Below are 57,671 nucleotides of genomic sequence, written 5' to 3' on the forward strand. Positions count from 1 at the left end.
GGGACTTGTTCGGAGATTCCCTAAAGGGTCAGCGTCTGTAGAGTCGAATAATTGGAACGCTGGGGCAGAGCAGGGCCTCACATTAGGACATTTACATGTTCCAGTGAGGCTCTATGTGCATTCCTACGTAGCGCTGACGGACGCGACGAGGACTTTGCGTACTGGCGCGGATGTTGATTGGCCTGCCTGCAGACCGGGGAGCGCCTAATGCCCTTCGGGCAGTCGAGGTATGACTACCTGATATGAACCTCAAGCCAGCCGTTTGAAATAGTGCGAACGTTCCTCTCAAAATTATTAGAACCTAGATTGAAATTACGTTCGACGCCTAAATCAGGCCCATCAAGAAGCAGAACAACAGCGTGATCAGCATGTTCAGATCGAACATGATGACCAACATGAACATAAAGGGTGCCGCCTACACGGGTGCGGACCGCTATGGCAGGGACAAAATCCCAGCCTTGAAGGTCATATTTGACATGTACAGAATCGAGAAAAATGTCGCCATCCTTGAGATTTTCGCCGCTGAAAGTGACATTCGCCTTGCCATCATAGCTGCTCATTTTTGAGGTCCTTTGAGTACAAAAAGCAAGAGTAGCAGTCGGATGAGTGAGAAAGGTAATTGCATACCCTATGTTGACAAACGGTAATAGCTACATGTAGCGGCTCGCGTTTGAAACACGCGTGCTCGCAATCAGCGCCTTTTTCGGCTCAGATTATTTGCGTGTATCCGGTGCAGTTGGCTCAGATTAACTGCATCCCAGCTCACGATATTTGCGACCAGCTCAAATTGCAGGTTGCCCGGCTCACGCTTTTTGAAACTGAATGTGAGTGCAGAAACTCGTGGTAATACACATTTTCTAGAAGTTGAAATATGTACAGATTTGCTGGACTCGGTCACCCCAGCCCTACCATGCCTGCGCCTAGAGAGCGGTTTTTGTCCAACAAACCCTCGTTTGTTGGACGTGCTAACCGGTGCTGGTTCAGTTGCAGCTAATGTGAGCCGGAAACGATGGAATGCAAGTCGATGCGGCTGAATGCAAGCTCGCTCGCAATTAATCTGAGCCAGACGGCTCCGTCAATCGCAGTTAACCTGAGCCGAAAATTGCGATGATTGCGAGCACGGCTGTTTTCGATTGCAAGCCGCTACACCTAGGCCCTTGTGGATAGGTCGCCTATCGCCCCTGATTAGGGGCTGAGGGAATGATCATCGCGATGAAAACCTTACAACTGAAACTTGCTCACTTCCTGCTGCAGGCTGATGGCGAGGCTCTTCAAACCTCCGCTGGTTTTGAGCAGCTCCTGAACCGACAAGTTGTTTTGTTCGGACATCTGCGCCGACCGCTCTACATTACGTGCTACATCCTGGCTGGCTGCAGTCTGCTCACGTAAAGCGAAGGAAATCTGATCAACCACTTGTAGTACTTTGCTTGAACTGTCACGGATCTCGATGATGGCCTGACCCGCAGTCCCGGCCATCTCGACGCCCTGGTTCACTTCCACTACACCAGTGCGCATGCTTTCGACCGTCTCCCGGACACCCGCCTGAATTTTCTCGATCATGCCAGCGATCTCTTTGGTCGACTTGCCGGTGTTTTGAGCAAGCAGGCGCACCTCGTCGGCAACCACAGCAAATCCGCGACCTTGTTCGCCGGCACGAGCAGCTTCAATGGCGGCGTTAAGCGCCAGCAGATTGGTCTGATCGGCGATGCCTTGGATAACACTGACAATCGACGAAATATGCTCAGAGTGCTGACCCAGATCTGCAACTTGAGCAGATGAGAGCTGCACAGTCTTGGCTATGCCATTCATGCTCGACAGGGTATTTTCGATGACCTGTGCACCATCTTGGGATTGCTGACCTGAGCGGCTGGCAAGCTGGTGAGCCTCATCGGCGTTTTCAGAAACGTGATGAATACTGACAGTCAGCTCTTCGATGGTAGCAGCCATCATAGAGGCCGACGTTGACTGCTCTTGAATCGCTCCGGAAAGTTGCTCGGACGCCCCGGAAATCTGCTGCACGGCAACTACCAGTTGATTGGCTGCCTGGCTTATCTGTTGAATCATTTCACGCAAGCGGATTTGCATGCGGTCGAAGGCTTTGGGCAGCTCATCATGACTACTTGTATCGATCACAGTATCCAGTTTGCCGTTTGCAATTGCGGTGGCAGCATCAATCGCCAGTTGCAGGCGTGCTGTAGTGCTGCGCCCCAGTGCAGTAGCAAGGATTGCAGAGAGCAGCGCTGCTGCAAGGCCACCGTAGATCAATACCATGATGGCAAAATGTTTGGCGTCGACCATTTCCTGGCTCCTCGTCACAAGCAGCTTGTTCTCCGCAGCAGTGATCTCGGCAAGCGTAGCTCGCATGCCGTCCATCTTCGCTTTATCGGCGCCTGATGTAACGAGCTTGTCCACTTCGTCAGAGGACGTGTTGCGCGCGGTCAGATCCCTGCGCATGGCGAGGATTTGATTGATATCTTCATCAAGCCAACGTTTCTGTGTCTCGCCAAGCGAGGCAAGTCGTCGCTGTTGCTCTGGATTATCCGCCGTCAAGCGCTTGAGCAAGTCAAACTCTTCAGAAAAGCGTTTTTGACCGGATATTAACGGTTCCAGAAAAGCATCTTTCGAAGATATGACAAAACCTCGCATACCGGTTTCAATATTTACAAGCTGCTCAAGTGCCGACTGTGACGCGGCAAGAACCTTATAACTATGAACATTATAGTCGGTCGCGTCTTCGACCTGTCCAAATCCTCGATAGGAGCTTGCGACCAAAGCGGCTATGAAGACGACAATGACGGTAAAACTAAAGTAAAGCTTTTGCGAAATACTAAGTTTGTCGAACATTATATCAGTCCTGAAAAACGAGCCTTTCCCTGGCATGATTAGAGTGTTTTAGTCATGCAGCGGCTACGGACTTCATTCCCTGCAGAGATAATGTCACTTGGCTATCATTATTGTGACACTTCTTGCTGCCACTGTGAGAAATTAATGTTTTCATGAGGCTAATTAACGCCTAATATCACAATAACTACTTGATATTTATAGCGATATATTTTGTATTAATGTAGTGGTCCGGTGGCGTTCGTTGGTCACAAAGTAGGAAAAGAGCAGAGCTTTGCCAAGACGTTATCCACCAGGACACTGCCCAAATGAATGCTCCGGCGGCCACCTTGAACGACAAATGATTGTGAACACCGGGTTGATGGTTCAGCTTACTGAGAGCGTGCAAGCAGAAATCGCAGCACACGGCGGTACGGATCAAGGCTCGGCTTTTGGGGTTCGGCCGTGCGAGGACAAGGTTGGACCTGACAGAAGTGCGGCTGAGGTGCCGTGGGTTTGTTGGCTGCTGTAATCCAGGATGACGAGTCACCCCATCCACCATCAGCTCCATTAACAACAGGAAAATTGTCCAGGTACACCTCGAACCGCGCCGGTCATAGAGGGTGGAACTATCCTCCCACACGAAGCCACTTAGCATCTCCATGATCACTGGATTACCGCCATGACGTCGTTGAAAACTCCTTGAGAAGTTTTAAAATCGTCACCTGATTTTTAGATTAACCCACTTAACCCCAAAGGAAGTTCATGATTACTTCATCGCGATACCCAGGCATCTATATTGCACCTCTTAGCAATGATCCTGCTGCAGCGCACGCATTCAAAGAAAAGGCAGAGGAGGCTCTCGACCTTATCAGCGCCGGTCCCTCTGGCGATAAGCTGTTGCGAAAAATATCTACCCTTTACAGCCAAAAAGAAAGAAAAATTACCCTAAAAGAGATAGAAATAAATAACCAGTGCTATACGGAACCAGTTCTGAGCAGGAGACAACTGGAAAAATACACGCCAAAAAATCATGACGAAAATACGTTCATTGCATCACACCTTTCACGAAAGGGGACCTTTACAAAGGGCGAAGGAAGCAACGCGATTATCGGCTGGTCGCCAGACAAAGCAAGCATCCGCTTAAATCAGAATGGCTCGCCTTTACACCTTGGGATGGACAATGCGGACAAGATAACGTCCTTGGCTCATGAACTCGTACATGCTCGACATATTTTGAGCGGCAGCTCCTTAGCTGATGAAGGGGATCGCTATAATCCTCGCACTGGCTCTGGCAAAGAGGAGCTCCGTGCCGTTGGACTAGACAATTATCGTTATTCAACTACAAAGAAACCTTCAGAGAACTCCATCCGTGCCGAACACGGGCTGCCTCTGCGAATGAAGTACAGGCCACATCAATAGCCAAATTTAATTGAGGCTGATATTTCGCTGATCGCACTGATATTCAAATCTCCTTTGCGCGGTGTGAACAGCAAAGCAGCGCAATTTGCACGATTATCCAATCAATTAACGCGGCCGTCGTGCCAATGATGATTACTTCAACTACAGGGAATCGTATGCTCCTTCTGACTCGCCGTGAGGGTGAAAATATTATGATTGGCGACAAAATTCAGATCCAAGTCCTAAGCGTTTCAGAGGACGCTGAGGAGGTATGTATCCAAATTGAAGCCCCGAATGTCGTTGCGGCCCAGTGCAGAGACGTTGATAGCGAAGTGACTGATCGAAAGCCGAGTCCTGTCATTACTCATAAGCGCCGGTGGCGTTCGTCGTTCACCAAATAGCAGTAAATAGCAGTCTGTAGCATGTGGTGAAAGTCAATATTTCACCTTATAGGTTGGCGAATCCTCGGGTCTGTTCTCCCGCCGATCATAGATCTTGGTTGTGCTGATGTTGGCATGGCCCAGCCAAGCCTGGACCTTGGCAATGTCGGCTTCATGCTCGAGGGCATTGGTCGCCGCTGTTGCACGGAGGCCATGCACGCCCAGTCCGGCGACCTGTCCCCCTGCCTTTTTGACATAGGCCTCGACCACGGTATAGATCCCGTTGGCCGAAACCCCGGCGCCTGTCAGCCTACCGCGTAGCGGTATGAACAGCGGCACCTTCCTGTCAGCCAAATGATGACCAGAACTTTCCAGATACAGGTGAATGCGCCCGGCCGCGATTGGATGCAGCGGTAGGTAGCGCACCTTTCCGCCCTTACCATGGATTTTCAAATGCTGAATACCGCGTCTCTCCTGGATATCGCTTACCTGCAGCTGCGCTGCTTCTTCGCGGCGCAGGCCGTGGTAGAGCAGCACCGCCAAAATGGCCCTATCGCGCAGGCCTTTCAGCGTGCTTTCGTCTGGGGCCTCAAGCAACGCCTTGGCCTGGTGATCGCCCAAGGCCGGAGTCTTGCCTTCGTTGCTTTCGATCTTCGGTCGTTTGACGCCATGGACCGGGTTACCGCCCGTGACTGCATTGCTGTCCAAGAGGTGATCAAAGAGGCTGGCCAGCGCGGCCAGTTTTCGGCGGATGGTGGCCCCGGCCAGGCCGCGTTGTTCCAGATCGGCGCGCCAGGCCAACACGTGCGACCGGGTGACCTGGCGAAAGTCGTCGGCGCTGGCCAGCCCTATAAAGGCAGAGAAATCGGTCAGGTCATTTTGATAGGCCCGGCGTGTGCGAGGGTTGTCAAGGTTGGCAAACCACTCGACCGCTGAGGGTACAGCCGCCAATTGCTGAAATTCGACGGCGGTCAGCCTGCGCGAGTCGTTTAAGACGACTTTCGTCACATCCTGCATGTAAATCCCTCGGTAGGGCTATCAATGATCACGAATTAAGATTTTAGTCACCAAAACGACGCCGCTGGTGAGCAGCGTACACCATCAACAATACGCGTCAATAATTGGTGATAACGTATTTTATCACCACTTTAAGGGCGGGTTTTGAATGATCGTCTGAAAATCCTGCATGAAAAGGCTAAGCGACGAAAAGCGAACAAATGGACTACAAGAGGATTTAATTTGGACTGAATGTGGTCTATGATGCGTTGTCGTTCGAGATTCAGCTCGACATTCACTTTTAAAGTTGCAAGCGTGGTGCCCTGGCAAAGGGCGCCCCTAGGAAGGAACTCATGCGAGTTGAAACAATTAGCTATCTGAAACGCAACGCAGCCGACCTGCCTCTCGATGAGCCACTGGTTGTCACGCAAAACGGTGTCCCGGCCTACGTGGTGGAGTCTTACGCGGATCGTAAGCGCCGCGATGAGGCCATTGCCTTGGTAAAGCTCTTGGCCATCAGTTCCCGCGAGTACGCCCAAGGCAAGCACTGTTCCACTGACGAACTCAAAGCCCGATTGAGCAGGAGGTTTGCTCACAAATAAATAGGAGCATAAATGAATACGTTTGCACTACGCTTTACCGAGGTTGCCCAGCAAAGCATTGAAGATCAGGTCGAGCACCTGGCTATCACTCAGGGATTCTCATCAGCTGCTCAACGCATAGATACCCTACTCGATGCCATCCAGGACAAGCTCCTGTCCACGCCGTTGGGCTACCCGGTCAGTCCTCAATTGAGTGAGCTGGGTGTACTGCACTATCGTGAGTTGAACACTGACGGATACCGGATCTTTTACGAGGTCATGGATTCTGATGGTATTACCGACATCGCCGTATTGCTCGTATTAGGCGGGAAACAAAGTGTGGAGCAGGCTCTGATCCGCTACTGCCTGCTCCAGCCGATGTAGCTTTATATGGTATCGAAAAATTGCACAAATATTTTTTAAGGAAGCCCGATCGACAGCCGACCGGGCGGGATTCCTATCTGTGCAAACTTATGTTTGGTAGATAGGTTAATTCGTCGTTATGGACGAACTAACATACAGATCAATATCTAATGAAGCACCTATACAACCAAGCCAATGAGTAATGAATTTTTCAAAATTCAAAGGTGGTGCACCGTTGGAGTAAACGGCACATGTAAGCTGGATTTCACATTCTGGGATTTCAGAAAAGCTTAAAAGCTTATCCTCTAGACCATTAAAGGTACGTATCATCCATTCGATATGGGTCATCAAATCTAAGTTTTTTGGTAATTTAGACTCGATGAACAAACCATTCTCGGTCTCAAGGATCTCAGTTTTCGATCTCTTATCGCCAGCAGCCCACATCTGGTCACCTTTAACTCCTATTGAGACAGAGATCTCGTCTGGCCGAATATTCTTGCTTGTAAACACCAAGCGGACATGATTTTCCAATGCTCAGATCCTTGAAACAGGGAGTGCTTATCGAGATGTGCTCTGCCGAGTGAGCTCACGTCCTTGAGTGTCATAGCTATATACAGTAACGCGGTTCGGTTCAATTACCCTGATTGGCAGAAAACGATCAGGGTCCCATTCGGTCGTGGTAGTGCGTGCCAAAGTAGTACCGCTAGCTTCGGTGCGGCTGATTTCCAGGCCGCGGTCGTTGTAGGCGTAGGTGCTGATTAAGCCTATGGCGTCTGTTTTGGTCAGTACGAGGCCACGGTCGTTGTAGGTGTAGCTGGAGTTGCTGGCTTGACAGCCCGGTGAAGGCTCTCCGTCAATTGAAGTTACTCGCTTAACACCACCAATCTGTTGGTACCGATAGAGCGTTGTTTTACCCAACTCATTGGTTACTGTACTTGAACCGTCGGCATTGTAAGTGACCTGTGTCAACCCGGCGGCTCCGCTGTGCTGACTGCTGATGGCTCGACCTTGATCATCATAGTTCCAAGTGGCAAACCGGACGCCTCGCTCGTCAATGATACCCGTAAGCAGCTTCTTATTCTCAGCCTCATATAGAAACTGTCGCACATCCGTGTGACCGCGGGACGTTACCTTCCTAGCCTTAAGTTGATCGCCATTGTATTCGTATTTGATTTCAAGCTCACCAGCAAGAAGACGTACTGGCTGCCCACGCAAATCAAGTGTGAGAGTAAGTTCGTGTCCCGCCCCCTGAACCCGAACCGAATCTTCACCATAAATGATATTGTAGATATCCCTATTCGGAGTTGAGAGTTGCGTCAAGCGCCCCTTTGAATCAAAACTCATGTTCCTTCCAGAGGATGAGGAGTAGGTCCAAGCACCGCCCTCTTTTTTAAGCAGGCCCAAATCGCTTGACTCTTGAACAATCACATCTCCTTTTACTTCGTAAAAAGTGGTAGTGCCATCTGATTTCACCAGACTGACTTTCGCTCCACCGTCAGTGAAAGACAGACGATCAGAAAACGTTGCCCGCCACAATCCATCCAGTGAATTATAACTCCTGCCAAAAATTAGGCTTCCATTTCGATAATCAACCTCATGCTGAAATTTATTTCCGGAGACTACGGAGATCGGATTACCGACACAGGCCAAATCTTGGGGCTTCCCTTTATCCTTGCTTTGTCCACACTCTCCGGAAATAAAATCGTAAGTGTGCCCTATCGCACACCCATCTCCGTAGCGAAGCGCCGAAAAATTTTCCGTAGTGTGAACTAGATCATATCCAGCATTTACTTCAGACACCAGTCTAAACGAAAAACGACATCCGACAGTCGCATCCCTATAAGAAGGATAAGTCACAGGATAGTAAATAGGTGTCGCCGTTATCGATCCCGGCACTAAAAGATATTGAGATCCCTCATAAGTGGTACGCTTCTCTACAATATGACGGCATGCAGCCAAAGTAGTTGAATAGTGAAATGCATCTGAGTCACTCCACGAATACTCTTCAGAAACTGCACCAAGAGAAAAAATAAAGCATACTAAACCCGCAAAAAATCGAACAATCAACATTTCAATCTCACTCTTAAATAAAACACTATCTCTAGCATGGCTCAGTTCAAGCGTATTTGCATTTCATGAAATAATTGTATTTAGCTATCTGCGGATAGCGCTGTCTTTATTTGAACCGGGCTCCACAGCGCGAAGTATGCGGCAGGCTTTCTATTTTGAACAATCTTTTTTTGGCAAAAATTACATTTCGCACATAGGCTTAGGCTGGTATCGATCCAGCGTTTTTTAGTCACCTTTCCATCGAAAGTGCACCGCTAGGTCTCAAGTTCGCCGGCAGCTTGCACGGTTCTTGGTACTTTTCCATCGACAGATAAGCCACCCTCTAGCCAAAACCGTTATGGTTGAATGAATCTATAGTCATCAGCGTAACCGGGCGACATTGAAATCCTAAAACTTATAACTTTTTCTTGAGAATTTTAATGAATATATCAGTAACGCAGTAGACAGAGATTCAGCTATCAGAAGCACTATGTATACACTTCTGTAGGAGTGCGTTAAAAATGCGAATAGTGCATAATGTATTAATAGTATTAAAACTCCCGCGGCAAGCGGTGTAGTAAGATTTCCTTTTCGCGCGTAGCGAGCAATAAACACCCACGTTAGCCAAGGAAAAAAACCAGCACCGAGTACTGAGAACTCAAAAAATTCCCACACCGTTCCATCTACCTCACGCCATCCAATATATCCAGAAAGCGATAGAGTTAGAAACACTGAAGTCGCTAGTGTTATGCAAATCACGCGTAGAAAAATAGTTATCTTCGCCATCAATTTTGTCCACTACGTGGGACTGGGTTTGGCGGAATACCTTGTGGCCATAAGTTACCGCCGTAAAATAGTGGGCCAATACCCACATCACGAAAAACATCGTTATGGTATGCATCGATCATATCACCAGTGACACCGTTTGACCCGCTATTAGAAGAAACATTTTTATCGTTAGATATTAGCTCAGCGCGAATTTTGTTGTAGATATCGGATTCAGATAAATCCGTCGTTCCACGTATCCAGGCGCTGGCTATGCCGACAGTAAGGAGACTGTTCACTGCACGATCTTCACCTTTACAAATATCTTCTGCTCGCTTGTAATAGTCACTTAGGTCGCCGGTGGTTTCGCATACTCGCTGCTCATAATAGCTGCAGACTCCCGTGTTTCCTCTCCCATTCCAATCCCAAGGAGCTAGCCCTCGAGGATCACTCCAACGCAGGGGGTTCGCACTAACATATCCGAATGTGTTGAGCCCACCACCCAATCCAATCGGATCACTCTGCACATACCGTCCTGTGTCCGGATTGTAATCCCGGTGATAGTTATAGTTCAGCTGCGTTTGCGCATCGTAGATCTGTCCTGGAAACCGCAGCACGATGCTTGTAGCCTTGCCATCACCGTCCACATCCTCTTCAGGCGCGCGTACACCATACGCATCGCTGTTCCAACCCCACAGCAGTGCCTGGGAGCTGTCTGTCGCCAATCTTGGTGTGTTCAGGTGATCGACATGCAGGTAAATCAGTTTGCTGCTGCTCACCTCGCCCAGCGTTGAGAAGTTGGCCGTCAACTGAGCCAGCGGCATATTGTCCAGCCAGAACCAATACTGACCACTGGTTTTCTGGCCGTTTCCATCGTAGAACGTTTGGCCGAGCAGCTTGCCGCTTGGGTCGTACAGGTAGGTGGTTGTGCCCGCCAACGTCTGGCTTCCCATCACGTAATCGCGTTTGATGATTCGCTGGCCTAGTGCGTTGTATTTGTAGTCGGCAATTTTGTAGATGTTTGCCTGATAAACCTCGCTCAGACGGCCTTGGCTGTCGTAGGTGAATCGACGGCCATTGATCTGCGTGTGGTTACCCGCAGCGTCCACAGGCAGTGTGGAGCCATTGACGCTGGTCAGCCGGTTGCTGTCGCTGGCATAGGTTAAAGACTGAGTCTGCGTGGCATCACTTGTGGTCAGGCTGGTAGTGGTACGCTGAGTCCTGTTGCCTGTGGCGTCGAAGCTGTAGGCCTTTTTGAGGCTATTGGTCTGCTCCTGCGTCAAACGACCCAGCGCATCATATTCATACTGCACAGCCCCCCACAGACTGGTGGCTGTCTCGGCGATGTTACTGTCAGCGTCGTACCGATAAGTTGTTTGCCAGTTGCCGACTTGCTGCTGGGTCAATTGATAGTCCTGGTCATAGGTTCTCGACAGCAGGATACCGTTGCCCCAGGTAAGAGAATTGACTGGACCAAAAGGCTGGTAGGAGATGTTGCTTGCCAGTGTTGCTGTCTTGTTACCGATGGCGAGTTTGATGCCCGTGACCTGTGCCGCGCTGTTACGCGTGTAGGTCAGGTTGATATTCGATGGATAGCCGATCTGAATCAGATTGCGGGCGGCGTCATAACCGTAATTCAGCGTTTCGTAATAGTCGCCGCTGTTAACGCCCACCGAGCGATACTGCCTGACCAGATTGCCCTTGGCGTCGTAGGTATACGTCAGAACCCCGGCACTGTCCTGTAGACCTGTGAGGTGGCCAATTCCGAGATTGCCATCAGCAGTCTGATCATAGAGAAACTTGATGTTAAGCGCAGGCGTGGCTGGATAGCTCTTACTGGTAAGGCGATTGAGCGCGTCGTAGGCGTACTCAGTCACAACCCCACGTGCATCAGTGCTGCGAATGAGATTGTTGGCCTCATCGTAGGCGTAAGTGCTGGTGCCGCCATCGGGGCTTTTGCTGCTGATGCGATTGCCTAAGCTGTCGTAGGTGTACAGCGTCGTCACGCCACGCGGGTCAACCACTTTGGTGACCTTGTCGTCAGCGTTGTAGCCCAAGGCAGTTACACCTTGCAAAGGGTCGACGATCTTGCTGACCCGATTCAAAGCATCAAACGCCTGCTGCGTTTTATGATTACGCGGAGTGGTATCGCTCGACTGATTGTCGTTCAGGTCATAGCTGTAGCGCTGCGTCTGATCATCAGCACCGACTACCCGGATCAATCGACCTAACTCATCGAACACCCTTCGCTGAAGGTGGACCACTGCGCCATTCGCGTCCTTGGTCCGCTCCGCCGTCCGGTTACCCATTGGGTCGAGGGTGTAATTGATGCTTTCACCAAGCCGATTGCGCACCCCGATAAGCCTACGGGCATCGTCATAGCTGTACTTGACCCAGTTGCCATCCGCCGTGGTCACTTGCAACAGATCACCGACTTCGTCGTAAGCATACTGGGTTGTCGATGAATCAACAGTCAGGCTGGCCAGCCAGCCTTGAGGGGTGTAGCTGAGGGTCGTCACCACCCCGTTTGGGTCAGTGACACTTTGCGGATTGCCGTAGCTGTCGAAACTGGCAAGCGTATACACCTGACCCAGCGCATTGGTCACCGTTAAGAGGTTGCCTTGAGCGTCGTAAGCGTATTGAGTGACGTCATTCACGTCAGTGCGTGCGCCATCCACACTCGCAACCTGCCCGAGGGCTGTGTAGGTTCGGCTGATCGTGCCTGCCTGGGCAGAACATGCCAGCCAGGCGCAGGCAATACCTACTGCAGCCTTACGCAAGAAAGAAACGGTCATGCTCAGATCCTTGAAATAGAAAGTGCTCATCGGGATGTGCTCTGCCGAGTGAGTTCACGTCCTTGATTGTCATAGCTATACACAGTCACGCGATTGGGTTCAATTACCTTGATCGGGAGAAAACGATCAGGGTCCCATTCTGTGGTAGTGGTGCGCGCCAACGCAGTGCCGGTAGCCTCGGTACGGCTGACTTCCAGGCCACGGTCATTATAATCGTAGGTGGTAACCAAGCCTTTGGCGTCTGTTTTGGTCAAAACCTGGCCTCGGTCATTGTAGGTATATACCGAGTTGCTTGCAGGACAATTGGCCGAGGGTTCACCTTCAATAGAGCTAATACGTTTAACGCCCGATATGTTTTTATATCGATAGACCGTTTTCTTACCGAGCTCGTTAGTAACAGTACTCGAACCGTCAGCATCATAGTTTATCTGTATTAGGTTGGCCCCACCGGCATGCTGGCTCATTGTAGACCTGCCTTGTCCATCATAAGCCCAAGTCGCAAAGCGAACCCCTCTTTCGTCTGATATTCCAGTCAACCAGCCAGTATTACGCTCATCTTCATAGTAATATTTTCGGCTCGACGATGCACTGTTTTCTGTTTTCACGACCTCGATCAATCTGTTATACATATTGTATTTATAGTCAATACGCAGATTATTAACTGCCACAAATCTTAATTGACGCAACGGTGTTTCCATGAACTGAATGGATTCCCCCATTGTATTACTAATCACGACACTGCGATCAAAACCAGCCGCGGCGTAGGCTAAATTATACTCCCCACCATGGGATGCGGTTGTTTTAACCAATCTTCCGTCTTCAGAAAAAAATAATACATTATTTGATGGATCAGTATAGCGCCAGCCAGACTGTTGTAGCTCCGTTAAAATACCTGAATCGGTATCAGACTTATAACTACCATTCACCATATAAAAAACGGCTTCTCGCCCATCGTCATGAATCAGCACCACAGACTCGGAACCGAAGTACAAGGAAGAAGAATAACTATGCCTCCAAAGGCCATCAAAACTGTTATAAAATCTATCTATCAAGATCGGACTCAGCACTCCAACGCTTAAATCATGCTCGTGTTGAAACTTATTACCATTAGCTGAGTTGATAGGATTTCCTACTTCGCTAGAGGGATTGCTACACAAAAGAGGTTCTAACGGTTTACCTTTTTGAGCGGTTTCTTTACATCTTCCTGTAGAGTGATCCAGCGAAGAGCCCGGTTTACAATCTATTACCATGTGACTAGAGCCACCAAAAAAAATATCACTAATTCCATCATTCCCCCCACAGGCATAAAGTTCTACATCACCTATTTTTCCATTGTATCTATTGAGCTCTGGCTTATAAATTAGATCCGGGTGCATAGAATATGTCAGCTCGCAAACCTGTGAAGGATTATCAAAAACAACATACCAGCTAGAAGTCCAGAATGAAAACTGTTGCGCTTGCGCGGGAGTCAGCGAGAAAAAGGATATTAGCAATAAAATAACTTCTGCTCGATTGTTTTTGACTTTCTTGTTCATGTAAATTCTCCATTTTAAAACTGTAATTCTTATGAAGGAAACCGAGCTTATATACTTAGATATCGATAGGTGGCTCTCTCTGTTTTTTCAAAGGAACTACTCGCACGTAGAGTTTTCACTCAATATTATCCCTTCAACTTAGGCGTCCACTTTTCTTTCATTTTATCAAAATGCATGCCCCGAATATTTTTCGTCATTGTTTGATGACTTGTTGTTTTTTTCGGCACATAAATTGAACAGCCGCGCTGCCCAGCCGATCGAGTTACGCTTCTGTCGTAACTCGTGCTACCAGAATAAACGCACCCTCTACAAGGTAATTTTTCTTGATGCTCAAAGCCTACACGTAGGTATTCGGACCTCCCATCCGATCATCATGCATATTTCGCCCGGCGTCCAGATCGTTTTTTGAAAACAGTTATAACTATTCTTGCGTTGGGCCAGGTGAGCAGAAGCAATCGCAAACGCGCGTTTCGACACCGATATAGCCCGCATCGGCGCAGACCACTTTTTCAACACCGTGTAGCAGTTTGTCAACCTGCGTTTTGCCGTGGTGCTACTTACCCCCTGACGATGAGGGCTGCGCCAAGGGCGCTACGCCGGTACCGCGAGCCCGACAGAACGTCTTGTTAGAGCTGGGTTATTTCCTCGGTCGTCTCGGTCGCGACAAAGTGTTTGCGCTGAAGCGCGGCACTGTGGAGATCCTCAGTGATTTCGCGGGTGTCGTTTGGGAGGCCAGGGACGGCAATGGGTGGAAGCAAACCTTGGGCCGTGAACTCGAAGCCGCCGGACATGCCATCGATTGGAACAAGGTCATGCGAGCGTGAGCCAGCCGCTTGCTCTGTCTTCGCCAAGTATTAGCCTGCCGGCCATTGTGACAGGGGAGTGGGCGCATGCATGGCCGGCGCCGCGCCTAAATCAGCTTTGATGAGGTGGAGCGCATCAGGGGCTGGAGCATCTGGTGCTAACGTCAGAATCCTCCCTCAAGCAGCGCCGACATGGGATGGCCGAACACGAGATCCTGGTACTAAACGAAATTCCCACCCAACTGGGATAAAAAAACCGGGCCTTGAGCCCGGTTTTTTTTATCCCATCGCGGTTATCAGCTGCGATGTGATACGTTCCATATCGTGCGTTCGCACGGGTATGGTTATTGATGGATAGTCATAATTTCTAAATCGCAATATGACGTACTGGAAGTGCTTCTCTGAGGTTATATCGGTGGCCCACTCTGTGATTTCTGAGAGTGGCATGACTTTTTGGATACCGTTGTAATCGTCGATCAAGACAGCCGTGCCTGCTTTTGGGTCTATTCCCACGTAGCGACGGCCCGCTTCATCAGAAATCTGGACCTTGGCTGAAAAGCCCGCCGGAGCGATTGACATAACTATCTTATGCAGTCGCTCCGCGTAGCGGCTCTTTAAGGTTTTGATGAGCAAGCTGCCTCCAAACATCCAGACAAAGGTCAGGCCGATCAGCCCAAGCGGCCGCAGGGCGTGGCTATTATAGATAATTACAATTGCTACCCAAACTATGATTAGGCTTAACATATTTCCTAACCAATGAATAATCTTAATTAAAGAAAGCATAATTAACTCCCCTAGACAATATAATTAATGAGCACATTAACCGTGCATGCCGTCTCCACCACTAGGCTTGCTATTGCCCGGCTTCCTACCTGGCATGCCAGACTTAGGTGCCATGTGCTCTAGTTTTCCAGCGAAAACCGAGATAGCCTGTCGTGTTCGGTCATTGTCGTCCCGGCCTACAGTAGCGGATGCCTGACCACCTACCCAGTTTATGACCTGATCTGGTACGATAAAAATCAGGTTGAAACTGCTATGAATTAAGTTCAAACACATCGAGCAATAAACCGCGACAAAGAAAAGAGCGCTGAAAATTCCTGTCATGGAGTCGTACTGAACATTTGCTATGGCTATTCCAAATAGGTTGTTTAGTAGCGTGCCGCCCGCAACCACAATAGCCCCGCCCAAGAAAAATCCGACTACCATCAGTGTGGGTCGAAACATACAATTTAAGAGGAAGAGATAACCGTGTGCCGTTCTCTGTCCCATGCCGTCACCTTCACCGCCAAGATGGGTAAAAGCCCAAAGCGGTGCTGCAATGATTGCTTCTCCAACGACAACAAGCCAATTAATTGCTGCGCCGAACCAAATAATGAAAGGCGTCATTGGTAAGTATATTGATAAAGTCGCGCCTAGTAGAAACAATGCGAAGGTCGCCATTATGATAAATGGAGACATTGCATCAAGTAAACCTTTACCAGCATCCAATCCTCCTGAGAAGAAGTTTACAAACTTTGTCGTTAACCCCACAGCGTTATTACCATCGGTAACCCTTTCCAAAGCTTTTAAACCACCGTATGTGGCTACGGCAACTTCGGCTGTTCCCATGAGCGTGTCACCAAGGTTCTTCATCTTGATGAGCGGGTTAAGCTGACCGCCTTGCTCTCCATTGAAGTTAACATCCGTTACCAGTGAGGCTGTTATTTTCTGCATTGGAGCAAAAAGGTGGCTCATCACTTTGCTTGTTTCGGTTCCCTGTGAACCGCTTGCGCCCAAAGGATTTGCATTAGTATTTGTACTCTTTTGCACCGCGTAGGCGTCCATCGCGCCTTGAAAAAGATTGACGACAGCAGGGTCTCCACCCGATGAAGGGCCGTATGAGCCAGCTTTGGCGGCAACGGCATCAGTCAGTTTTGTATTGGCCTGGGCAAATGTTTGATACCAAGCGCCTAGCGACCACCACCCTGCCTCTTTGATGCTCGTGCTCATCTGATTTGAGAGCGCTTCAATATCTCCCTGCTTAGTACCGACGCTTTGGTTAACTGTGATTTCGTAAGCCTGAGCTGCGGACTGGATCACCCCTTCGACATCCGAAATATCTCCAGCGCCATTTTTTTTCTGAACAACTTCATTAACGAAGCTGAGAGCGGAATTGGTAATCGTATTTTGCATTGCCACCAAAGCGTCGAGATGCGCTTTACGGATTTGTGAAGTATCAATCGTGCTGGAAAACCAGTTTGACGATGACGACTGGGCTTCGAGATCCGCATTGATGTCGGCTCCACCACATATGAAGCTTTTGTTTTTTAGGACGAAACCGGAGCTCGTCGGCACCTGCTGGACGTAGCCGCCTTGTGTGACAAGTCCGCCTTGTGCAGCGGCCTCGGCGAGACCGGCGTTTATGCCGTGCATGCAGATATTGGCCTCAAATAAATTATGGCCAAGCTGGAGAGTGCTTGGCATGGCCGGTTGCACCACCATTCCTTTCCCATCTTCAAAGGCACTAATGGCGGCATCTGTACTTAAATTGGCAATACCTATACCCATAGTGGATGCGGACCAAAGCATGAGCAATTGCGAAAGAGACCATCCGTTGGCGGTAGGTACTAAGGAAACAAGCCCCCACACTATTCGTACAGGTCCCCACACTGTTGTATTTTGCTTGTCAAACACATCGCCATCATGAGCCGTGCGAGTTAACTTCCGAAAGATGATATAGCAGGCCCATAGTGACACAACGACCAGGAGAGCGCCGTTAAGTACTTGAAATATGCTAGCTAGAATAGTATCGACGCCGCCAGTCTCGCTGGAGGCAAGAGGGTTGTTAACCACGTCGCCATAGATCGTCGCAAGAGCTTGACGGGACAAATCGTCAGTTTTTTTGGATGCGGTAGTTATTTCACCGATTGTTGTGCCTTCCGCAAGCACAGGCAACACAACAACGCAGGAGAAAACAAAGGCAATACAGGCAAACAGTCTGGATAGTTTCACTTGTCTTCAGCCTCAGTTTCTGGGGATTCCCGCTTAATTTCCCAATTAAAGACGTGAAGCCACCAATGCTTCCGCTGGTAATAATCTCGTGGTAATTTTCCTGGGTTACGGAGCAACCAGAGATTGCCATCTGCCGCGAATGCACACCCGATAATTCCCAATGTCATCACGGCCCAAAATGCTTTGTATTTCAGCATGATGAATACGTGAGGAGTTGCGAACGGCCACCCGAATATCAGGCCAATTGTTGAGAATACAACAAAGAATAGGATCACCCTTTTTGATGTTTCTTGATGATTTATCTGTTGCTCGCGATTGTCCATTATTTACCCCTGGTATTGGAAACAGGTCGGTATAGATTTCTTTATTGTAAGTTTCTTGAGTGTTGCTATACAAGTATGTCTGGAATGCATATTTTTTTATTGTTAATGAGTTTTCGTATAATTGTAATGTGCGAAATTTAAATCCGCTTAGAACTCCGGTTTTGCAGGGTTTGGTCTAAATTCATTTGCTTTCCTTATTTTGTACTCATGGCATAATACGAAAATAGATTTATGAGTTTGATGGGAATTGCCGGTCTCGAGTGCTCTAGCTAAGCTTCAGGAGCTTAAGTTCATCGGTGACCTATTGAACGCGATCTGCTGCATCCGAATCCTGTTGGGTCGTGAGGAGCATGCTGCCTAGGAACGGCGTTCCGGCTGATATGATTTTTTCTCTTCTTGTATGGGTGACTGTCTGTCACCTGAAATCAGGTTGCACATGCCACACAGTCACCTGAAGCGAGGCAATGCATGCCAACCTGTCAGGTGACTGGCAGTCCTGTGTATAACTCATATCTTGGTAGTGTTTCGCTCACGGATCGAGCTCCGGATAGACAACAGCTTGTTGTAGATGTCCGGATTGCTCTCGGCCAATTGGTCCAAGTCAGCTTGGCTGATCTGGAACCCAATGTTGGTCTGGTTCTCGATGATCTGTAGGTTTTCGATGTGAATACCTTGGCCGACTGCCTCCCTGTTGAAGAGCATACGTTTCAGCTCCTCAACCGTGCTTTTGATCTGGGCTGGACGGTACTCCCACTGTGCTTGGCCTCTGGGTCTGCCTTGCGAGTCGCTAATCGCAATCTTTTCCGTGAGCTTATATTCGTTATGTTTACGGGACCGCGTCCTGCTGATGTAGCCTCGGGCTTCAAGAGTTTTGATCTCACGCATAGCCTGGCGCGAACTGATCCCAGCTTTGCGAGCGATGGTTGGGATTGAAGGAATCGACAGTCCCGTTTTGAGATCGCAGTGGGACTTGATCACACAGTAAACCGCGAATGCATACGGTCCCAGCTTTGCCAGTTCGTGATCTACCATGGCCTGGAAAATGTGAAACCAATAGGTGTTGGATTTCAATTGATCGTGTGGTTCCTGCCCGGTGGCGGCATCAACCGATAATTCCAGCTCACTCATTTCCGAGCCTCCACCTGCGCCTTCTTGGTAGGGCGTCCGACTTTATGCCGACCTTCGGTAGAGGGTTGATTGATGAGAGGCGCTGATTTGATTGACCCGGTACGCATCCACTGCCTCAGGTCACCCAGTCGCCACCTTAAGCGTGAGAGGCCGGGTACGGGTTCAAGCCCTGGTAATTTGCGCTGACGTACTGTCAGTACGCTGAAGCCTGTTAATGCAGCGACTTCGGCAACACCGATCAGTACGTCATCTGCGAGTTTCTGGATTTTCTGAATGGTTTCGTAATCGATGCTCATTGTGACTGTCGCTCGGCTGCTGTGAACTGCATCGAGTGTTAGCTAGGAGGCATCCCACGATCTAGGACACTTTTTTGACAAGCGCGGCTGTTAGCTGAAGAATGGTTGCATGCAAAAAAAAGAATCAGAAGCTTTGGGTGTTGAAGAGTATGAGGCCTTCGAGCTTGTTGCTCGTGAGCTTCATGCCCATTTCGCAAGCGAACGGAAAAATTTCGCGGTGCGAGTACCTCTCAATTTGGTGAGCTATCTGTTCAATGGGATTTTGCAGAAGTCGCAGTTTTCGAAAATCCAGCTCGAAAATGCTGTCTTGGAATTAGGGTTTTCCGTCGAGGCAAGGACGTTGCGGCGGTATATCAGCGGGCATAGCAGAATGACATGGGGGACGTTTCAGCAATTAGTTCTCTGGGCGCGATCTCAGGAGTGGATAAGTGCTTGGATGTGCCGCGATTTGATACTGAGAGCACAGGTTTGTGAGGCGGCCCAGCTGAGTGCGCGTGAGCTTCTTAACAAGCGCAAGCGGCTTTTTTCCCCAAGCGGAATACGCAGAGAACAAGCGATTGATTGCTTTTATGCAAACCTCTCGATTCTGGATCTCGAACGAGGTGAAAAGGCAATGAAACAGGTTCGTAGACATGATCAAGTCAGGGAGCTTGCCCGCTCCCTGGGTCTAAATACACCTGATGATTTTTAAGCGAGCTTCGCGGCTAGCTCTTCCGCTGTGATGTTGTAATAACGCTTGAGCATGTTCACCTCCCGATGCCCCGTCACGCTGGCAAGCTCGATCAGATTCGGCAGCTTGGTCGCAAGCCGACAGGTCGCTTCATGCCGTAGATCGTGAAAGCGCAGATTGATCAGGAAGTCTTCCCGGGGTACTAACTGCGTCATCACGCAATCTTCCAAGTATTTCAGCCTCGCTCGCTCCAGGCCTCGTACAAAGGCCTTCTTGAGCGCATCAGCGGTGGTAGGGAAGACGCGACCGCACAGCGAGCGCGGCAAATCCTTCAGCAACTGGGTAGCCTTCGGCGAAAGCGGGACGGTTCTCGGTAGTCCGTTTTTGGTTGCAGGGAGGTGCGCGGTCCTACGATCCAGGCTCACATGCTTCCAACGCAGCTCGAAAATCTCGCCACGGCGCATGGCTGTCTCAATCGCCAGTTGGACAATGGGCCGTATCCATGGGTTGTGTGATGCATCGGCGTAGGTGCCGTCAGCACATCGCTCACGAAGCTCTAACGCGCTGAGCATGTATTGCTCTTCAATCGGGTCGAGCCGTCGCGAGCGCTCGTCGTTATAGCTTGGACGACTAACCATCCTGACCGGATTTTCAGCGAGATGAATTCCCCACTCGCGGCGAGCGACCTCGATCACGCACTGAAACAAAGCCAGCTCACGTTTCACCGTATTGCCTTTGCGGATCTTCAAGCGCTCGTCACGGTAGCGGGCAAAATCTGAAGAGGTGAGGGTCGCAACGATGCGTGTCGCCAGCGGATGACGCTTGAGTGCTTCCAGGCGTTTGATTTCCGAATACGCGCCTTTGTGCTTCGGAGCGATCTCGGAGATGTAGCGATCAATGAGTTGATGAAAGGCAGTGCGTTCAGCCTCGACGCGAGAGACAAATATGCCTCGGTCGATTTCGCTTTCGATCATGCGTGCCCAGGCTTGAGCATCGGATTTGGTTTCGAAGGTTTTTCGCTGGGCTGGATAGCCCTTACGGCGAATTTGAGCTTCCCACTGATACTCGCCGCGATTCCTGATTGTTGCCATTTCGACCATTCCCGCCACACTTGAGTGTGGCAAATTTGTGGCAAAAACGACTTTCAGGACTAGGACATGTTTCTGACAGTGAAGCTAACCCCTTGTTATACAAGGGATATAAGGTGGTGCACCAGGCGGGATTCGAACCCACGACCCCTGCCTTCGGAGGGCAGTACTCTATCCAGCTGAGCTACTGGTGCAGCGCGGGCGCCATGATACTCACATGGGTACGGGGCGTCCAGTTACAGGCGGCTTGCAACGCAAATCATCCTGCGCGCCCCGCAGACGGGCAGCCATGAGCATGCTTCGCTCCATATCTACTGACGCTCACACCGGTATAAACGGCTGCTTCCGGCACTGCCGTCGGGTGGTGCATGATGCAGCCAATACCGTCCAGCAGATCGTTCTAACCGGGGGCACCTTATCAATCAGTTCAAAAGCATCGAGCGCAGCCCGTGCCGCGTTCTTATTACCGGGGCCAGTATCGCGGGTTGTGCCGCGGCCTGGTGGCTGACGCAGCGCGATTGCGATGTCACGGTTGTCGAGCAGGCGCCTGCCTTTCGCGATGGCGGGCAGAATGTGGATGTGCGGGGCGCGGCTCGGGAGGTCTTGCGCCTGATGGGGCTTGAGCAGGCGGTGAAGGGCCTCAACACTGGCGAGACGGGGCTTGCGTGGGTCGATGAGGATAACCGCACGGCGGCGCGCATTGATCTGGCTGGTCTGGACGGAGACGGCCCGACGGCCGAGCTTGAGGTGTTGCGCGGTGATCTTGCGCGTCTGCTTTATGAGGCTTCGTCGGCTGACGCGTTTTATCGCTTTGGCGACCGCATTATTTCGGTCGAGCATGATGAGGAGGGTGTGTCGGTCACGTTCGAGAGTGGTGGCGTAGAGCGTTTTGATCTGTTGATCATTGCCGAGGGTGTCGGCTCGCGCACGCGGGAATTGGTGTTCCCCGGCGAGAATCAACCGCGCCGGATGGACCTGGCCAGCGCGTTCTTTACCGTGCCTCGTGCGCCGACCGATAGCCAGACCGCGCGCTGGTATAACGCGGTGGGCGGTCGCAGTGCGGGCGTTCGTCCGGACAATCGCGGTACGACGCGTGCGTTCTTTAATGTGCAGGGCCGAAGCCACCTGACTGTCGGCAACAGCGTTGCCGAGCAGAAGGCGTTTCTTCAGGCGTCGTTTGCAGGCGCGGGCTGGGAGGTGCCTCGTCTGCTTGAGGGTATGGAGGCTGCGGACGACTTCTGGTTCGATGATTTGCGCCAGGTGAAGATTGATCGCTGGTCGAACGGCACGGTGGTGTTGCTGGGCGATGCGGCGTGGTGTGTCACGCCCTTGGGCGGGGTCGGCGCTTCGCTGGCCCTGATAGGCGCGTATGTACTGGCCGGCGAGTTCACCAAAACTGACTCTATTAAAGAGGCGCTCGCCGCCTATGAGTACGTTTTACGGCCTATGGTGAAAAAGTCGCAGAGCGTGCCGAAGCTTGTTCCGCGTCTGGTTCATCCTCGCAGTCGTACCGGTGTTACGATCCTTCGTGCCTTGCAGCGTATCGTTGCAACTCCCTTTATCAGCAAGCGTGCTGCCAGGGCGCTGACGCCGGCAGTCCAGTCGTTCACGCTGCCAGACTATCGATAGCGCTACAGGCGTGCGTTAAACCTGCGCCACTTGGAGAGTAAAAATGGAATCGATACATCAGTGGCTGAGCTTCGCAATGATTGCCATGCTGGTTACGCTGACGCCCGGCCCGGCGGTGGTCATGGCGTTGTCGAACTCGATGAGCCACGGCGCGGCCCGGGCGATGATCGGTTCGCTCGGTAACGTGCTCGGGTTGATCATTGTTGCAACGTTGGTAACTGCAGGGCTGGGCGCGGTGCTGGTGGCGTCCGCCACGGCGTTTCTGGTCCTGAAGGTTGCAGGCGCGGGGTATCTGGTTTATCTGGGGATCAAGCAGTGGCGCAGCGCGCGAAGTGCATTCGATGAGCTGGCGACCGTGCCTAATGCGGTTTCTGCAGGCAGCCTGTTTGCAAAAGGCATCTCGGTGGCGCTGACCAACCCCAAGGCGATCCTGTTTTTCATCGCGTTTCTGCCGCAGTTCATCCAGCCGGGCAATATGCAGATGGAACAGACCGGGGTGTTGATCCTGACTTTCGCCGGTTGCTCAATGGTCGCCCATGCCTTTTATGCGCTGCTGGCACTCAGGCTCAAACGTCATCTCAACTCCGCGCGTCGGCGCAAATACGTCAATCGGGTGTTCGGCGCGTCGTTTATCGGTTTGGGGTTGAGCCTGTTCACATTGAAGGGCAAGGCTGCCTGAGCAAAATCGGGCTGCAAGATACCTTTGCGCCCAGGCTCGACGCTGATCAGAAAACCACACAACTCTATAGGGCCGTTCTTTTTTTCGAACGGCCTATTGTCCTTTGCCCCCGCAATGCCTAGGATTCGTTTGAGATTTCAAACGCTCTTGTTCGGTCTTCCTGCTTTTATGCGCTGTGCATCGCTGGAACCCGATGGAATGTTTTCCTGGCGATGGCTTCCAAATGAGGTGCATCGATATTCAATTGTTCGCGCCGCCTGTGGGCGGTGCTGTTTAGGAGGCCGACATGCAGCTCAAAGATTCCACCCTGTTCCGCCAGCAAGCCTACATCAACGGCCAGTGGCTGGACGCGGACGGTGGTCAGTCGATCAAGGTCAACAACCCGGCCAACAATGAAATCCTCGGCACTGTGCCAAAAATGGGCGCGGCCGAGACGCGTCGGGCGATTGAGGCGGCTGACAAGGCGCTGCCGGCCTGGCGTGCGCTGACCGCCAAGGAGCGTGGCAATAAGCTGCGCCGCTGGTTCGAGCTGATGATCGAAAACCAGGACGACCTGGGTCTGTTGATGACGCTGGAGCAGGGCAAGCCGCTGGCTGAAGCCAAGGGCGAGATCACCTACGCTGCGTCATTCATCGAGTGGTTCGCCGAAGAAGCCAAGCGCGTCTATGGCGATGTGATCCCTGGTCACCAACCGGACAAGCGTCTGATTGTGCTCAAGCAGCCGATCGGTGTGACGGCGGCGATTACGCCTTGGAACTTCCCGGCGGCAATGATCACCCGCAAGGCCGGTCCTGCGCTGGCGGCGGGTTGCACCATGGTGCTCAAGCCTGCGTCGCAAACGCCGTTTTCTGCACTGGCGCTGGCTGAACTGGCCGAGCGTGCGGGCATCCCGGCGGGCGTGTTCAGTGTGGTAACGGGCAGCGCGGGCGATATCGGCAGCGAGCTGACCGGTAACCCGATCGTGCGCAAGTTGTCCTTCACGGGCTCGACCGACATTGGTCGTCAGTTGATGGCTGAATGCGCCAAGGACATCAAAAAGGTGTCGCTGGAGTTGGGCGGCAACGCGCCTTTCATCGTGTTCGACGATGCCGACCTCGACAAGGCAGTCGAAGGCGCGATGATTTCCAAGTACCGCAACAACGGCCAGACCTGCGTCTGTGCCAACCGAATCTATGTGCAGGACGCTGTGTATGACGCGTTCGCCGAGAAGCTCAAGGCCGCAGTCGGCAAGCTGAAGATCGGTAACGGTCTTGAAGAAGGCATCACCACCGGCCCGCTGATCGATGACAAGGCTGTGGCCAAGGTCAAGGAACACATCGCCGACGCGGTCGCCAAAGGCGCGACGGTGCTGACCGGCGGCAACAGCCTGGAAGGCTCGTTCTTCGAGCCAACCATTCTGGTCAACGTGTCGAAAGATGCCGCCGTTGCCAGGGAAGAAACCTTCGGTCCGCTGGCTCCGCTGTTCCGCTTCAAGGACGAGGCCGAAGTGATCGAGATGGCCAACGACACCGAGTTCGGTCTGGCGTCGTACTTCTATGCGCAGAACATGAGCCGCGTGTTCCGGGTCGCCGAGGCGCTGGAATATGGCATGGTGGGTATCAATACCGGCCTGATCTCCAACGAACTGGCACCGTTCGGCGGGATCAAGTCTTCGGGTCTGGGCCGTGAAGGCTCCAAGTACGGCATTGAAGACTACCTGGAAATCAAATACCTCTGCCTGTCGGTTTGACTGACTGACTCGGTCAGAATGACGCTTAGGCAGTGCAGCCGATGGCGCGCGAGAGCGACGTGTCATCGGCTTTTTGCAGCATCGCAGTTTCTTGGTGGCCTGAAGGCTGCAGCAGTCGATCATCGTATGCTGTTGCAGTTGATCCAGCCCGCTTGATCCTTGAACCACGCCGACCGATGAGCGGCGAATGAGGAATACATGAGCAAGACTAACGACTCCCTGATGCAACGCCGCCATGCCGCCGTACCACGCGGCGTTGGGCAGATCCACCCGATCTTCGCTGCTTCGGCGAAGAACGCCACCGTAACTGACGTAGAAGGTCGTGAATTCATCGACTTCGCCGGCGGTATTGCGGTGTTGAACACCGGTCACCTGCACCCGAAGATCATCGCCGCCGTGCAAGAGCAGCTGACCAAGCTGAGCCATACCTGCTTCCAGGTGCTGGCGTACGAGCCATACGTCGAGTTGTGCGAAAAGATCAACGCCAAAGTGCCAGGTGATTTCGACAAGAAAACCCTGCTGGTGACCACGGGTTCCGAAGCGGTGGAAAACGCCGTCAAGATCGCCCGTGCTGCCACTGGCCGTGCCGGTGTGATCGCGTTCACCGGTGCTTATCATGGCCGTACCATGATGACCCTCGGTCTGACTGGCAAGGTCGTACCCTACTCGGCGGGCATGGGCCTGATGCCGGGCGGAATCTTCCGCGCACTGTACCCGTGCGAGCTGCATGGCGTGAGTGTCGACGATTCCATCGCCAGCATCGAGCGTATTTTCAAGAACGACGCCGAGCCGAAGGACATTGCGGCGATCATCATCGAACCCGTACAGGGCGAGGGTGGTTTCTACGTCGCGCCTAAAGCATTCATGCTGCGTCTGCGCGAGCTGTGCGACAAGCACGGTATTCTGCTGATTGCCGATGAAGTACAGACCGGCGCTGGCCGTACCGGCACGTTCTTCGCCATGGAGCAGATGGGTGTTTCTGCCGACCTGACTACTTTCGCCAAGTCCATCGCAGGCGGCTTCCCGCTGGCGGGCGTGTGCGGCAAGGCTGAATACATGGACGCCATCGCCCCTGGCGGTCTGGGCGGCACGTACGCCGGTAGCCCGGTGGCGTGCGCAGCAGCGCTGGCGGTTCTGGATATCTTTGAAGAAGAGCATCTGCTGGAGCGCTGCAAGGCAGTAGGCGAGCGTCTGGTGACGTCGCTCAAGGAGATGCAGGCCAAGTACCCGGTGATCGGCGAAGTGCGAGCGTTGGGCGCGATGATCGCAGTCGAGCTGTTCGAAGACGGCGATTCGCACAAGCCTAACGCTGCTGCAGTGGCTCAGGTGGTCGCCAAGGCGCGCGACAAGGGCCTGATTCTGCTGTCATGCGGCACCTACGGTAACGTGTTGCGTGTGCTTGTACCGCTGACCGCCGAAGATGAATTGCTGAACCGTGGCCTGGCCATTCTCGACGAGTGCTTTGCTGAAATCGCGTAAAAAGTGTGAGGTCACGAATTGATTGATTTTTGACCAAACAGACAAAAAAAGCCCGTTCCGACGGGTTTTTTTTGGTCTGGAGCATGGTTTTTCGCTCTTTTGGCTATATCCGGGCGATTGCATTGGCTAAGGTGAGCGCATCGACATCGGAGAGTCATGATGACTGCTGTAGTTTTGCCCGCCGTACCTCGCGTACTGATTGCCGAGTCTGATCCGTGGGTGCGCGAGACGCTCAGCGACCTGGTGCTGGGTGTGCGTGGGGATGTCGAGCTAGAGATGTGTACCGATGGCAGACAAGCCGTCGAATGGATGAAAAAGCAACTGCCGGATCTGGTGATTGCCGCGCGCGAGTTGCCGGGCGTGGACGGTCTGAGCCTGTTGCGTGGCGTGCGCAATTTGCGTCGCCAGCCTGCCATTCCGTTCATCCTCATCAGCAACCGCAACGACAGCGCAAGCGTGCGTGAAGTGTTGCCGCTTGCTCCGACCGCTTATCTGACCAAACCACTGAACACCGAGGGGCTGCGTCAGCGTCTTGAAAGCCTGTTGCTGGAGCAACGCGCCGCTGCTCCGGGCGAGGTGCCAGCCCTGACGCCCGGGCTGACGCTGACCAAGTTTCTCGACAAGCGCCGAGACGTAGCCGACGGCGCGCCGCTGTACGTTGACGTAGCGACGGCAGTGAAGCTCAGTCAGACGCCGGGCGGCATCGACGTGGTGCTGCTCGAGCAGGAATTGCGCAACGATCCTCATATAACCGCGGTACTGATTGCTGCCGCCAACAGTGCTGCCCAGCACCTGGGCAAACCTGTCCAGACCATGGCAGGGGCGCTGGCTATTCTGGGGCCGGTGCAGGGCGCTAATATCGCGTCCGGGCTGGCGAAGAAACGCATGGCGGTGCTGACCGACGACGCTTTGCTGGCGCAGGCCCATGAGTTCTGGACGATGTCGCAACGCACCGCCGACTACGCACGCATTCTGGGCAGCATGCTGGAGCTGGATGCAGAGCGCTGCTTCTGTGCCGGTCTGCTGCAATCGTTGGGCGACCTGGCGGTATTGGGCTGCTTGCAGGAATGGCTGCTGGCGGGTGGCGAGCTGAATGAGCAGGTTATCCGGCAGTCACTGGAGCAATACTCGGCAGCCTTCGGTTCCGCGCTGCGCACCCGCTGGCGCTTGCCGCTGGAGCTGCGTGAGCTGATCGCTGCGGTGTATCAGTACAACACTGGCATCTTCACCCGCGAAGTGCTGGTAATGAACCTGGCGGGGCAGATGGCGCGTCTGGGTGAGGAAGAGAGTGTCACGACACTGGTCAAGACCAAGTCGGCGAAGTTATTGAAGCTGAGCGTCGGTGATCTGCAGCGCTTGCGCAAGAAACTGACCGGCGTGACTGACCCGAGCTTGCTGATACCGCTCCCGGTCGAGCCTGAAGTGGCTGCCGATGAGGTTAAGGAAGATGAGCCCGATTTGCTGGACCTGACGCCAGAGGCGCCTGCCGCTATCGAAGATTCTGCAGCCGCTGTTCCGGATTTACCGAAGAAATAAGAGCGTGACCAGCGTCAGGAGCGGACGAAGAGCGTCCAGAACGGCATGCCCACGCGGGGCATGGGCACGATAGTGATCTTACCGACGATTATCGTTCCGCACGCTCCAGCGTGGGAATGTCTTAGGTGAAGCTCTGCGTCACAAATCTGCGCCGCGCCGTTTGGCTGCCAGTTCTTGGCAGTTCGTGGACAAGTCCACTCCCACATACAGGCGGTTCCACATACTGGAGGTCACACAGTCCGGGAGATCGTGGAAAAGCGGCGCGTCGCCCGGCCCACTCTTGCAATCCCCGGCTGATTCAAGCCGGTACGATCTGATTCTTGCCTTGGCGCTTGGCTTGATACATCGCCGCGTCGGCGCGGCCGTAAAGGGCTTCGAGGCTTTGGTCTTCGGGGCCGAGGTTGGTCAGGCCCTGGCTGGCGGTGATGCTGAACGTCACGCCGCCTGACTGGAAATTCTGGCGCTGAATCTCGCGTTGCAGGCGCTCGGCGATCTGCATGGCCATATCCGGCGCGCAGCCGGGGAATACTGCGGCGAATTCTTCGCCGCCAATACGCCCGAACAGATCGCCACGCCTCAAGGCCGAGCGGCCGCTTTCCGCGATGCGTTGCAGGACCGTGTCGCCTTCTTGGTGGCCGTAAGTGTCGTTCACCAGCTTGAAGTCATCGATGTCCAGCAGCAGGAAGGCCAGCGGCGTACCGTTGAGGCGCGCCAGCTCGAATTCTCGCTGGGCGCATTCGAAGAAGTGCCGGCGGTTGCTGCTTTGGGTCAGTACGTCGGTGGTGGCCAGGCGCTGCAGCTCATCCTCGAGGTGTTTCTTCTCGGTGATATCTTCGGCAATGCCCACCACGATCAGGCGCTGGCTGGCATCGGCCCTGTGGCTGACGAAGCATTTGTCGCTGAGCCAGCGTACTTCGCCATCTGCGCGAATGATCCGGTACTCGCGATCCTCGATCGAACCCTTCTCGATAACCTCGTTCAGGCTGCGCTCGGCGTAGCTCAGGTCGTCCGGGTAGATGCTGTCGCGCCACTCGCTGTAATCAGCCAATAGCAGGCCCGCCGAGCGTCCGAAGATGCGCTCGTAGGCAGGGCTGACATAAATCATGTGCTGGGTTTCCCAGTCGAACGCCCATAGCACTGCGTTCACACTCACAAGCAATGAGCTGAACAGTTGTTCACGCTCGCTCAGGCGTGCGACTTCTGCCTGTGCGTGCATCAGGGCTAACAGGGTTTCTGTGGCTGCGGGCATATCAGTGATCGGCGTGCCGGGTAGGGCTGTGGGAGACTGCTTTTCCATAAGAACCATCTCAAGCGTTTACGGCCAGTGCCGCGCCCTTTCCCGATTAGCGGGGAAGTTGGTGAGATAGGTCGGGAGGGGGATAAGTTCCGGGACCGGCGCGCCTGCGGGAGGCGCGCCGATCAACGGTATCAAGCGTGGGCGGGGCGCAGCGAGTAGGTTTTCAGCTGATCGGCGAAGTCGCGCAGGGACTGGATGCCACTGGCCTCGGCCTCGTGAATCCACTCTTTCATGGCAGACAGCATGTCATGACCGTTGCTGCTGGTCTTGACCCAGATCTGTTGCAGCGCCAGGCGCTTCTCGTAAATAACTTTCAATGCATGGCTGTGTTCCAGCATGGTCTGGATACGCAGATGGTGCTTGTCATCGAGCAGGCTGGTCTCCCGCGACAGCAGCCGTTTGGCGCGACGGAACTGGTGACGCACCGATTCGTCGGCCTTGCTCAGTTCCTGGGCAACCAGAGGCGCGATGACCAGCTTGCGATACTGGGCCATGATCTGGAAGCGATTGTTGAGAATCGCCATGGCGGTGTCCATGTCCATGCTGCCCTTGCCTTCGACCCGATGGGCGATGGGCGCGACCCGCTGGACCTTGGCCAGACCCAGAAAACTGAACACCTTGATCCACGCCCAGCCCATGTCGAACTCCCATGGCTTGACCGAAAGCTTGGCCGAGTTGGGGTAGGTATGGTGATTGTTGTGCAGCTCTTCGCCGCCGATCACGATGCCCCACGGCACCAGATTGGTGGCCGCGTCCCGGCATTCGAAGTTGCGATAACCGACCGCATGGCCCAGGCCGTTGACTACGCCGGCGGCCCAGAACGGAATCCACATCATCTGTACGGCCCAGACGGTGATGCCGAGCGCGCCGAACAGCGCCAAGTCGATCACGGCCATCAGGGCGATGCCCAGCAGCTTGTAGCGCGAGTAGAGGTTGCGCTCGATCCAGTCTTCCGGGCAGTTCTTGCCGTAGATACGCAGTGTGTCCTGATTCTGCGCTTCTTCGCGATACAGCTCGGCGCCTTTGCGAAGGACGGTGGACAGACCTTTGACGACCGGGCTGTGCGGGTCATCGACGGTTTCACATTTTGCGTGGTGCTTGCGGTGGATGGCTGTCCACTCGCGGGTGTTCTGGGCAGTGGTCAGCCAAAGCCAGAAACGGAAGAAGTGTTTCAGCCCCGCATTGAGTTCAAGCGAGCGGTGGGCCGAGTAGCGGTGCAGATAGACCGTGACGCCAATAATAGTCACGTGAGTCATCACCAGCGTGACTGCTATTACCTGCCAGACGGAAAGGTCGAGCAAACCGTTGTACCACATAGGCTGTTTGGCCCTCGTAAAAAAACCGGTAAAGAAAAAAGTTGCCGGAGCATTATCACTGACATTACAAAGAAAACCAGTCACCCTTTCAGATAAGAGTCGCAGGATGTTTCTTGCTTTATAATCCAGACCTTTCGCAAGGCATCCCGCTTTTATGTCCGATTATTCCCGAGACGCGCTGCGAACCGCCGTCCTGTATGGGGTGCTGTCGGTTTTGTGGTTCGCGACAGCCGACTTTCTTCTGCCCCTTTTCATCGTCGAACCGGCTCGACTGGCTATTGGCCAACAGATGATCGGTTACGGCTGGGTACTGCTTAGCGCCGTCATGATCTTCATTGCTCGTGACAGATTGATGAGCATTATCGGTGGCAAGGCGCTTTTCGAGCGTCGACAGCAGGACTACGAGCGGCTGTTGCTGGCGGCTGTGGTGTTCGACAGTACCCGTGAGGGCGTGCTGGTCAGCGATGCGCAAGGCCGTATCGTCCACGTCAATCGTGCGTTCATGGACATCACCGGCTATCAGGCCGATGAGGTGTTGGGCTTCAACCCCAGCAAATTCAAGTCGGGTCGGCACGGGCCTGAGTTCTACCGGCAGATGTATCACTCGCTTGTCAGCGCCGGGCAGTGGAGTGGCGAGATCTGGAACCGGCGCAAAAGCGGTGAAATCTATCCTCAGTGGCAAACCATTCGCAGCGTCAAGGGTGAGGACGGTCAGGTCCGGCATTTCGTGGCGGTGTTCTCCGACATCACTGCCATCAAGCGCTCCGAGCAGGAACTGGCGCAGCTGTCGCACTATGACGCCCTGACCGAACTGCCCAATCGCCTGCTGCTGACAGACCGTATCAGTCAGGCGCTGACCTCGGCGCGGTTCAGCAAGCGCGGCTGTGCGCTGTTGCTGGTGGATCTCGATAACTTCAGGAACATCAACGACAGCCTTGGTCACAACGTGGGCGATGAGGTGCTCAAGGCGGCTGCCGAGCGACTCAAGAGCGTGTCTGACAGCGAGATGACAGTGGCGCGTCTGGGTGGCGACGAATTCGCGCTACTGGTCAAGAATTGTCCCCAAATGGTGCATGCAGCGGCTCTGGCGCAACAGGTGATCGATGCATTCAAGGCGCCGTACGCCATCGCTGGTCATCAGTTGTTCGTTTCTGCCAGCATCGGTATCAGCCTGTTTCCCGGCGATGCGCTGACTGTCGAGCAACTGTTGCGCAACGCCGACTCTGCGCTGTTCAAGGCCAAGGGCGATGGCCGTGATGTGTTTGCTTTCTATACCGAGGAGCTGACTGCTCACGCCCAGCAGCGGGTGCAACTGGCCAGCGAATTGCGCCAGGCCATCGCGCAGGCAGAACTGCGGGTTTTCTATCAGCCGGTTCACGACCTGGCGACTCGGCGTATATGCGGTGTCGAAGCGCTGGTGCGCTGGCAGCACCCCTCGCGCGGGATGGTCTCGCCCGGTGAATTCATCCCCATTGCCGAGCAAAGCGGGCTGATCGTCGATATCGATGCCTGGGTATTGAATACGGCCTGTCGGCAGATGAAAGCATGGCTGGCGGAGGGCGTGCCCATCGAATTTGTGGCGGTTAACGTGTCCAGCCGCCTGTTCAGCCGGGGTGATCTGGACCTTCAGGTTGCGCAGGTGTTGCGTGACACTGGGCTCGAGAGTGCGTTTCTGGAGTTGGAGGTCACTGAAAGTGCGGTGATGGAGAACCCGGATCAGGCCATCGAGCAATTGCACCGATTGCGCGAGATGGGCTTGAGCCTGGCGATTGACGACTTCGGTACGGGCTACTCTTCACTGCTGCGGCTCAAGCGCATGCCGGTGCAGAAACTCAAGATCGATCAGGGCTTTGTAGCTGGCTTGCCGAATGATCGTGATGATATCGCCATTGTCCGGGCCATCATCACACTGGCTTCCAGCCTTGGCATGCGCGTGCTGGCAGAAGGCATAGAGGAGGCCAGTCAGGCTGCATTTTTGTGGGAGAACGATTGCGAACTGGGGCAGGGCTACTGGTTTGCGAGGCCAATGGTCGCTCAGGCGATCGACTGGGCGCATGCTCCGGTTTTCGACCAGCAAAGCGGGTGAGCACAGCACGCGTGCCGGGGTGCGCAATGCACCTTGGTTTTGCGCCATTCCGCTAAAGTCATTTTGGTTATATCTGCATTCTTAAATAGTCTTTTTAAGAATATCTGCGCCTCACTATCATTGCGTCACCGCCATGGCCATCGACCCCAGTCGCGACGGCAGGCTTCTCACATGTCAAGGAATAAGATAATGAGCGCATCTCTACGTAGTGTTGACGGTCAGGACGAAGCAGCCATTCTGCGTGAGATTCAGAGTGCGTTGCGTGACCTGCGTTTTGGCGCCGTCGAAATCACTGTTCATAACGCGCAAGTAGTACAGATCGAGCGAAAGGAAAAATTTCGGTTGCAGAACTCTACTCCGAAGCAAAGCTGAGGCGACACCCGACTGGTCCACCGGAGGGCTTCATTCCAACTCCTGATACACCCTGAAAAGCAGCTCGCCAGCACGAATGCCGTTCTGACGCGCGAAGAAGAATTCAAACAGCCGACACACAGAATTTCCAGGAGCTTCAATCATGTCCATTCGCTATTTTGCACTGGCGGCTATCGCCAGTGCTGTTTTCGCAGGTTCGGCTGTTGCCAAGGATTACGAGCTGCTCAACGTGTCGTACGATCCGACACGCGAGCTGTATCAGGATTACAACGCAGAATTCGTCAATTACTGGAAGAAGTCGCACCCGGACGACAAGGTCGATATCAAGCAGTCCCACGGTGGTTCGGGCAAGCAGGCGCGTGGCGTGATCGACGGCCTGCGTGCCGACGTGGTGACGCTGGCGCTGGCCGGTGACATCGACGAAATAGCCAAGCTGGGCAAGTCCCTGCCTGAAAACTGGCAGACCCGCCTGCCGGACGCGAGCACGCCGTATACCTCGACCATCGTGTTTCTGGTACGCAAGGGCAACCCGAAAGGCATCAAGGACTGGGGCGATCTCACCAAAGAGGGCGTGTCGGTGATCACGCCCAACCCGAAAACCTCGGGCGGTGCGCGCTGGAATTTCCTCGCCGCTTGGGCCTACGGCCTGAAAGCCGGCGGTGGTGACGAAGCCAAGGCCAAGGAGTACGTGCAAACACTGTTCAAGCACGTGCCGATTCTGGACACCGGCGCACGCGGTTCGACCATTACTTTTGTCAACAACGGTCAGGGCGATGTGTTGCTGGCCTGGGAAAACGAAGCGTTTCTCGCGCTGAAGGAAGACGGCGGCAAGGACAAGTTCGACATTGTCGTGCCTTCGCTGTCGATCCTCGCCGAGCCGCCAGTGGCTGTGGTCGACAAGAATGCCGAGAAGAAGGGCAACACCGAGATTGCCACCGAGTACCTCAAGCACCTGTACAGCAAGGAAGGTCAGGAAATTGCTGCAAAAAACTTCTATCGTCCACGTGATGCCGAAGTCGCTGCCAAGTACGAGAAGCAATTCCCGAAACTCGATCTGGTGACTATCGACAAAGACTTTGGTGGCTGGAAGACTGCTCAGCCGAAGTTTTTCAATGACGGCGGCGTGTTCGACCAGATTTACCAGGCGCAATAAGCCGACTGCGGGTGCTGCGCGAGTGGCATCGCAGACAGGGTAAAGCAGCCCGGACTGACGTCCGGGCTTCGTGCAAGTGAAACCAGGGACTTTTATGTCGCGTCGTATCTCCCCCGTCATACCCGGCTTCGGGCTGACGCTGGGCTACACCTTGGTGTACCTCAGTCTGATTGTGCTAATACCGCTGGCCGCCATGTTCGTGCATGCCGCGCAGCTTACCTGGGATCAGTTCTGGACCATCATCACCGCGCCTCGCGTGATCGCTGCCCTCAAACTGAGCTTCGGCACTGCCTTCTATGCGGCCCTTATCAATGGTGTGATCGGCACGCTGCTGGCCTGGGTGCTGGTACGTTACACCTTTCCCGGTCGCAAGATCATCGATGCGATGATCGATCTGCCGTTCGCCCTGCCGACCGCTGTGGCCGGCATCGCCCTGACAGCGCTGTACGCACCCAATGGCTGGGTCGGCCAGTTCGCTGCCGATCTGGGCTTCAAGATCGCCTACACGCCACTGGGCATCACCCTCGCGCTGACCTTCGTCACGCTGCCGTTCGTGGTGCGCACGGTGCAGCCGGTGCTGGCGGATATCCCCCGAGAAGTCGAAGAAGCCGCTGCCTGCCTTGGCGCCCGCCCGTGGCAGGTATTCCGCCACATTCTGGTGCCGGCATTGCTGCCTGCCTGGCTGACCGGGTTCGCCCTTGCGTTTGCCCGTGGTGTTGGCGAGTACGGCTCGGTTATTTTCATCGCCGGCAACATGCCGATGAAAACCGAGATTCTGCCGCTGCTGATCATGGTCAAACTCGACCAGTACGATTACACCGGCGCCACCGCTATCGGCGTGATGATGCTGGTGGTGTCCTTCATTCTGCTGCTGCTGATCAATCTGCTGCAGCGGCGCATCGAAACCCCATCCTGAGGAGGCGCAGAACATGTCTTATTCATCTGTTTCAGCCGCCGCCTCAGCCAACGACGCCCGCCGTGGCAGCAAGGTCTCGCGGCGTATCCTGATCGGCCTGTGCTGGCTGGTGTTCGTGCTGTTTCTGGGCTTGCCACTGTTCATCGTGGTGTCTCAGGGGCTGAAGAACGGCCTGGGCGCTTTCTTCACCGCCATTCTTGAACCGGATGCCTTGTCGGCCCTCAAGCTGACGGTGATTGCGGTGCTGATTTCGGTGCCGCTCAATCTGGTGTTCGGCGTCAGCGCCGCATGGTGCGTGAGCAAATACTCGTTCCGCGGCAAGAGCATTCTGGTCACGCTGATCGATCTGCCGTTCTCGGTCTCGCCGGTCATCGCCGGGCTGGTCTACGTGCTGATGTTCGGCGCGCAGGGCTTGTTCGGGCCGTGGCTGCAGGATCACGACATCCAGATCGTATTTGCGCTGCCAGGCATTGTGCTGGCGACCATTTTCGTCACCGTGCCGTTCGTGGCACGTGAGCTGATCCCGCTGATGCAGGAGCAGGGCACGCAGGAAGAAGAGGCAGCGCGGCTACTCGGCGCCAATGGCTGGCAGATGTTCTGGCACGTCACGGTGCCGAACATCAAATGGGGCCTGATCTATGGTGTGGTGCTGTGTACCGCGCGGGCGATGGGTGAGTTCGGCGCTGTGTCAGTGGTGTCCGGGCACATTCGCGGCGTTACCAACACCCTGCCGCTGCACGTCGAAATTCTCTACAACGAGTACAACCACGTCGCAGCCTTTGCCGTGGCGAGCCTGTTGCTGATCCTGGCGCTGTTCATCCTGCTGCTCAAGCAGTGGAGCGAATCGCGCATTAACCGTCTGCGCCATAACGCGGCGGAGGAATAATCATGTCGATCGAAGTCCGTAACGTCAGCAAAAATTTCAACGCTTTCAAGGCTCTGAACAACATCAGTCTGGACATCCAGAGTGGCGAGCTGGTCGCTTTGCTGGGCCCTTCAGGCTGCGGCAAGACCACGCTGCTGCGCATTATTGCCGGTCTGGAAACCCCGGACGACGGCAGCATCGTCTTCCACGGCGAGGACGTTTCCGGTCATGACGTGCGCGATCGCAACGTCGGTTTCGTGTTTCAGCACTACGCGCTGTTCCGCCACATGACCGTGTTCGACAACGTCGCCTTCGGCCTGCGCATGAAGCCCAAGCGCGAGCGCCCGAATGAAACGCGCATCGCTGAAAAAGTCCACGAACTACTGAACATGGTGCAACTGGACTGGCTGGCGGATCGTTACCCGGAGCAGTTGTCAGGTGGTCAGCGTCAGCGTATCGCCCTGGCCCGCGCGCTGGCGGTAGAGCCCAAGGTGCTGCTGCTGGACGAGCCGTTCGGCGCGCTGGACGCCAAGGTTCGCAAGGAGCTGCGTCGCTGGCTGGCGCGCCTGCATGAAGACATCAACCTGACGTCGGTGTTCGTGACCCACGATCAGGAGGAAGCCATGGAAGTGGCTGACCGCATCGTGGTGATGAACAAGGGCGTGATCGAACAGATCGGCTCGCCGGGCGAGGTGTATGAGAAGCCCTCCAACGATTTCGTCTACCACTTTCTCGGCGACTCCAACCGGCTCAGCCTGGGCGACGAAGGTCAGGTGCTGTTTCGCCCGCATGAAGTGTCGCTGTCGCGTCAGGAGCTCGAAGACCATCATGCCGCTGAAGTCCGCGACATCCGCCCGCTGGGTGCAACCACGCGGGTAACGCTGAAGGTCGAAGGGCAGAGCGAACTGATCGAAGCCGAAGTGGTGAAGGATCACGACAGCCTGGTGGGCCTTGCCAAAGGCGAGACATTGTTCTTCAAACCGAAGGTGTGGCAGAAGCTCTGAAGCGGTGGAGTGAGGGCGCTCGTTCCGGAGTGAAGTCTCTCGTTGCTCACGCAGCAGCCTTGCGCACGTTGCGCCCCGCTGGCCCGGAGCGTTCTTCGATAGCGTGCTGCAAGGGTTTGCGCAGGCCCATCAGGAACGCCAGTTCCGCGACCACGAACAGCGGGCCGATGATCAGGCCCGTCAGGTCATCGATGAATGCCGGTTTGCGGCCTTCGAAGTAATGGCCGATGAACTGGATAACCCAGCCGACCACAAACAGCCCGACACCAGCGCTCAGCCAGACCATAGTGGTCTGTTGTGCAAGGTTCGCCCCGGCCCAGAGGCACAGCGCCAGTGATACCGCCATGACCGCACCCAGCGCCCGGTCCAGCCGTAGATAGAAAACAGTAGAACCCAGCGCCAGCAAGGCCGCAGGCGATACCCAGACCACGCCGATGTTCCAGCCAGGACGCGATAAAAGTACTGCCACTGCCAGCACTATTAACGGGATACCCACGAAGTGCGTCACGATATTGCGCGAATCACGGTGATAAGCGGCGTATTGGCTGAGATGATCGACAAGGGTTTTCATTATTATTCCTGCCTGAGACGTTAAGCCGGTCGAGCTGACGTTGTTTTACAACATGCAGGCCTGAGATAAAAGGGAGCACACATGACAAACGGAGTGTCTTGGCGGCCAAGGCTGCTGTCCGATTACTGGTTCTCCCATTTGCCTGCAGGTTTGCAGGATAGCCTGCTGGGGGCAGCGCACCAGTTGCGCAGGACGCCTGGCAGAATGCTGTTTAAAAAAAGGCGATCCGCCGTGTGGCATTTATGTACTGCTGGAGGGCAGCGTGCGTATCGGCGCCCCCCGGGAGCAGCGTCTGCTGTCGCACATGCAGCCTGTATGTCCACCCTGCTGGTTCGGTGAAGTCTCATTGTTCGACGGGTTGCCGCGCCGTTTCGAGGTCCGTTCGCTGGAGCAGAGCATTTTTCTGCATTTCCCTCAGCAATTTCTGATCGAATTGCTCGACCGACAGCCGGAATACTGGCCTTCGTTTGCGGCTCTGCTCAGCCGAAAAATCGGTTTGCCACTGCAAAATCCGGAAAAAATGCAACAACTGCCTCCCCGGGCTCGTGTCGCGTGGCGTCTGCTGATGCTGAGCGAGGGCTATGGTCCGCTGAGTCATGCCCGGCGTGTGATAACGCTGAATGACATTCAGGCGGTACAACGTCTGGCGCTCTCGCCTCCGGCCCTGGCTGAGGTGCTGCAGGACCTGCATGAGCGCAGGATTGTGCGCCTTGATGAAGGGCATCTTGAAGTGTTCGACGTGGAAAGGCTGCGCAGAATTGCCAACTTCTCCAGAGCGAAAGCGGTGTGCTGAGCAAGCTGGAAACATCCGGTAATGGCTCTGGCGCCTCTTCGATTGAGATAGCAAATGGGATTCACTATCATCTCGCCTCATTTGCGAACGCGAGATACCCCGATGCAGGCAAGCAAGCATCTTCTGGCTGCCCTGACACTGACTTTACTGGGCAGCACCGCCCAGGCTGCCGATGAGGTGGTGGTGTACTCCTCTCGTATCGACGAGCTGATCAAACCGGTTTTCGATGCATACACCGCTAAAACCGGCGTGAAGATCAAGTTCATCACCGACAAGGAAGCGCCGCTGATGCAGCGCATCAAGGCCGAGGGCGAAAATGCGACCGCCGACCTGTTGCTGACGGTCGATGCCGGTAACCTCTGGCAGGCCGAGCAGATGGGTATCCTGCAGCCGTTCACCTCGCCTGTTATCGACGCCAACATTCCGCCTCAGTATCGCTCGTCCACACACAGCTGGACCGGGCTTAGCCTTCGCGCACGTACCATTGCCTACTCCACTGACCGGGTGAAGCCAGCCGAGTTGACGACGTACGAAGCGCTGGCCGACAAGCACTGGGAAGGACGCCTGTGCCTGCGCACTGCGAAGAAGGTCTACAACCAGTCGTTGACCGCCACCCTGATCGAAACCCACGGCGCCGAAGCCTCCGAGAAGATCCTCAAGGGCTGGGTGAACAACCTGTCCACCGACGTGTTTTCCGATGACATCGCAGTGCTTGAGGCGATCAACGCCGGGCAGTGCGATGTGGGCATCGTCAACTCTTACTACTATGGACGCCTGCACAAACAGAAGCCGGACCTTGCGGTAAAACTGTTCTGGCCGAACCAGTCCGACCGGGGCGTACACGTCAACCTGTCGGGCATCGGGCTGACCAAATATGCCCCGCATCCGGAAGCCGCCAAGGCGCTGGTCGAGTGGATGACCGGTCCTGAGGCCCAGACGATTTTCTCCAGCGTCAATCAGGAGTTCCCGGCCAACCCGAAGGTGTCGCCCTCGGAAGAAGTGGCTAGCTGGGGTCAGTTCAAGGCCGACACCCTGCCGGTTGAAGTGGCAGGCAAGCGTCAGGCGGAAGCGATACGCATGATGGATCGTGCCGGCTGGAATTGATTTAATACCCACCGCATGATCGCTCCCATGCTCCAGCGTGGGAGCGCTGTTCTGGACGCTCTGCTTCCGGTTTCGATAGATGTATTACTTAGTGACGTATCACTCCTGACTTCGAGAATCCCTTGGCCCATCCCGTCCAACGCCGCTGGTACCCGCTGGTTTTTGCCATCGCGGCACTGGTATTAATGCCACTGAGCGTGTTGCTGCTGTCGTGGGAGACCGTCGACACACAGATCTGGTCCTACCTGCTTGAAACCCAGATGTCGCGTCTGTTGAGCAACACGCTGATCCTGCTGCTGGGGGTCGGTGTCGGCGTCACGCTGTTGGGGGTTAGCCTGGCCTGGCTGACCAGCCTGTGCGAGTTCCCGGGCCGGCGCTGGCTGGACTGGGCGCTGATGCTGCCGTTCGCAATCCCTGCTTACGTATTGGCATTCGTCTTTGTCGGGCTGCTGGATTTTTCCGGGCCGGTGCAGAGCTTGATGCGCGAATGGTTCGGTTCAGGCCTGCGCCTGCCGCGAGTGCGCTCTACCGGCGGGGTGATCATCGTGCTGGTGCTGGTCTTCTACCCCTACGTCTACCTGCTGGCACGCACCGCCTTTCTGGCGCAAGGCAAAGGGTTGATGGAAGCTGCGCGGGTACTGGGCAACTCGCCTCTGCAAGCGTTCTGGCGCGTAGCGCTGCCCATGGCCCGTCCGGCGATCGGTGCGGGTGTGGCGCTGGCGCTCATGGAAACGCTGGCAGACTTCGGCGCTGTCTCGGTGTTCAACTTCGACACTTTCACCACCGCCATCTACAAGACCTGGTATGGCTTCTTCAGCCTGTCCAGCGCTGCTCAGCTGGCCAGCCTCTTACTCCTGGCGGTGCTCATTCTGTTGTACGGCGAACGCCGGGCCAGAGGTGCAAACCGACCCGCCAGCGAACGGCCTCGGGCTGCCGCGCTCTACCCGTTGCGGGGCCTCAAGGCGTGGGGCGCGAGCGCCTGGTGTGGACTGGTGTTTATCTGTGCTTTTGTCGTGCCGGTGCTGCAGTTGATCATCTGGGTCTGGCAGCGAGGCCGTTTCGATCTGGACGAGCGCTACACCGGGCTGATTCTGCACACCCTCTATCTGGGCGGCATGGCGGCGCTGATCACCGTCAGCGTTGCGCTGGTTCTGGCCTTCGCCCGACGCATGGCGCCTACGCCTGCCATACGTTCGGGCGTCAGCCTCGCCAACCTTGGCTACGCGCTGCCGGGTTCGGTGTTGGCGGTGTCGATCATGCTGGCATTCAGTTACCTGGACCGTGCGCTGGTCGTCCCGCTTTCGGGTTGGCTGGGAGGCGCAGGCAAGCCGCTGTTGCTGGGCAGCCTGTCGGCTCTGTTACTGGCGTATCTGGTGCGCTTCATTGCGGTGGCCTTCGGTCCGCTGGAGCACAGTCTGTCGCGCATTCGTCCTTCCTTGCCCGAAGCGGCTCGTAGCCTCGGCGTCAGCGGGCCAAAGTTGTTTCTCAACGTGTATTTGCCACTTCTGGTGCCTGGCGCGCTCAGCGCAGCGCTTCTGGTGTTCGTGGATGTGCTCAAGGAAATGCCTGCCACCCTGCTTATGCGCCCGTTTGGCTGGGATACGTTGGCCGTGCGGATCTTCGAAATGACCAGCGAGGGCGAGTGGGCGCGAGCAGCGTTGCCAGCTTTGTCGCTTGTGCTTGTAGGATTATTACCCGTCATTGTGTTGATTCGGCGCTCTGCCCGTCAGATTGGTTAGGTGCGGGTCCCGCACCTTGCGGCTACAATGCGCCGCAATTGGTGCGGTCTGTCAGATTATTCGGTCAGCTGTAATGTGCTGCAAACTCCGGTTTATTGGGGGGCTTGCCGATATTTTCTGCCCGCACCTTCGCCACGCCCGGAAGGAGAAACCCATGGGACAGCGTACCCCCCTGTTCGACCTGCACCTCGCTCTTGGGGCGAAAATGGTCGATTTTGGTGGTTGGGACATGCCATTGCATTATGGATCGCAGGTCGAAGAGCACCACCAGGTGCGTCGCGACTGTGGGGTCTTCGATGTCTCTCACATGAACGTGATCGACGTGCTCGGTCGTGATGCCCGAAGCTGGCTGCGTTATCTGCTGGCCAACGATGTCGACAGGCTCAAGACACCGGGCAGGGCGCTTTACAGCGTCATGCTGGACGACGCAGGCGGCATCATCGACGATATGATCGTCTACCTCACGGCCGAGGGTTATCGTCTGGTGGTCAACGCCGCAAATGGCGCCAAGGACCTGGCCTGGATGAAGTCACAACTGGGCGACGCCGAGGTGCAGCTGAACGAGCGGAGCGAGATGGCGATTCTGGCTATTCAGGGGCCACGCTCGCGGGCCAGAATTGCCGACCTGGTGACCAGCTCTCGCGCCAGGTTGATCAATGAGCTTAAACCGTTCGAAGGTCGTGATGACGCTGACTGGTTCATCGCGCGTACCGGTTATACCGGCGAAGACGGTCTGGAAATCATGCTGCCGGCCGAGCAGGCGCCGAGCTTTTTCAATGATCTGGTCGGTGCGGGCATTTCTCCCATCGGCCTTGGCGCCCGTGACACCTTGCGCCTCGAAGCGGGTATGAACCTTTATGGTCAGGACATTGGCGAGGGTGTTTCACCGCTGGTGTCGAATATTGCCTGGAGCATCGCCTGGGAGCCTTCCGAGCGTGATTTCATTGGGCGCAAGGCTCTGGAGCGCGAACGCGTTGACGGCATTGCCTCCAAGCTGGTCGGTCTGGTGCTCGAAGAGCGCGGCGTCTTGCGGGCGCATCAGGTTGTAAGAATCGCAGAAATTGGCGAAGGTGAGATCACCAGTGGTAGCTTCTCTCCTACGCTGAGCAAATCCATTGCCTTGGCGCGTGTGCCGATGGCGACTGCTGACCGGGCCGAGGTGGAAATCCGCGGCAAGTGGTATCCGGTGCGTGTCGTGCAGCCGGCCTTCGTGCGGCATGGCAAAGCCTTGATTTAACCTATGGCGGGTTTTCCGCTGACCCGATGTTGAGGATGACTAAATGAGCAATATTCCCGCCGAGCTGCGTTTCGCCGAAAGTCATGAATGGGCACGCCTGGAGGCTGACGGTACAGTGACCGTCGGTATCTCGGATCACGCACAGGAAGCGCTGGGCGATGTGGTGTTCGTCGAACTGCCGGAGATCGGCAAGGTATTCGCTGGCGGTGATGCCGCTGGTGTTGTCGAGTCGGTCAAGGCTGCCTCGGATATCTACTCACCGGTTGCGGGTGAGGTTGTCGCGGTCAACGAAGCACTGGGCGACTCGCCCGAATCGCTTAACAGCGAACCTTACAGTGCCTGGATCTTCAAGCTGAAACCTGCCAACGCTGAGGCTGATCTGGCCAAACTGCTGGACGCTGCAGGTTACAAAAGCGCCATCGGCGAGTAATTGCCGGATAAAAAAATGCCGCTCATCGAGCGGCATTTTTTATGCGTGACGCTTACTGGTTTTCAGCGACCAGGTTCTTGTCCAGGATCGCGTTGGCCAGCTCCATGTCCGTGGCTTTCAGGCCCGGATTTTCTTTACGCACTTGCTGGATAGCGGCTTCGAGGAACGGGCCGCGGATGTCGCCATTGCTGGCAACGTAGCTGCCGGCGTCATCTTGAGCGGCAACGATCAGCTTGTGATCCTTGAAGGTCAGGTAAGTCGAGCCAGTGGTGGCGCCCGAGGACAGCACATTACGCCAAAAGGTGTCAGCCATCGCTGAACCCATCGGGATGGAAAGCAAGGCTACGGTGGCGACAGCAAACTTGAGACGCATGATTTGGTACTCCAACTGTGGTTGTTCTGAGGGGTTGGATAGCTAAACCCACGAACTAGTTCAATCAATGTGTACCGGCTAGTTCACTTTAGCGGATTTTCCTTAACAAGCCTGTTGGCACAGCCGCTGAAGAGGGCGCTCAACCCGCTCAGCGCTGCTCGCTCTGCGGCGTCACCCTCAGCACTTCTTCCAGTGTAGTCAGCCCAGCCGAGACCTTTTGTGCACCCGACAGGCGCAAGCTGCGCATGCCTTCCTTGAAGGCCTGACGGCGCATGGCAGTGAGGTCCAGGTCTGCGGAGATCAATGCCTTGATGTTGTCTGACATGACCATGATCTCGTAAACCCCGGCGCGGCCCCGATAGCCGGTATCGCGACATTCCACGCAGCCAACTGCCTGATGCGCACCAGCCGGTACGGGGGCTTGCCAGGGGCGTGTCAGGGTTTGCCAGTCAGTCTCGTTCAGATTGATCGGCGCCTTGCAGTGCGGGCACAGCGTACGCACCAGGCGTTGGGCCATCACGCCGAGTATCGTCGCCTTGAGCAGATAATGCGGTACTCCCAGCTCGAGCATGCGGCTGATGGCGCTGGGCGCGTCGTTGGTGTGCAGCGTCGACAGCACCAAGTGACCAGTCAGTGCCGCCTGAATAGCCATTTCAGCTGTCTCCAGGTCGCGAATTTCGCCGATCATGATGATATCAGGGTCTTGCCGCATCAGGGCGCGCACGCCAGCGGCAAAGCTCAGATCAATGTTGTGCTGCACCTGCATCTGGTTGAAGGCGGGCTCGACCATCTCGATAGGGTCCTCGATGGTGCAGAGGTTGACCTCAGAGGTCGCGAGCTTTTTAAGAGTGGTGTACAGCGTGGTGGTCTTGCCCGAACCGGTCGGGCCGGTGACCAGAATGATGCCGTTGGGCTGGCGGGTCATCTCCTGCCAGCGACGCAGGTCATCACTGGAAAACCCCAGCTGGTCGAAGTCCTTGAGCAGTACTTCCGGGTCGAAAATCCGCATCACCATCTTTTCGCCGAATGCTGTGGGCAAGGTCGACAGGCGCAGCTCCACTTCACGATTTTCGGGCGTGGTGGTCTTGACCCGACCGTCCTGCGGTTTGCGCTTTTCGGCGACGTTCATCCGTCCGAGGCTCTTCAGGCGGCTGACAATGGCCATGATGACCTGTGCCGGGAACTGATAGACGTTGTGCAGCACGCCGTCGATGCGAAAGCGCACGGTGCCTTGTTCACGGCGCGGCTCTATGTGGATATCGCTGGCCCGTTGCTGAAACGCGTACTGGAACAGCCAGTCGACGATATTGACGATGTGCGCATCGTTGGCGTCGGGCTCCTGATCACTGGCCCCGAGCTTGAGCAACTGTTCGAAGTTGCCCATGTTGCTCATTTTCTGTTCGGACGCATTGGCGCCGCTGACCGACTTGGCCAGCCTGAAAAACTCCATCGCCATGCGCTGGATGTCTGCCGGGTTGGCGACGACGCGTTTCACCTGAAGCTTGAGCACATGTGAGAGGTCGGCTTCCCACGAGCGCACGTAGGGCTGGGCGCTGGCGATGGTCACTGATTCACGATCGACTGCCACGGCCAGAATCTTGTGGCGCTGGGCGAATGCATAGGACATCAGCGGCGTGACCGCTGCGACATTGATCTTCAGCGGATCGATACGCATGTAAGGCTGGCCACAGATTTTTGCCAGCCAGGCAGTCAGGGTTTCTACGTCCAGCTTTTTGCCGGGACGCTTCAGGTCGTCGAACTGCAGCGACGCCAGAAATTCGAGCGGGTGCAGTTGAATGTTTACCGCGCTGCGACGTTGCGCGAGTGCGGTCTCCGAGTCGTCCTGACTCAGGTAGCCTTCGGCAACCAGGTCACGCAACACATCGTTCAGATCGAGCCAGCGATCCTGTGAAGAAGGGGACAGGGCTGCCATGCGCGCTCCTTGGGGCAATTTGGTCATGTGACGCTGAACAAGCGTAGACGCCAAGCGTGACAGCGTTACTCGTTCTGTGCGACCGGGAATTACCGAAGCAGGCGAATTGATTCAGCCGCGGGCCAGCGCGACGTGAGTCTGTGGGGTTTTGAGAGCGTCGGTTTGTTCGACATCCACCGAGCAGACGTCGATCAGGTTGCGCATTTTTTCACCAATGACCTGGGCCCGGTGCCAGCTCAGCCTGGCGACGTGGAGGTCGATGACCAGCGTGCTTTCCTGCTGCACGACGCTGAGCTGGTGAGGAATCAGGTACTGCATCGCAAACAGGTTCAGCACCTGGCAAAGCAACGCTGGCTCGGCTTCGGCAACAATCCGATAGCGCGCGCAGCACGAAGCATTGCTGGATGACCAGCTGTCGGGGCGTTGCGAGAGGGTGGTCACGGCTTCGAGGTTGGGCATGCTGATACTCCAGAACGATGGTAGAAATCCTTACATGCGGCAAAAGAAATTTCTGGTCCATCATCAACTGGATTAGTCTTGTTAAGACTTGTTAATGCGTCAGTGGCTGCTGCGGAAGAATAATTATGCAAACCGAGCTGGATGTGTACGACCGCAAGATTCTGGCTTTGCTGCAGGAGGACGCTTCGCTTTCCAGTGCGCAGATCGCCGAGCAGGTCGGCTTGTCGCAATCTCCTTGCTGGCGTCGCATTCAGCGGCTCAAGGATGAGGGGGTAATCCGGCGCCAGGTCGCGTTGCTGGACCGCAAGAAAATCGGTCTGAACACGCAGATTTTTGCCGAGGTCAAACTCAATGCCCACGGGCGCTCCAACTTCACCGAGTTCACCGATGCGATTCGTGGTTTTCCAGAGGTATTGGAGTGCTATGTGCTAATGGGGTCGGTGGATTTTCTGCTGCGCATCGTGACGCCGGACATCGAGGCTTATGAGCGGTTTTTCTTCGAAAAGCTGTCGCTGGTGCCCGGTATTCAGGAAGTGAACTCGACAGTGGCACTGTCAGAGATCAAATCCACCACCAGCCTGCCGCTATTGCGCCAGGGAGGCTGAATTCATGACCTCTTGCCAATTGCCTGCCGCGCCGCACACCCAAAGCAGGGCGCAGGGCGCAGGGCGCAGGGCGTCCGATCTTGAGCCAGCGGCGTGGCGCAGGTTTGTGACGCAGGGCGTCACCCAAGGCATTCCCGCGCTGTAGAGTGCGGAACGATAGTTACACGAGAGAACACAGCTCCAGCCTTACAAACGCAACAAGGTCTTCCATGCGCGGCTCTGGAAGACGGTGATGGCTTGCTGAACACGGGCATCGAGTACTTCGTCGCTGATGTCCAGATGGGCCAGTTCTTCCAGTTTGCGCATTTCGCCGTACAGGCGATCGAGCTCTGGCAGGTCCAGCGCGGCGCGTGCCCAGTGCAGCCAGGCTTGCATGCGTTCGATCCGTGGCAGTTGCTCGGCCAGGTCTTCCGGTTGCTGCTGATAGCGGCTCAGTTGCAGGGACGTCGCCTCTTCGCCCAACAGGCGAGGCAGCCAACTGCTCAGCAGGGCAGCGCCCTGGCGGTTGCCGCGCGTGTTGCGCTCGGCGGTCCAGCTGCGGGCCAGCAGCCAGCGCGACGTGTTCAGTGAAAACTCGCCCCAGCGGGTGTCCTGCAATTCTTCAAGGAACTGCTCGTGAGCAGCGCCACGCACATCACCATCTTCCTGACCAGCCTGAACCAGTGGGCGCCAGTCTTCCAGCAGCGCGTCCAGCGAGGTACGTAGCTGGGCCGTCGAAGTGCGTGGTGCGGCCTGGCCGAGGCTGCTGGTCAGTGCGCGCAATTCGGCGAGCATCTCGACCCAGTCCTGCAGCAAACGCCAGTGGCCGTTGAAACGGTACTGCTCGGCCAGACGCTGGCTGCTGCCCAGCAAATGCCAGGCCAGCGCCGAGTAAGCATCATCCAGCGGCGTTTCTGCGTTCAGAACAGGCGCCGGGAGGCTCAATGAGTAGCTGCTGGCGTCGAGCAGGCGATAACCGCGCTCAGCCTTGCTGATGTCGCAGGGCATCAACGGCAGCGTTGCAGCCAGTTCAGCGGCCAGTTCCAGCAGCGCCGCAGGGTCGCCCTCGCGCAGCTCAAGCTCCAGCTCGCAGATTTCTTCCTTCTGCTTGCCTGCAACCACCTGGCCCAGGTCCAGCGCGGCTTCGATCACGACTTTGGTTTTGCCACGACCCCAGGCAATTTCGGCTTTTTCACGCACAAAGTCGGTAGTGAACAGCGGCTTGATGGTTTTCTTGTCCAGTTCGGCCAGTTGCTCGGGCCAGCAGTCGCCTTCGAGTTTTTTCAGGTCCAGCTTGGCTTTGGGCAGATCCCAGTTGTATTCGTTGCGCTCGGACAGGCCGGCCACACTTTGCCCGCGAGTCTTCATGGTCTGGATGATCTGATCGCCATCACGACGGATGCGCAGCGCCACTTTGGCGTGGGCCAGTTCGCGTTCAGGGGTATCGAAATACTGGTTCGACAGTTCCAGGCGCTCCCAGCCACTTTTGTTGCGCTTCTTGAGCAACGGGTGTTCGCGCAGTGCAGCGAGAGTCTCGCGGCTGACGCGGAGTTTGATTTCTGTTTCTTTTTGCATGGCCGGGGGAATCCAAACGCTGATACTGATAACGGAAGCGCAGCCCATGACTGAACGGCTGCTGATGGCGTCAGTGTACAGGACATGGCCCGAAACGGTTTATTCCTGGGTTGCTATGGCCCTATGATGGGCTGTGTTTCGTCTTGATTACAGGAAGCGTCCATGCCGTTGCCGTCCATGAAAGACCAGTTCGCCGCCTTGATCGCTGCGCCTTCGGTGAGCTGCACTCAGCCTTCCCTGGACCAGACCAACCGTCCTGTCATTGATCTGCTGGCCGGCTGGCTTGGGGATCTGGGTTTTGCCTGTGATATTCAGCAGGTGTCACCCGGCAAGTTCAATTTGCTGGCCACCTTCGGCACCGGGCCTGGCGGTCTGGTGCTGGCCGGCCACAGCGATACCGTGCCGTTCGACGAAGCGCTGTGGAAAACCGATCCGCTGAAGCTGACCGAAGTCGATGGCCGCTGGGTCGGGCTGGGCAGTTGCGACATGAAAGGCTTTTTCGCACTGGTGATCGAAGCCGTACGCGGGTTGCTTGATCAGCCGTTCAAGCAGCCGCTGCTGATCCTCGCCACCTGCGACGAAGAAAGCTCGATGGCCGGAGCCCGTGCGCTTGCAGACGCCGGACGCCCGCTGGGCCGCGCAGCGGTAATCGGCGAGCCGACCGGGCTCAAGCCGATCCGCATGCACAAAGGCGTGATGATGGAGCGCATCCATATTCTCGGGCGCAGCGGCCACTCCTCTGATCCGAGCCTGGGGCACAGCGCGCTGGAGGCCATGCACGACGCGATCAGCGAACTCAAGGGCCTGCGCACGCAATGGCAATCGGAATACCGTAATCCGCAGTTCACTGTGCCGCAACCCACCCTGAACCTGGGCTGCATTCATGGCGGCGACAACCCGAACCGCATCTGCGGCCAGTGTTCGCTGGAGTTCGATCTGCGCCCGTTACCGGGCATGGACCCTGACGTATTGCGTGCTGCGATCCGGCACAAGCTGCAACCTTTGGCTGAACTGCATCAGGTGCAGATCGACTACGCTCCACTGTTCCCCGAGTGTTCGCCGTTCGAGCAGGTGGCGGATGCCGAACTGGTGCGCGTTGCCGAACGACTGACCGGCCACACAGCGGCAGCAGTAGCATTCGGCACCGAAGCGCCTTATCTTCAGCGCCTCGGTTGCGAAACGCTGGTGCTGGGGCCTGGCGATATTGCCTGCGCGCATCAGCCGGGGGAATACCTCGAAATGTCACGTCTGGACCCTACAGTGCGTCTGTTACGTCAGTTGATCGAACAATATTGCCTGACGCCTCAATGAGTCAGGTTCCACAAGAGCCGAATACAAGGAGATTGCGCGTGCCAAGCCTGTTCCGACGATAACCACCACACCGTTGTGCGTGCTTTTTCTCTTCGTCCATTTTTCTACAGGCTCTTGTTGTCATGCCCGAATACGTCAACTGGCTACGCGATGCATCTCCTTACATCAATGCTCACCGCGATTGCACCTTCGTCGTCATGCTGCCCGGCGACGGCGTCGCACACCCCAACTTCGGCAATATCGTCCACGACCTGGTGCTGTTGCACAGCCTTGGGGTGCGGCTGGTGCTGGTGCATGGCTCGCGTCCACAGATCGAGAGCCGTCTGGCCCAGCGCGGGATTACCCCGCGTTATCATCGCGATTTGCGCATCACCGATACCGAGACACTGGAATGCGTGATCGATGCCGTCGGTCAGCTGCGCATCTCGATCGAGGCGCGTCTGTCAATGGACATGGCTGCTTCGCCCATGCAAGGTTCGCGGTTACGCGTCACCAGCGGCAACGTGGTGACCGCCCGGCCTATCGGCGTGCTGGAAGGTGTCGATTATCAGCACACCGGCGAAGTGCGCCGGGTTGACCGCAAGGGTATCAATCGTCTGCTGGACGAGCGTCACATCGTACTGCTGTCGCCGCTGGGCTACTCGCCGACCGGCGAAATCTTCAACCTCGCCTGCGAAGACGTCGCCACACGCGCCGCTATCGATCTGGCCGCCGACAAACTGCTGCTGTTCGGCGCCGATGAGGGCCTTTTGGACGAGCAGGGACGGCTGGTACGCGAGTTGCGCCCTCAGCAGGTGCCTGCCCATTTGCAGCGCCTGGGCAGCAACTATCAGGCGGAATTGCTGGATGCAGCGGCAGAAGCCTGTCGTGGTGGTGTGGCCCGCAGCCATATCGTCAGCTATGCCGAGAATGGCGCACTACTGACCGAGCTGTTCACCCGCGATGGTGGCGGCACGCTGGTGGCGCAGGAGCAATTCGAGTTGGTGCGCGAGGCGGCCATCGAAGACGTCGGCGGTCTGATGGACCTGATCACCCCGCTGGAAGAGCAGGGCATTCTGGTACGCCGCTCCAGAGAAGTGCTGGAGCGCGAGATTACCCAGTTCAGTGTGGTCGAGCGTGAAGGGATGATCATTGCCTGTGCCGCGTTGTACCCGATTGCCGACTCGGAGTCAGGCGAGCTGGCGTGTCTGGCGGTCAACCCCGAGTACCGGCATGGTGGTCGCGGTGACGAGTTGCTGGAGCGTATTGAAAACCGTGCCAGGGCATTGGGCATCAAGACCCTGTTCGTCCTCACCACCCGCACTGCGCACTGGTTCCGCGAGCGCGGTTTCGAGCCCAGCAGCGTAGATCGCCTGCCAAGCGCCCGCGCCTCGCTGTACAACTATCAGCGTAATTCGAAGATTTTCGAGAAGGCTATATAAGCGCTGGAGCGGACGCAGAGCGTGGGTACGATAGGTGTTCTTAAAGACACCTGTCGTTCCTCACGCTCTGCGTCACCTGCGCATCAGTTGCTGATCGACAGAATGCTCGCCTGATACGAGCCCACGAATGTGTCGAAATCCACCACTTCTTCCGTCGCTTCCAGCTCGGCCTGTTCCTCAAGGGAGGTTTTGGCCAGGGCTTCGAAGTGTGCCTGTTCTTCAGCGCTCAGCGGGTGAGTGCGGAAGTATTCGGCGTGGACCTGGCTTTGGCGAAGGGAGAACGCCGTGAAGCCTTCGTTGTGCGCCTTCATGCTGGCCAGCACCTGGGCTGAAGGGGTCAGCGCAGTGTCGTTGATCTTGGCCTGTTGCACGTCGATGGATTTGACGTGTTCATCTATGCCTTGCGCCTGATCCAGCAGTCGGGCGATGGGCGTGATTTTCTCCAACAGCTCGGTCGCCCATGCCTTGAGCTCGACAGGGCTGTTGTCGCGCAGCAGGTTCAGGCCCGGACGGCGACCTTCCTTGACCACCGAGAGGAAGTTCGAGCTTGCATTGGAACACTCGTGGCCAGCCAGTTGCTGGCTTTCCTCAAGGGCGCAATACAGCACGAACGCGTCGATGAAGCGTGATTGTTCCAGGCTGATGCCGGTCGGCAGAAACGGGTTGATGTCCAGGCAGCGTACTTCGACGTACTGCACGCCGCGGGCCACCAGCGCCTGAATCGGGCGTTCGCCGCTATAGGTCACGCGCTTGGGACGTATGTTGGAGTAGTACTCGTTTTCAATCTGCAACACATTGGTGTTGAGCTGAATCCATTCGCCGTTCTGGTCATGAGTACCGACATCGACGTACGGCTGATAAGGCGTTGCCACAGCCTTGCGCAGGCTGTCGGTGTAGCTGACCAGATCGTTGTAGCACGGCGTCAGGTCAGCCTGAGCGTCACTCTGATAACCCAGATCGCTCATGCGCAGGCTGGTGGCGTACGGCAAGTACAACGTGTCGGCGTCAAAGTGTTCCAGCTGATGCTCACGGCCGCGCAGGAAACCTGCGTCCAGCGCCGGTGATGCACCGAACAGGTACATCAGCAGCCAGCTGTAGCGGCGGAAGTTGCGAATCAGCGCGATGTAGGAATGCGACTGATAGTCCCGCGCGTCGCCGGCAAAGTCTTCGGTCTGCTTGAGCAGCGCCCAGGCGTCTTCCGGCAGCGAAAAATTATAGTGAATACCGGCAATGCACTGCATGGTCTTGCCATAACGCAGCGCCAGACCCTTGCGATAGACGTATTTGAGTTTGCCGATGTTCGAGGTGCCGTAATACGCGATCGGTATGTGCTCTTCGTCGGGCAAAGGGCACGGCATCGAAGGGCTCCAGAGCAGCTCGTTGTTCAGCTTGCTGTAGGCGAATCGATGGATCTTGTCCAGGCTGTCGAGGGTCTCGGCCGGGTTCTTTAGTGCGGGCGTGATGAACTCCAGCAGTGATTCGGAGTAATCGGTCGTGACCTGGCCGTTGGTGAGTGCTGCACCCAGAGCTTGAGGGTGGGGCGTGCACGCCAGTTCTGCCGTTGCAGTAACGCGCAGACATTCACGCTCGATACCGTGCAGGCACTGCTCCAGCAAAGAGAGGTTGTTGCGCTCGCCAAGCAAAGCAAGACGGCGGTTTAAAAGTTCGCTCAAGGTGTAATCCTTCACGCATCGGTCGCCCCGATATGGGGGTGGACTTGATGGTCTGCAAGGGTGAGGAGAGGAACTGGCGTGGTCGCCTGGTCGGGTCGTTGACGCCAGTTCACAATCATTGCTCTTCGTCGTACCACCCAAATGGACTCGGCACCACGCTAATGGTGCCGAAATTAACTCAAATGATGTCGGTACGGCTAGGTCCACTTCGCAATGACTGATTGCATCAGCCTCTGAGCGAGTCTAGATGACTGCAAATGTGCCTTGGGCTTTTGCGACGAGCTTGTCGCCCTGGACAACTTCCGCTTCTACCACCAGCGTGCGGCGACCCGCGTGCAGGACCTTGGCGATGCACAGAACTTCGCCGTCCGACACGCCACGTACATAGTTGATCTTGCACTCGATGGTCACGCTGCGCTGGTCGAAACCATGAACGCTGGAACAGGCCAGCCCCATGGCAATATCGACCAGACTGAAGATTGCCCCGCCGTGCATCACATTGCCGCGATTGCGCAGATGCGCTTCCAGTGGCAGTGCAACTTCGGCAACGCCTTCGTCAAGACGCCGCAGCTCGCAGCCGAGCATCTTGAAGTAGGCGCTGTGGGTCAGATCCTCGGGAATGTCCATCAACGCTTCTTCAACTGCTTGGCGTTGGCAAACAGCGACGCCATGGCATTGTTGGCCGGTGCAGGTGCAGAGGTTTCCTTGCGCGGGGCGTTGTTCTGCTGACGCGGTGCCGAGCCTGGGCGCGCGCCACGCGCACCATCGATTTTTTCGCCGGGTGTGTCGCTCATGCGCATCGACAGACCGACACGTTTACGCGGGATATCGACTTCCATGACTTTCACTTTCACCACGTCGCCGGCCTTGACTGCTTCACGCGGGTCTTTGATGAATTTCTCGGACAGCGCGGAGATGTGTACCAGACCGTCCTGATGCACGCCGATATCGACGAAAGCACCGAAGTTAGTGACGTTGGTCACGACGCCTTCGAGGATCATGCCCAGTTGCAGGTCCTTGAGGTCCTCGACGCCATCCTGAAATTCGGCGGTCTTGAACTCCGGGCGTGGATCGCGGCCAGGCTTCTCAAGCTCTTGCAGAATGTCCGTCACCGTCGGTAGACCAAAGGTCTCGTCAGTGAACTTCTTCGGGTCCAGACGCTTGAGAAAGCTGGCATCACCTATCAGCGAACGGATATCACGATCGGTTTCAGCCGCAATGCGCTGTACCAGCGGGTAGGCTTCAGGGTGAACGGCGGAAGAGTCCAGCGGGTTGTCACCGGTCATGACACGCAGGAAGCCTGCGGCCTGTTCAAACGTCTTTTCGCCCAAGCGACTGACTTTCTTCAGCGCTGCGCGTGTCTTGAACGCACCGTTTTCATCGCGATGCGCGACGATATTCTGGGCCAGCGTGGTGTTCAGGCCGGAAATGCGCGCCAACAGCGCCACCGATGCGGTGTTCACGTCCACGCCTACGGCGTTCACGCAATCTTCAACCACGGCGTCCAGGCCGCGAGCCAGCTTGAGCTGCGATACGTCATGCTGGTACTGACCGACGCCAATGGATTTCGGGTCGATTTTCACCAGTTCGGCGAGCGGATCCTGCAGGCGGCGGGCAATCGATACCGCACCACGGATCGACACGTCGAGGTCCGGGAACTCCTTGGCCGCCAGTTCCGAGGCGGAGTAGACCGAGGCGCCCGCTTCGGAAACCATGACCTTGGTCATCTTCAAACCTGGGTATTTCTTGATCAGCTCAGCGGCCAGCTTGTCGGTTTCGCGGCTGGCGGTGCCGTTGCCGATGGCAATCAGATCGACCGAGTGCTTGGCGCACAGGGCTGCCAGCACGGCGATGGTCTGGTCCCACTGGTTTTTCGGTACATGCGGATAAACGGTCGCGTAGTCGAGCAGCTTGCCGGTGGCATCCACCACGGCGACCTTGCAGCCGGTACGCAGGCCCGGGTCGAGGCCCATTGTGGCCCGCTGGCCAGCCGGAGCGGCGAGCAGCAGGTCGTGCAGGTTATGGGCGAAAACGTTGATGGCTTCGGTTTCGGCGCCTTCACGCAGCTCGCCCAGCAGGTCGGTTTCCAGATGGCTGTACAGCTTGACCTTCCAGGTCCAGCGGACCACTTCGGCCAGCCATTTGTCGGCAGGACGGTTCTGATTCTGGATACCGAAACGCTCGCCGATCATCAGCTCGCAGGGGTGCATGGTGCCCGGCAGTTCTTCACCGACTTTCAGTGCGGAGCTGAGGAAACCTTCGTTGCGCCCGCGGAAAATCGCCAGCGCACGGTGTGACGGCATGCTCTTGAGCGGTTCGTCATGTTCGAAATAGTCGCGGAACTTCGCGCCTTCCTCCTCCTTGCCAGGCACCACCCGAGCGCTGATCACCGCTTCCTGCTTGAGGAAACCGCGCAGCTTGTCGAGCAGTGAAGCGTCTTCGGCAAAGCGCTCCATCAGGATGTACTTGGCGCCTTCCAGTGCGGCCTTCACGTCGGCCACGCCTTTTTCGGTGTCGACAAAGCGGGCTGCTTCTGCTTCAGGAGCAAGGCTCGGGTCGTTGAACAGGCCGTCGGCCAGCTCGCCCAATCCGGCTTCAAGGGCGATCTGGCCCTTGGTGCGGCGCTTCTGCTTATAAGGAAGATACAAATCTTCAAGACGCGTCTTGGTGTCGGCCAGCTTGATGTCTCGGGCCAGTTCCGGGGTCAGCTTGCCTTGCTCTTCGATGCTGGCAAGAATGCTGACGCGCCGGTCGTCCAGTTCGCGCAGATACCGCAGACGCTCTTCCAGATGGCGTAATTGAGTGTCATCCAGGCTGCCGGTCACTTCCTTGCGATAGCGGGAAATGAAGGGCACGGTCGAGCCTTCATCCAGTAGTGCTACGGCCGCTGCGACCTGTTGTGGGCGTACACCGAGTTCTTCGGCGATGCGGCTGTTGATGCTGTCCATAAGACCACCTGGAGTTGTGAGCAAAAAACGGGGCTCGTACGAATTGTCTTGCCTGGATTTCGTTCGCCAGCATTTATATGCATGGCTGGCGAACCGCCATAAGCACGGCTTTGCCTGACTTTGAAGGCGGCGCATTATACCCGGCAAAGGCGGATTAGGGGATTGGTCGATAAACGAGCTGTTTTTGAGCGAAAAGACAGGCGCAAGTGTCGCCCCCAGTAAAATCTGCTAACAATGCACACGGTGCGCATCACCGCAGCTACGCCATAATGCGCCCCGAGATCAGAGGAGCATCCGATGAGCAGCACCGCACAAAATGCTGAAGGCGAAAAAATCCTGATTGTCGATGACGATCCTGGGTTGAGCAGTCTCCTGGAACGGTTTTTTACCAGCAAGGGCTACCGCGCCCGCGCTGTGGCAAACGTGGAGCAAATGGACCGATTGCTGGCCCGTGAGGTTTTCAACCTTGTGGTGCTGGATTTGATGTTGCCTGGGGAAGATGGCCTTTCCGCGTGCCGCCGGCTGCGTGCCGCGAACAATCAGGTGCCGATTATCATGCTGACCGCCAAGGGCGATGAGCTGAGCCGCATCAAGGGGCTCGAACTGGGTGCCGATGATTACCTGGCCAAGCCGTTCAACCCGGATGAGCTGATGGCGCGGGTCAAGGCTGTATTGCGTCGTCAGGCAGCTCCGGTGCCGGGTGCGCCCGGCAGCGAGGACGAATCAGTCAGTTTTGGCGACTACGTGCTGTCGCTGGCGACACGCGAACTCAAGCGCGGTGAAGAAGTGCACATGCTCACCACGGGCGAATTCGCAGTGCTCAAGGCGCTGGTGATGCATGCTCGGGAGCCACTGACCCGGGACAAACTGATGAACCTGGCCCGTGGCCGCGAGTGGGATGCGCTGGAACGGTCCATCGACGTGCAGATATCCCGTCTGCGTCGCCTGATCGAACCAGACCCGTCCAAGCCTCGTTATATCCAGACAGTCTGGGGCGTCGGCTATGTATTCGTTCCGGATGGTGCCGGAAATCGCTGACAGCCTGGCTGTCAGCACAGAAATTCGTCATCCCTGCCAGTTACGTCAATAACCTTTCAGGAGGTTATCGACGTGCTGGTTTTTTGCGTTCGTCCATCGGGTCTCGCCCGCGTTCGGCAAACCTGCGAGCCTCGCTCGCCTTGCAAAGTGTATGGCTGCAGTTATGAAGACACCGCTCTGGTTCCCGCAAAGCTTTTTTTCCCGCACGCTCTGGCTGGTGCTCATCGTCGTGCTGTTTTCCAAGGCATTGACGCTGGTTTATCTGTTGATGAACGAGGACGTGCTGGTCGACAGGCAATACAGCCACGGCGTTGCGCTGACCCTGCGCGCGTATTGGGCTGCCGATGAAAATGATCGCGAAGCGATTGCCGAGGCGGCCGGCCTTATCCGGGTGGTTGGCGGGGGCGTGCCGGAAGGCGAGCAGCACTGGCCGTACAGCGAGATTTACCAGCGGCAGATGCAGGCTGAACTGGGGGCCGACACCGAAGTGCGTCTGCGTGTGCATGCACCGCCTGCACTTTGGGTACGAGCGCCGAGCCTGGGGGATGGCTGGCTGAAAGTACCGCTCTATCCGCATCCGTTGCGCGGGCAGAAAATCTGGAGCGTGCTGGGCTGGTTCCTGGCTATCGGGTTGTTGTCCACCGCATCAGCCTGGATCTTCGTGCGTCAGTTGAATCAGCCGCTCAAGCGGCTGGTGTTTGCCGCTCGACAGTTGGGGCAGGGCCGCAGCGTGCGTCTACCGGTCAGTGACACGCCCAGCGAGATGACTGAAGTGTATCGAGCCTTCAACCAGATGGCCGAAGACGTCGAACAGGCAGGTCAGGAGCGCGAACTGATGCTGGCAGGTGTGTCCCACGATTTGCGCACACCGCTCACTCGTCTGCGTCTTTCTCTGGAGCTGATGAACGACAACGAGTTTTCTGAAGGCATGGTGCGTGACATCGAGGATATGGATGCGATTCTCGATCAGTTCCTGGCATTCATTCGTGATGGGCGTGACGAAGAAATCGAGGAGGTCGATCTGGGCGACCTGGTTCGCGATGTCGTTGCGCCGTTCAACAACGACGAGGACAGCATCCGACTGTGCCTGGAACCCATACCGCCCTTTCCGCTACGTAGAGTGTCGATGAAGCGTCTGTTAACCAACCTGATCGGCAATGCCCGCCATCACGCAGGTAACGGTATCGAAGTGGCGGCTTATGTCTCAGGCGACAGAAATGCGCCTTACGTGGTGTTGAGCGTGCTGGACAGAGGGGCGGGTATCGATCCGTCCGAGCTGGACACCATCTTCAATCCGTTCATCCGGGGCGATCGTGCCCGTAGCGGCAAAGGCACCGGTCTGGGGCTGGCGATAGTCAAGCGTATTGCTGCCATGCACGGCGGTAATGTCGAGTTGAGAAACCGGTCGGGCGGTGGACTTGAAGCGAGAGTACGGTT

49 protein-coding genes, 1 tRNA gene and 2 pseudogenes (1 of these 52 running past the window's edge) are annotated in these 57,671 nt (G+C 55.8%); 28 read left to right on the forward strand and 24 right to left on the reverse strand.

The window, feature by feature from the left end:
* Window positions 1-233: 233 nt before the first annotated feature.
* Together ALO43_RS29875 and ALO43_RS02710 are read right to left on the reverse strand one after the other, a co-directional pair.
* Window positions 234-560: a hypothetical protein gene (locus tag ALO43_RS29875; protein ID WP_147461973.1), complete on the reverse strand. Its 327-nt coding sequence runs from the start codon at window positions 558-560 to the stop codon at window positions 234-236.
* A 661-nt stretch (window positions 561-1,221) separates the two neighbouring features.
* A complete protein-coding gene (locus ALO43_RS02710) occupies window positions 1,222-2,844 on the reverse strand; it encodes a methyl-accepting chemotaxis protein (RefSeq protein ID WP_054997065.1) in 1,623 nt (540 codons plus the stop codon).
* Window positions 2,845-3,585: 741 nt separating this feature from the next.
* Here ALO43_RS02710 and xopG point away from each other — a divergent pair.
* Together xopG and ALO43_RS02720 are read left to right on the forward strand one after the other, a co-directional pair.
* Window positions 3,586-4,242, forward strand: coding sequence for a XopG/HopH/AvrPtoH family type III secretion system effector (gene xopG / locus ALO43_RS02715; protein WP_054997066.1), 657 nt, complete (start codon window positions 3,586-3,588; stop codon window positions 4,240-4,242).
* A gap of 155 nt (window positions 4,243-4,397) precedes the next feature.
* Window positions 4,398-4,622, forward strand: a complete 225-nt coding sequence (locus tag ALO43_RS02720) for a carbon storage regulator (protein ID WP_054997067.1) — start codon at window positions 4,398-4,400, stop codon at window positions 4,620-4,622.
* Between the two features lie 33 nt (window positions 4,623-4,655).
* Here ALO43_RS02720 and ALO43_RS02725 read toward each other — a convergent pair whose 3' ends face one another.
* Window positions 4,656-5,618, reverse strand: coding sequence for a tyrosine-type recombinase/integrase (locus ALO43_RS02725; RefSeq protein ID WP_054997068.1), 963 nt, complete (start codon window positions 5,616-5,618; stop codon window positions 4,656-4,658).
* A 332-nt stretch (window positions 5,619-5,950) separates the two neighbouring features.
* Here ALO43_RS02725 and ALO43_RS02730 point away from each other — a divergent pair, with 332 nt between their 5' ends.
* Window positions 5,951-6,199: a type II toxin-antitoxin system prevent-host-death family antitoxin gene (locus ALO43_RS02730; RefSeq protein WP_011152898.1), complete on the forward strand. Its 249-nt coding sequence runs from the start codon at window positions 5,951-5,953 to the stop codon at window positions 6,197-6,199.
* A 12-nt stretch (window positions 6,200-6,211) separates the two neighbouring features.
* On the forward strand, window positions 6,212-6,562 hold the full coding sequence (locus ALO43_RS02735; RefSeq protein ID WP_024659447.1) for a type II toxin-antitoxin system RelE/ParE family toxin: 351 nt from the start codon (window positions 6,212-6,214) through the stop codon (window positions 6,560-6,562).
* A 105-nt stretch (window positions 6,563-6,667) separates the two neighbouring features.
* On the opposite strand, the gene ALO43_RS02740 is transcribed toward ALO43_RS02735, so the two are convergent.
* The 4 genes from ALO43_RS02740 to ALO43_RS28145 form a co-directional block, all read right to left on the reverse strand.
* Window positions 6,668-7,072 carry a DUF4279 domain-containing protein gene (locus ALO43_RS02740; RefSeq protein ID WP_054997069.1) on the reverse strand — a complete coding sequence of 135 codons (405 nt, stop codon included), beginning with the start codon at window positions 7,070-7,072 and terminating at the stop codon, window positions 6,668-6,670.
* 27 nt (window positions 7,073-7,099) lie between these two features.
* The gene (locus ALO43_RS02745; RefSeq protein WP_122329459.1) at window positions 7,100-8,611 is read right to left on the reverse strand and encodes a DUF6531 domain-containing protein; all 1,512 of its coding nucleotides are present in this window, start codon (window positions 8,609-8,611) and stop codon (window positions 7,100-7,102) included.
* 764 nt (window positions 8,612-9,375) lie between these two features.
* Window positions 9,376-12,180 carry an RHS repeat-associated core domain-containing protein gene (locus ALO43_RS02750; protein ID WP_235662530.1) on the reverse strand — a complete coding sequence of 935 codons (2,805 nt, stop codon included), beginning with the start codon at window positions 12,178-12,180 and terminating at the stop codon, window positions 9,376-9,378.
* A complete protein-coding gene (locus ALO43_RS28145; protein ID WP_083492095.1) occupies window positions 12,177-13,685 on the reverse strand; it encodes a DUF6531 domain-containing protein in 1,509 nt (502 codons plus the stop codon). Before ALO43_RS28145 ends, ALO43_RS02750 begins: the two co-directional genes overlap by 4 nt.
* A gap of 527 nt (window positions 13,686-14,212) precedes the next feature.
* On the opposite strand from ALO43_RS28145, the gene ALO43_RS02760 reads away from it, so the two are divergent.
* Entirely contained in the window at window positions 14,213-14,509 is a 297-nt protein-coding gene (locus ALO43_RS02760; RefSeq protein WP_083492096.1) for a TIR domain-containing protein, read from the forward strand.
* Between the two features lie 258 nt (window positions 14,510-14,767).
* On the opposite strand, the gene ALO43_RS02765 is transcribed toward ALO43_RS02760, so the two are convergent.
* The 5 genes from ALO43_RS02765 to ALO43_RS02785 all read right to left on the reverse strand — a co-directional run bounded on the left by ALO43_RS02765 (window position 14,768) and on the right by ALO43_RS02785 (window position 19,226).
* Window positions 14,768-15,271, reverse strand: coding sequence for a hypothetical protein (locus ALO43_RS02765; protein ID WP_054997071.1), 504 nt, complete (start codon window positions 15,269-15,271; stop codon window positions 14,768-14,770).
* A 36-nt stretch (window positions 15,272-15,307) separates the two neighbouring features.
* Complete coding sequence (locus ALO43_RS02770; RefSeq protein WP_054997072.1) at window positions 15,308-17,479, reverse strand: DotA/TraY family protein; 2,172 nt, start codon at window positions 17,477-17,479, stop codon at window positions 15,308-15,310.
* Window positions 17,476-17,802 (reverse strand): hypothetical protein, encoded by a 327-nt coding sequence (locus ALO43_RS02775; protein ID WP_054997073.1) that lies wholly within the window; start codon window positions 17,800-17,802, stop codon window positions 17,476-17,478. The genes ALO43_RS02770 and ALO43_RS02775 overlap by 4 nt, the downstream gene beginning before the upstream one ends.
* 507 nt (window positions 17,803-18,309) lie before the next feature.
* The gene (locus tag ALO43_RS02780; RefSeq protein WP_054997074.1) at window positions 18,310-18,930 is read right to left on the reverse strand and encodes a helix-turn-helix domain-containing protein; all 621 of its coding nucleotides are present in this window, start codon (window positions 18,928-18,930) and stop codon (window positions 18,310-18,312) included.
* Window positions 18,927-19,226 (reverse strand): helix-turn-helix transcriptional regulator, encoded by a 300-nt coding sequence (locus ALO43_RS02785; protein WP_054997075.1) that lies wholly within the window; start codon window positions 19,224-19,226, stop codon window positions 18,927-18,929. The genes ALO43_RS02780 and ALO43_RS02785 overlap by 4 nt, the downstream gene beginning before the upstream one ends.
* Before the next feature lie 109 nt (window positions 19,227-19,335).
* Between ALO43_RS02785 and ALO43_RS02790 the strand changes: the two genes are divergently transcribed.
* Window positions 19,336-19,917: a hypothetical protein gene (locus tag ALO43_RS02790; protein WP_054997076.1), complete on the forward strand. Its 582-nt coding sequence runs from the start codon at window positions 19,336-19,338 to the stop codon at window positions 19,915-19,917.
* On the opposite strand, the gene ALO43_RS02795 is transcribed toward ALO43_RS02790, so the two are convergent.
* Window positions 19,914-20,996 (reverse strand): site-specific integrase, encoded by a 1,083-nt coding sequence (locus ALO43_RS02795; protein WP_235662532.1) that lies wholly within the window; start codon window positions 20,994-20,996, stop codon window positions 19,914-19,916. The genes ALO43_RS02790 and ALO43_RS02795 overlap by 4 nt on opposite strands.
* Before the next feature lie 105 nt (window positions 20,997-21,101).
* Window positions 21,102-21,178 (reverse strand) — tRNA-Arg (locus ALO43_RS02800).
* Window positions 21,179-21,345: 167 nt separating this feature from the next.
* Between ALO43_RS02800 and ALO43_RS02805 the strand changes: the two are divergent.
* The 5 genes and pseudogenes from ALO43_RS02805 (at window position 21,346) to ALO43_RS02825 (ending at window position 28,036) form a co-directional block, all read left to right on the forward strand.
* A pseudogene (locus ALO43_RS02805) lies at window positions 21,346-22,613 on the forward strand (FAD-dependent monooxygenase).
* Between the two features lie 43 nt (window positions 22,614-22,656).
* Complete coding sequence (locus ALO43_RS02810) at window positions 22,657-23,292, forward strand: LysE family translocator (protein WP_054997078.1); 636 nt, start codon at window positions 22,657-22,659, stop codon at window positions 23,290-23,292.
* A gap of 286 nt (window positions 23,293-23,578) precedes the next feature.
* Window positions 23,579-25,021, forward strand: a complete 1,443-nt coding sequence (gene gabD, locus ALO43_RS02815; RefSeq protein ID WP_005887923.1) for an NADP-dependent succinate-semialdehyde dehydrogenase — start codon at window positions 23,579-23,581, stop codon at window positions 25,019-25,021.
* Between the two features lie 198 nt (window positions 25,022-25,219).
* Window positions 25,220-26,500: a 4-aminobutyrate--2-oxoglutarate transaminase gene (gene gabT, locus ALO43_RS02820; protein WP_005887924.1), complete on the forward strand. Its 1,281-nt coding sequence runs from the start codon at window positions 25,220-25,222 to the stop codon at window positions 26,498-26,500.
* A gap of 156 nt (window positions 26,501-26,656) precedes the next feature.
* Window positions 26,657-28,036, forward strand: a complete 1,380-nt coding sequence (locus tag ALO43_RS02825; RefSeq protein WP_054997079.1) for a response regulator — start codon at window positions 26,657-26,659, stop codon at window positions 28,034-28,036.
* Between the two features lie 298 nt (window positions 28,037-28,334).
* Here the strand turns inward: ALO43_RS02825 and ALO43_RS02830 are convergent, their stop codons facing one another.
* Together ALO43_RS02830 and desA are read right to left on the reverse strand one after the other, a co-directional pair.
* Window positions 28,335-29,333: a GGDEF domain-containing protein gene (locus ALO43_RS02830; protein WP_054997080.1), complete on the reverse strand. Its 999-nt coding sequence runs from the start codon at window positions 29,331-29,333 to the stop codon at window positions 28,335-28,337.
* Between the two features lie 131 nt (window positions 29,334-29,464).
* The gene (desA, locus tag ALO43_RS02835) at window positions 29,465-30,649 is read right to left on the reverse strand and encodes a delta-9 fatty acid desaturase DesA (RefSeq protein ID WP_005887927.1); all 1,185 of its coding nucleotides are present in this window, start codon (window positions 30,647-30,649) and stop codon (window positions 29,465-29,467) included.
* A 154-nt stretch (window positions 30,650-30,803) separates the two neighbouring features.
* Here desA and dibA point away from each other — a divergent pair, with 154 nt between their 5' ends.
* From dibA to ALO43_RS02865, 6 genes are all read left to right on the forward strand, one after another.
* Complete coding sequence (dibA, locus tag ALO43_RS02840) at window positions 30,804-32,735, forward strand: phosphodiesterase DibA (RefSeq protein ID WP_024669148.1); 1,932 nt, start codon at window positions 30,804-30,806, stop codon at window positions 32,733-32,735.
* Window positions 32,736-32,924: 189 nt separating this feature from the next.
* Window positions 32,925-33,107 carry a sulfur starvation response protein OscA gene (gene oscA, locus ALO43_RS02845; protein ID WP_005887929.1) on the forward strand — a complete coding sequence of 61 codons (183 nt, stop codon included), beginning with the start codon at window positions 32,925-32,927 and terminating at the stop codon, window positions 33,105-33,107.
* Between the two features lie 142 nt (window positions 33,108-33,249).
* Window positions 33,250-34,260: a sulfate ABC transporter substrate-binding protein gene (locus ALO43_RS02850; RefSeq protein WP_054997081.1), complete on the forward strand. Its 1,011-nt coding sequence runs from the start codon at window positions 33,250-33,252 to the stop codon at window positions 34,258-34,260.
* Window positions 34,261-34,354: 94 nt separating this feature from the next.
* Entirely contained in the window at window positions 34,355-35,176 is an 822-nt protein-coding gene (cysT, locus tag ALO43_RS02855) for a sulfate ABC transporter permease subunit CysT (RefSeq protein ID WP_005887934.1), read from the forward strand.
* A gap of 13 nt (window positions 35,177-35,189) precedes the next feature.
* Window positions 35,190-36,062: a sulfate ABC transporter permease subunit CysW gene (gene cysW, locus ALO43_RS02860; RefSeq protein ID WP_054997082.1), complete on the forward strand. Its 873-nt coding sequence runs from the start codon at window positions 35,190-35,192 to the stop codon at window positions 36,060-36,062.
* 2 nt (window positions 36,063-36,064) lie between these two features.
* Window positions 36,065-37,045, forward strand: coding sequence for a sulfate/molybdate ABC transporter ATP-binding protein (locus ALO43_RS02865; RefSeq protein WP_024669150.1), 981 nt, complete (start codon window positions 36,065-36,067; stop codon window positions 37,043-37,045).
* A 46-nt stretch (window positions 37,046-37,091) separates the two neighbouring features.
* Here the strand turns inward: ALO43_RS02865 and ALO43_RS02870 are convergent, their stop codons facing one another.
* Window positions 37,092-37,616 (reverse strand): Mpo1 family 2-hydroxy fatty acid dioxygenase, encoded by a 525-nt coding sequence (locus ALO43_RS02870; protein WP_024669151.1) that lies wholly within the window; start codon window positions 37,614-37,616, stop codon window positions 37,092-37,094.
* A gap of 81 nt (window positions 37,617-37,697) precedes the next feature.
* Here ALO43_RS02870 and ALO43_RS02875 point away from each other — a divergent pair.
* From ALO43_RS02875 to gcvH, 5 genes and pseudogenes are all read left to right on the forward strand, one after another.
* Window positions 37,698-38,409: pseudogene (locus tag ALO43_RS02875) on the forward strand (Crp/Fnr family transcriptional regulator).
* A 102-nt stretch (window positions 38,410-38,511) separates the two neighbouring features.
* Window positions 38,512-39,513 carry an extracellular solute-binding protein gene (locus ALO43_RS02880; protein WP_053481064.1) on the forward strand — a complete coding sequence of 334 codons (1,002 nt, stop codon included), beginning with the start codon at window positions 38,512-38,514 and terminating at the stop codon, window positions 39,511-39,513.
* A gap of 122 nt (window positions 39,514-39,635) precedes the next feature.
* Window positions 39,636-41,252, forward strand: a complete 1,617-nt coding sequence (locus ALO43_RS02885; RefSeq protein ID WP_054997083.1) for an ABC transporter permease — start codon at window positions 39,636-39,638, stop codon at window positions 41,250-41,252.
* Window positions 41,253-41,406: 154 nt separating this feature from the next.
* Window positions 41,407-42,489, forward strand: a complete 1,083-nt coding sequence (gcvT, locus tag ALO43_RS02890) for a glycine cleavage system aminomethyltransferase GcvT (RefSeq protein ID WP_005887949.1) — start codon at window positions 41,407-41,409, stop codon at window positions 42,487-42,489.
* Between the two features lie 43 nt (window positions 42,490-42,532).
* Window positions 42,533-42,919 carry a glycine cleavage system protein GcvH gene (gene gcvH / locus ALO43_RS02895; RefSeq protein ID WP_024669155.1) on the forward strand — a complete coding sequence of 129 codons (387 nt, stop codon included), beginning with the start codon at window positions 42,533-42,535 and terminating at the stop codon, window positions 42,917-42,919.
* A gap of 52 nt (window positions 42,920-42,971) precedes the next feature.
* Here gcvH and ALO43_RS02900 read toward each other — a convergent pair whose 3' ends face one another.
* The 3 genes from ALO43_RS02900 to ALO43_RS02910 form a co-directional block, all read right to left on the reverse strand.
* The gene (locus ALO43_RS02900; RefSeq protein ID WP_005887951.1) at window positions 42,972-43,292 is read right to left on the reverse strand and encodes a DUF2388 domain-containing protein; all 321 of its coding nucleotides are present in this window, start codon (window positions 43,290-43,292) and stop codon (window positions 42,972-42,974) included.
* 148 nt (window positions 43,293-43,440) lie between these two features.
* The gene (locus ALO43_RS02905) at window positions 43,441-45,225 is read right to left on the reverse strand and encodes a GspE/PulE family protein (protein WP_024669156.1); all 1,785 of its coding nucleotides are present in this window, start codon (window positions 45,223-45,225) and stop codon (window positions 43,441-43,443) included.
* A 111-nt stretch (window positions 45,226-45,336) separates the two neighbouring features.
* A complete protein-coding gene (locus tag ALO43_RS02910; RefSeq protein ID WP_054997084.1) occupies window positions 45,337-45,684 on the reverse strand; it encodes a hypothetical protein in 348 nt (115 codons plus the stop codon).
* A 125-nt stretch (window positions 45,685-45,809) separates the two neighbouring features.
* On the opposite strand from ALO43_RS02910, the gene ALO43_RS02915 reads away from it, so the two are divergent.
* Window positions 45,810-46,289 (forward strand): Lrp/AsnC family transcriptional regulator, encoded by a 480-nt coding sequence (locus ALO43_RS02915; protein ID WP_053481053.1) that lies wholly within the window; start codon window positions 45,810-45,812, stop codon window positions 46,287-46,289.
* Window positions 46,290-46,293: 4 nt separating this feature from the next.
* Complete coding sequence (locus tag ALO43_RS31070; RefSeq protein WP_176572595.1) at window positions 46,294-46,434, forward strand: hypothetical protein; 141 nt, start codon at window positions 46,294-46,296, stop codon at window positions 46,432-46,434.
* A gap of 41 nt (window positions 46,435-46,475) precedes the next feature.
* Here the strand turns inward: ALO43_RS31070 and ALO43_RS02920 are convergent, their stop codons facing one another.
* Complete coding sequence (locus ALO43_RS02920) at window positions 46,476-47,843, reverse strand: CYTH domain-containing protein (RefSeq protein ID WP_005887956.1); 1,368 nt, start codon at window positions 47,841-47,843, stop codon at window positions 46,476-46,478.
* A gap of 162 nt (window positions 47,844-48,005) precedes the next feature.
* Between ALO43_RS02920 and argE the strand changes: the two genes are divergently transcribed.
* Together argE and argA are read left to right on the forward strand one after the other, a co-directional pair.
* Window positions 48,006-49,154, forward strand: coding sequence for an acetylornithine deacetylase (argE, locus tag ALO43_RS02925; protein WP_053481052.1), 1,149 nt, complete (start codon window positions 48,006-48,008; stop codon window positions 49,152-49,154).
* A gap of 122 nt (window positions 49,155-49,276) precedes the next feature.
* A complete protein-coding gene (gene argA, locus ALO43_RS02930) occupies window positions 49,277-50,575 on the forward strand; it encodes an amino-acid N-acetyltransferase (protein WP_005887958.1) in 1,299 nt (432 codons plus the stop codon).
* An 83-nt stretch (window positions 50,576-50,658) separates the two neighbouring features.
* Here the strand turns inward: argA and gshA are convergent, their stop codons facing one another.
* From gshA to ALO43_RS02945, 3 genes are all read right to left on the reverse strand, one after another.
* Complete coding sequence (gene gshA, locus ALO43_RS02935) at window positions 50,659-52,248, reverse strand: glutamate--cysteine ligase (RefSeq protein WP_024669158.1); 1,590 nt, start codon at window positions 52,246-52,248, stop codon at window positions 50,659-50,661.
* A gap of 243 nt (window positions 52,249-52,491) precedes the next feature.
* A complete protein-coding gene (locus tag ALO43_RS02940; RefSeq protein WP_005887960.1) occupies window positions 52,492-52,875 on the reverse strand; it encodes a PaaI family thioesterase in 384 nt (127 codons plus the stop codon).
* Entirely contained in the window at window positions 52,875-55,196 is a 2,322-nt protein-coding gene (locus ALO43_RS02945) for a Tex family protein (RefSeq protein ID WP_054997085.1), read from the reverse strand. The genes ALO43_RS02940 and ALO43_RS02945 overlap by 1 nt, the downstream gene beginning before the upstream one ends.
* Before the next feature lie 297 nt (window positions 55,197-55,493).
* Here ALO43_RS02945 and ompR point away from each other — a divergent pair, with 297 nt between their 5' ends.
* Both ompR and ALO43_RS02955 read left to right on the forward strand, forming a co-directional pair.
* A complete protein-coding gene (gene ompR, locus ALO43_RS02950) occupies window positions 55,494-56,234 on the forward strand; it encodes an osmolarity response regulator transcription factor OmpR (RefSeq protein ID WP_005887962.1) in 741 nt (246 codons plus the stop codon).
* 163 nt (window positions 56,235-56,397) lie between these two features.
* Window positions 56,398-57,671 carry the 5' portion of an ATP-binding protein gene (locus ALO43_RS02955; RefSeq protein ID WP_003380228.1) on the forward strand. The gene runs 37 nt beyond the window's last position, so only the first 1,274 of its 1,311 coding nucleotides appear in the window; the start codon lies at window positions 56,398-56,400; the stop codon falls past the right edge of the window.

This window comes from Pseudomonas tremae, from assembly GCF_001401155.1.
Lineage (GTDB): Bacteria > Pseudomonadota > Gammaproteobacteria > Pseudomonadales > Pseudomonadaceae > Aquipseudomonas > Aquipseudomonas tremae.

Bases quoted from the DNA above. Each gene is read 5' to 3' on its own strand.
- ALO43_RS31070 (WP_176572595.1), top strand. From the start codon at position 46,294: ATGACCTCTTGCCAATTGCCTGCCGCGCCGCACACCCAAAGCAGGGCG.
- cysW (WP_054997082.1), top strand. From the start codon at position 35,190: ATGTCTTATTCATCTGTTTCAGCCGCCGCCTCAGCCAACGACGCCCGC.
- gabT (WP_005887924.1), top strand. From the start codon at position 25,220: ATGAGCAAGACTAACGACTCCCTGATGCAACGCCGCCATGCCGCCGTA.
- ALO43_RS02745 (WP_122329459.1), bottom strand. From the start codon at position 8,611: ATGTTGATTGTTCGATTTTTTGCGGGTTTAGTATGCTTTATTTTTTCT.
- ALO43_RS02880 (WP_053481064.1), top strand. From the start codon at position 38,512: ATGCAGGCAAGCAAGCATCTTCTGGCTGCCCTGACACTGACTTTACTG.
- desA (WP_005887927.1), bottom strand. From the start codon at position 30,649: ATGTGGTACAACGGTTTGCTCGACCTTTCCGTCTGGCAGGTAATAGCA.
- ALO43_RS02725 (WP_054997068.1), bottom strand. From the start codon at position 5,618: ATGCAGGATGTGACGAAAGTCGTCTTAAACGACTCGCGCAGGCTGACC.
- oscA (WP_005887929.1), top strand. From the start codon at position 32,925: ATGAGCGCATCTCTACGTAGTGTTGACGGTCAGGACGAAGCAGCCATT.
- ALO43_RS02945 (WP_054997085.1), bottom strand. From the start codon at position 55,196: ATGGACAGCATCAACAGCCGCATCGCCGAAGAACTCGGTGTACGCCCA.
- ALO43_RS02780 (WP_054997074.1), bottom strand. From the start codon at position 18,930: ATGAGTGAGCTGGAATTATCGGTTGATGCCGCCACCGGGCAGGAACCA.
- ALO43_RS02915 (WP_053481053.1), top strand. From the start codon at position 45,810: ATGCAAACCGAGCTGGATGTGTACGACCGCAAGATTCTGGCTTTGCTG.
- ALO43_RS02910 (WP_054997084.1), bottom strand. From the start codon at position 45,684: ATGCCCAACCTCGAAGCCGTGACCACCCTCTCGCAACGCCCCGACAGC.
- ALO43_RS02810 (WP_054997078.1), top strand. From the start codon at position 22,657: ATGGAATCGATACATCAGTGGCTGAGCTTCGCAATGATTGCCATGCTG.
- ALO43_RS02865 (WP_024669150.1), top strand. From the start codon at position 36,065: ATGTCGATCGAAGTCCGTAACGTCAGCAAAAATTTCAACGCTTTCAAG.
- ALO43_RS02830 (WP_054997080.1), bottom strand. From the start codon at position 29,333: ATGGAAAAGCAGTCTCCCACAGCCCTACCCGGCACGCCGATCACTGAT.
- ALO43_RS02730 (WP_011152898.1), top strand. From the start codon at position 5,951: ATGCGAGTTGAAACAATTAGCTATCTGAAACGCAACGCAGCCGACCTG.
- ALO43_RS02720 (WP_054997067.1), top strand. From the start codon at position 4,398: ATGCTCCTTCTGACTCGCCGTGAGGGTGAAAATATTATGATTGGCGAC.
- ALO43_RS02785 (WP_054997075.1), bottom strand. From the start codon at position 19,226: ATGAGCATCGATTACGAAACCATTCAGAAAATCCAGAAACTCGCAGAT.
- ALO43_RS02940 (WP_005887960.1), bottom strand. From the start codon at position 52,875: ATGGACATTCCCGAGGATCTGACCCACAGCGCCTACTTCAAGATGCTC.
- ALO43_RS02870 (WP_024669151.1), bottom strand. From the start codon at position 37,616: ATGAAAACCCTTGTCGATCATCTCAGCCAATACGCCGCTTATCACCGT.
- gcvH (WP_024669155.1), top strand. From the start codon at position 42,533: ATGAGCAATATTCCCGCCGAGCTGCGTTTCGCCGAAAGTCATGAATGG.
- argA (WP_005887958.1), top strand. From the start codon at position 49,277: ATGCCCGAATACGTCAACTGGCTACGCGATGCATCTCCTTACATCAAT.
- ALO43_RS02790 (WP_054997076.1), top strand. From the start codon at position 19,336: ATGCAAAAAAAAGAATCAGAAGCTTTGGGTGTTGAAGAGTATGAGGCC.
- gcvT (WP_005887949.1), top strand. From the start codon at position 41,407: ATGGGACAGCGTACCCCCCTGTTCGACCTGCACCTCGCTCTTGGGGCG.
- gabD (WP_005887923.1), top strand. From the start codon at position 23,579: ATGCAGCTCAAAGATTCCACCCTGTTCCGCCAGCAAGCCTACATCAAC.
- ompR (WP_005887962.1), top strand. From the start codon at position 55,494: ATGAGCAGCACCGCACAAAATGCTGAAGGCGAAAAAATCCTGATTGTC.
- xopG (WP_054997066.1), top strand. From the start codon at position 3,586: ATGATTACTTCATCGCGATACCCAGGCATCTATATTGCACCTCTTAGC.
- ALO43_RS02765 (WP_054997071.1), bottom strand. From the start codon at position 15,271: ATGCTTTCTTTAATTAAGATTATTCATTGGTTAGGAAATATGTTAAGC.
- ALO43_RS28145 (WP_083492095.1), bottom strand. From the start codon at position 13,685: ATGAACAAGAAAGTCAAAAACAATCGAGCAGAAGTTATTTTATTGCTA.
- ALO43_RS02900 (WP_005887951.1), bottom strand. From the start codon at position 43,292: ATGCGTCTCAAGTTTGCTGTCGCCACCGTAGCCTTGCTTTCCATCCCG.
- ALO43_RS02775 (WP_054997073.1), bottom strand. From the start codon at position 17,802: ATGGACAATCGCGAGCAACAGATAAATCATCAAGAAACATCAAAAAGG.
- ALO43_RS02850 (WP_054997081.1), top strand. From the start codon at position 33,250: ATGTCCATTCGCTATTTTGCACTGGCGGCTATCGCCAGTGCTGTTTTC.
- cysT (WP_005887934.1), top strand. From the start codon at position 34,355: ATGTCGCGTCGTATCTCCCCCGTCATACCCGGCTTCGGGCTGACGCTG.
- ALO43_RS02750 (WP_235662530.1), bottom strand. From the start codon at position 12,180: ATGAGCACTTTCTATTTCAAGGATCTGAGCATGACCGTTTCTTTCTTG.
- ALO43_RS29875 (WP_147461973.1), bottom strand. From the start codon at position 560: ATGAGCAGCTATGATGGCAAGGCGAATGTCACTTTCAGCGGCGAAAAT.
- argE (WP_053481052.1), top strand. From the start codon at position 48,006: ATGCCGTTGCCGTCCATGAAAGACCAGTTCGCCGCCTTGATCGCTGCG.
- ALO43_RS02735 (WP_024659447.1), top strand. From the start codon at position 6,212: ATGAATACGTTTGCACTACGCTTTACCGAGGTTGCCCAGCAAAGCATT.
- ALO43_RS02920 (WP_005887956.1), bottom strand. From the start codon at position 47,843: ATGCAAAAAGAAACAGAAATCAAACTCCGCGTCAGCCGCGAGACTCTC.
- ALO43_RS02795 (WP_235662532.1), bottom strand. From the start codon at position 20,996: ATGGTCGAAATGGCAACAATCAGGAATCGCGGCGAGTATCAGTGGGAA.
- ALO43_RS02905 (WP_024669156.1), bottom strand. From the start codon at position 45,225: ATGGCAGCCCTGTCCCCTTCTTCACAGGATCGCTGGCTCGATCTGAAC.
- dibA (WP_024669148.1), top strand. From the start codon at position 30,804: ATGTCCGATTATTCCCGAGACGCGCTGCGAACCGCCGTCCTGTATGGG.
- ALO43_RS02710 (WP_054997065.1), bottom strand. From the start codon at position 2,844: ATGTTCGACAAACTTAGTATTTCGCAAAAGCTTTACTTTAGTTTTACC.
- ALO43_RS02825 (WP_054997079.1), top strand. From the start codon at position 26,657: ATGATGACTGCTGTAGTTTTGCCCGCCGTACCTCGCGTACTGATTGCC.